The following is a 57,671-nucleotide window of genomic DNA, read 5'->3' as shown; positions in this document are numbered from 1 at the left end:
GTTTTTGAAGCAGTATCGTCTAATGTTGAAAACACACCAGCCGTTGTACTGTCTTTTTCATCAACATTTACGTTTTCAGCTGAATCATCAACTGCTCTTTCTTTTGGTGCTTTATATCCTCTTTTACTGTAAGTAGCCATTTCAATTTAATTTAGTGAACCGCAAAAATAAAATTTTTATTCAAACCGACGCAAAAAAATTAAGATTTTATAGATAAATATAAAAAAAACATATTACAACTAGCCTTCCTTGCTCATTAACGGAGAAAGTTTGCGATAGAACAGCTTCAAAAGCTCATTATATCGATAATTTTCAATAATTTGCACCCACTTTCAATAAGCCAGTTAAAAACAACAATCTCCTCTATACCAGCAAGCCCTAAAAATGTATTTAAAAAAGATTTCACTATTCAATTACAAGAATTTTTCCGAAGCAAATTTTGAATTCGAAGGTAAAATAATTTGTTTCGTAGGTAAAAATGGTATCGGAAAAACTAATGTTCTTGATGCCATCTACCATTTATCCTACGGCAAGAGCTATTTCAACCCTTTAGCCGTCCATAACATAAAACACGGCGAAGAATTTTTCGTAATAGATGCCGAGTTCATAAAAAACGATAGAAACGAACAAGTAGTTTGTAGTTTAAAAAGAGGCCAGAAAAAAGTATTGAAACGCAACGGTAAAGCCTACGATAAATTTTCGGATCATATTGGCTTCATTCCGCTGGTTATCATTTCACCCGCAGATCGAGATTTGATTGTAGAAGGTAGCGAAACTCGAAGAAAATTCATGGATAGTGTCATATCTCAATTAGACCCCCATTATTTAAAACAGCTTATTCAGTACCACAAAATAATGAGCCAACGCAATGCTTTGTTGAAATATTTTGCATTAAATCGCGTTTTTGAAAAAGACACACTCTCAGTTTACAATGAGCAACTTAACGGTTTTGCAAAGTATATTTTTGAAAAAAGAAAAGAATTTATCGAACAATTTTTGCCCATTTTCAATGCGCATCATCATTCCATAACGGGTTCTGAAGAAGCCGTTCAACTAGTATATGAGAGTCATTTATTTGAAAAAGATCTACTGCAACTTTTACAAGACAACATAAATAAGGATCGCACATTACAATACACCAGTGTTGGGACTCATAAAGATGACCTCTCTTTTGAAATCGATGGGCATCCCATCAAGAAATTTGGTTCTCAGGGGCAACAAAAATCTTTTTTGATTGCTTTAAAACTAGCACAATTTGAATTCCTGAAAAAGCAAAGTGGCGTAAAACCTATTTTATTATTTGACGACATATTTGATAAATTAGATGAGAGCCGCGTTGGGAAAATAATTGAGATGGTCAACAGCGATACTTTCGGGCAACTATTTATCTCAGATACGCATCCGGAACGAACTGAAGCCATTGTTAAATCGACACATCAATCTTATAAAATTTTTAACCTGTAAATAGCACATTAAATAATTCAAGTACTTAAAAAAATACTTAATTTAGCTTGTTCAATTTTTAAAACAAATACAAATGAAATTTCACTCTATATTTTTTTTAATAGCATCCTTCGTCATTATATCCTGCAACGGACAAACACAAAAAAGTATAAAAACTATTGAACCTAAAGCTTTTGCAGAAAAAATAAAGACAACCGAAAATCCACAAATTCTTGATGTTCGTACACCCGAAGAATTCAACGTGGGTCATATAGAAAATGCCGAAAATATAAACTGGCTTGGTGATAGCTTTGTTCAAGATTCCGAAAAGTACAATAAAACAAAACCCGTTTTTGTTTATTGTAGAAGCGGAGCCAGAAGTAAAAAAGCAACTGAAAAATTAAAAGAACTGGGGTTCAAGAATATTTATGAGATGGAAGGCGGTTTTCTGAAATGGGATGCGAAAGGTCTTTCTCAAAAGTAAAATAAAGCCGCAGCGATAAGTTAGAAACACTTTAATAAGAGCCAAACAATGCTTTCAAAAGACAGCCTACAATTTATAGAAGATTTAAAAAACAATAACAACAGGGATTGGTTTTTAGACAATAAAAAAAAATATGACGTTTTCAAAAAAGACTACCATCAATTAGTTGCTGATTTTCTTGATGCCATGAAACCTTTGGACCCGTCACTAGAAATGCTAGAGGTAAAAAACTGCACTTTCAGAATAAATCGCGACATTCGGTTTTCAAAAGACAAATCCCCTTATAAGTCGCACTTGGGCGTTTGGCTCTCATCGGGTACAAAAGGTCAAAATCGCGCAGGCTATTACGTTCATATAGAAAAAGGGGCTAGTTTCATTGCAGGTGGTTTTTATGCTCCTGAAGCGGAAGACTTAAAAAAAATACGCAAGGAAATTGCTTATTTTTATGAGGATTTAGAAGAAATTCTAAATGAAAAGAACTTCAAAAAAGAGTTTGGAGATTTTGATCGAAACGAAAAAAGTATTCTTAAAAACGGTCCGAAAGGTTATGAAAAAGACCATCCCGCGATTGAAACGTTAAAACTAAAAAGTTTTGAGACTTCTCAACCTTTCGATATTTCTGAAGTTGCCAAAAAAGACTTTGTGTCTAAAATGAGCAAAAAGTTAATTCTTTTAAAACCTTTGAATGAATTCATCAATAGGGCGCTAACTGCTGAAGAATTTTAATTTAGGCCAATGAAAAAAAGAAAGATACTTTTTCTTGGAGAGTCCGATAGAGCCGATGCCATTACCTGGATGAATGGACTCAAGGAATTTGGTGATTTTGAAATCATTAGTTGGGAATTAAAAACCCCAAACAATACCATCTTCAATAGGTTAGCACGGATTTTAGAATTCAAATTTGCCCTTTTTAAGATAAAAAAAATAATAAAACTGCACCAACCTGATATGGTTATTGCTGAAAGAACTACCAGTTATGGTTTCTTAGCTGCCTTATCCGGAGTTAAGCCCGTCGCAATAGCGCAGCAGGGAAGAACTGATTTGTGGCCCGAGAACTCCCCTCTTTTACCATTCAAAAAACTATTACAAAATTATGCTTTCAAAAAAGCGACACTAATACATGCTTGGGGCCCGGTCATGTCCATTTCCATGGCAAAAGCCAATGTTGATATGGATAAAGTCCTAGTATTACCAAAAGGAATTGACTTGGTAAAATTCGAAAACAGGAACTCAACTAATCCAACCCAAATTTCCGCCATTGTGACCCGCTCATTGATGCCTGAATACCGTCATGATATCATTCTAAAAGCTTTTGCCATTTTAAACAACAAAGGGATAGAATTTACCCTTACGATAGTTGGAGAAGGAACACAGCGAGCTGTTTTAATGGATTTAGCCAAAAAATTAAATATAGAGAATAAAGTCCTTTTTACCGGACGTATACCGAATACAGAATTACCAAAATTGTTACAAGCATCAAACTTCTACATAAGTATGCCTATAACCGAAGGAGTCTCAGCATCGCTGTTTGAAGCTATGGCATCGAATTGTTACCCAATAGTAACGGATATTCCAGGAAATCAAAGTTGGATACGACATCGTGAAAACGGCCAACTTATTGCTTTGGATGACGCCAAGATGCTCGCCGAGGAACTATTATGGTCGTTTAAAAACAAAGCGCAACGGGAACAGGCCCTTCTAATTAATCGAAAATTTATTGAAAATAACGCAGATTATAAAATCAATATGAAAATCATAGCGAATAAATACCACGAGTTAATCAACACAAATACCATCACTTAATTATGTGCGGAATTAACGGCTTTTTTTTAACAAACTCATCAAGAGTTTACAAAAAGGAGACACCAGAATGATTCCTTACATAATGCCATTATTTATGATGCATATCTGGATGAAAAATTATACGAATAAATTTTAATCCTTACTTTTGGATCTCGAATTCATCAATAAAAAAGAACTTTCTTTTATGAAACAGGAAATACAAAATAATTTCTCTTTAAAAAATTACAATACATTTGGCATTGAAGCCAAAGCAAAACAATTTGTTGCAGTTCAGTCTGTCGATGAATTGAAAACCATATTGGAACAAAATAAATTAGAGCAAAAATTTATCCTTGGTGGCGGAAGTAACATGCTTCTGACGAAAGACATAGAAGCTTTGGTTATTCATATCGATTTAAAAGGAAAAAAAATCATTTCTGAGAATGAAGATTTCGTCTGGGTAGAGTGTAAAGCTGGCGAGAATTGGCATGAATTTGTGCTTTGGACCATTGACCAGGACTTTGGCGGCCTAGAGAACATGTCTCTTATACCCGGAAATGTAGGTACTACTCCAGTTCAAAATATCGGTGCCTATGGCACAGAGATTAAAGACACATTTGTTTCTTGCGAAGCACTTTCTTTAGAAGAGCAAGAAACAAAAACATTTACAAAAGAAGAATGCCATTTTGGCTACCGAGAGAGCATTTTTAAAAACGAGGCAAAAGACCGCTATATTATTACATCTGTTGTTTTCATATTGACCAAACGCAATCACAAAATCAACACTTCATATGGTGACATTACAAACGAGTTGGCAAAAAACAACATTAGCACTCCTAGCTTAAAAGAGGTGAGTAATGCTGTAATTGCGATTCGGAAAAGCAAATTACCGGATCCAAAAGAACTAGGTAATAGTGGCAGTTTCTTTAAAAACCCCATTCTGCTGAAGTCAGATTTTGCAAAAATCCACCAGCAGTTCCCTGAAATGAAATATTATGACATTTCTGAAACCGAAGTAAAAGTGCCCGCTGGCTGGTTAATTGAACAAGCTGGATTTAAAGGAAAACGTTTTGGCAACGCCGGAGTCCATGAAAACCAAGCTCTTGTTATAGTGAATTATGGTAATGCCACAGGACAAGAAGTTTTAGATGTTTCAAAGAATATCCAAGAAACTATTTTAAATAAATTTGGTATCCAAATTGAGGCTGAAGTCAATATTATCTAATTTTAGATTTAAAATCTTTAACAACTAAGATATGTTCATTCCTGATATTTACAAAAACGAAAATCAAGAAGAAATCAGAGCTTTTCTGGTCAAGTATAGTTTTGGTATTCTAGTCAATCAAACTAATGGAAAATTATGTGCGACCCACATTCCGCTTGAATTAGACACAAATAAAGAGGGCAAAGAAATTTTGTTGGGCCATATTTCAAAAGAAAACCCACAATGGAAAGGATTCGCTGACAATGACCAAGTTTTAGCAATTTTTTCTGGACCCAATTCCTACATTTCCTCGTCCTGGTACAATCACGAAAATGTGCCCACCTGGAATTACATTGCGGTCCATGTATACGGAAAGATTAAAATCATTGAAGGAGAAGCAGTAATTGATTCTCTAAAAAAACTCATAGACAAATACGAACAAAATTCTGACAACCCTATTCGAATAGCCAATTTATCGGAACAAACTATGATACAAACCCGCGGAATTGTGGCGTTTGAAATAGAAATTCAGGAAATACAAGCCACAAAAAAAATGTCTCAAAATCGAGACGACACCGACCATTCAAATATAATTTTGGAGTTAGAAAAAACAAAAAGTGCGCAGTCGATTGCTGTCGCGAAAGAAATGATAAAATGCCGAAAGTAATTGAAATTTACCTATTGATAATTGATAATTGCGAATTACCTTTGCGCTCGATTTCATAATATATAAAACTCAGATGCTTATACTAATTCTTTACTTTTTTATTCTTATTGTCGCCATTCAACTCGCTTTTTATCTAGGCATTTTCGGCAAATTTGCTTTTGCGAAAGCGCAAAAAACAACGCCCAAAAAAATCTCAATATCGGTTATTGTTTGTGCTAAAAACGAAGAAGAAAATGTAGCCAACTTTATCTCACTGCTAGCTGAACAAGACTATCCCGATTTTGAAATCATATTGATTGACGACGCTTCGAGTGACAATACCTTAGAAGTTTTTGAAGATTTTGAAAAACAATACTCTAATATACGTTTAGTAAAAGTCCAAAATAACGAGGCTTTCTGGGGAAACAAAAAATACGCACTGACTCTAGGAATAAAAGCGGCAAAAAAAGAGTATCTATTATTTACAGATGCCGATTGCTACCCTACTTCCAAAGAATGGATTACCGCTATGAGTTCCCAGTTTACTATGCAGAAAACTATTGTATTGGGATTTGGCGGTTATGAAAAAATAGCAAATTCTTTTCTTAATAAATTAATTCGCTTCGAAACTTTACTTACCGCAATTCAATATTTTTCATGGGCAAAAGTAGGACGCCCTTATATGGGTGTGGGAAGAAATTTAGCTTATAAAAAAGAGGAGTTTTTTAACGTAAATGGGTTTATAAGCCACATTCAAGTACGATCTGGGGATGATGATTTATTCATCAACGAGGCCGCTTTCGGAAAAAACACAACGATTAGCTATGCTCCAGAAAGCTTTACGTATTCTAAACCCAAGACAACATTTAAGGACTGGATTACACAAAAAAGACGACACGTCGCGACGGCAAAACATTACAAAAAGTTTGACAAACTGCAACTGGGGACTTTCTATTGCTCCCAATTGTTATTTATTTCGCTTCCTGTAGTATTATTATCCTTTCAATTTCAATCGATATTAGTATTGGGCTTAATAGCAATCCGATATTTAAGCGCTTGGATTGTCGTTGGTTTTTCAGCAGGCAAACTAAAGGAGAATGATTTAAAATATTGGTTCCCTATTATAGAGTTAGTGCTTATATTTACACAAATTAATATCTTTATCAAAAATATCTTCTCAAAACCAGTACATTGGAAATAAATATACAACTAGAAAAAGCAAAAAAGGGGGACCAAGCCGCCTTTACCTTTCTCTTGAATTATTATTGGAACGAAGTATATGGCTTCATGTTAAAACGCGTAGAGAACGAGACTACTGCTGAGGATATTACTATTGAAACTTTCTCGAAAGCATTTGATAAAATAGCGACTTACAATCCTGAATTTCAGTTCAACACCTGGCTAATCAGTATTGCTAAAAACGTCCATATTGATTTACTTCGTAAAAAAAAGTCAAGCCTTTTTGTGGAAACTACTGATAAGGAAGACCAAAAGGCATACAATATAGCAGACACCACTCCGTCTAAAGAAGACGAGCTAATCACAGAACAAAACCTGTCGCAGTTACTGCGCTACATCAAGGAATTGAAACCCCATTATCAAGAGGTGATTCAGTTGCGTTATTTCCAAGAAATGACTTATCAGGAAATTGCCAATTCAATTGACGAGCCACTGAGTAACGTAAAAGTGAAGTTACTTCGTGCCAAAAAGTTGTTGGCAGAGATTATTAGAGATAGAAGGTAATTGACCTTTTCTTATTTTAAAAATTCATTTGATTATAAATTCTTTAAATCTATTCCCCCCTGCATTATTTTGAAGAGAAGCCATACGCGTTTTGAAATCTTTGAAAACCAAATGGACTCCGGGAATGATTGGTGCAAAACCAATGCGAACATCCTATAATTTGCCTGTAACGGTTCAGATGAACTAATTTCAAACACCTATACCAAAAGCAGAATCGGGAGGTTCTGCTTTTATATGTTTATTTAAAACTGGAAAAGTATATCATAAATACTACCATAGCCCAGATTGCAGAGGATATCCTTGTGTTTAAAAATCGATTTTTTCTTGACAAAAAGCAGCGACTGAAAGAAGCTGCTTTTTGTCTTAGAAAAAACCATTTTTAAATGCAAAATGGAAACGCAAAGCTGGAAAGAGCTACTAAAATTTAGACTTGTTATTTTGTACCAAATCAATACTAAAGCTTGGGGCCTAAACCCCTTGTTTTAAATCCCCTTTGCTTATCTTTGTACTTTGAAAAAAATAAATATGGAAACAGTTTTAGAAAAAACTTTACCAACGACAAAGCCAAAATGGTTGAAGGTAAAGCTACCAATAGGAAAAAAATATACTGAGCTTCGAAGCTTAGTCGACAAATATAGCTTGAATACGATTTGTGCCGCGGGAAGTTGCCCAAATATGGGCGAATGCTGGGGTGAAGGCACGGCAACTTTTATGATTCTGGGAAACACCTGTACCCGTTCTTGCGGTTTTTGTGGTGTTAAGACCGGTAGACCCGAAACAGTAGACTGGGATGAACCCGAAAAAGTGGCGCGTTCGATTAAAATCATGAATATCAAGCATGCTGTAATTACTAGTGTAGACAGAGATGATTTAAAAGATGGTGGTTCAATCATTTGGATCGAAACCGTAAAAGCAATTCGTAGAATGAACCCTATGATTACTATAGAAACTTTGGTTCCTGATTTTCAAGGTATCGAAAGGAATATAGATCGGATTGTAGAAGCTAATCCTGAAGTCGTTTCGCATAATGTAGAAACAGTACGTAGACTGACTCGCGAAGTGCGCATTCAAGCAAAATACGACCGTAGCTTAGAAGTGTTGAGATACCTAAAAGAAAAAGGAATCAACAGAACTAAGTCAGGAATAATGTTGGGTCTTGGCGAACAAGAAGAAGAAGTTTTTCAAACCATGAGAGACTTACGTGCCGTAAATGTAGATATCGTAACAATAGGACAGTACTTACAACCTAGTAAAAAACACTTACCAGTTAAAGAGTTTATCACACCCGAGCAATTTGCGGTTTATGAAAAATTTGGACTGGAGTTAGGTTTTCGTCATGTAGAAAGCGGCCCTTTAGTTCGTTCTTCTTATAAAGCACAAAAACACCTTCTATAAAAAATGTTTTAAGTTTCAGGTTTAAAGTTTGCTGCGCTTATTCGCCTGCCCTTAGGTCAAGTTGAGCTACTTTAAACCTGAAATATGAGATTTTAAATAAAAAATATTGAAAACAAGAGTTGCCATAAATGGCTTTGGAAGAATTGGTCGAAATCTATTTCGTTTACTTTTAAACCATCCGACTATTGAAGTTGTAGCCATAAATGATATTGCCGACACAAAAACCATGGCACACTTGGTAAAATACGACAGTATTCACGGAGTTTTGCCATACAAAGTCAGTGCGGATGAAAAGGGAATACTAGTCGACTCCAACCATTTTTTGTTTTTTCATGAAAAATGCATTTCAAACTTAGATTGGGAAAGCATAAATATAGACTACGTAATCGAATCTACAGGAAAACACAAGACTTACGAAGAACTTAATGCACATATTGTTGCTGGTGCCAAAAAAGTCATTCTCTCAGCTCCTTCTGAGGTAGATAGCATAAAAACAGTAGTCCTAGGAGTAAATGAGTCTATTCTCGACGGAACTGAAACCATTATATCGAATGCAAGTTGCACGACGAATAATGCCGCGCCCATGATGAAAGTGATAGACGAGCTTTGTGGCATCGAACAAGCTTATATCACAACAATTCATTCTTATACAACAGACCAAAGCTTGCACGACCAACCACACAAAGATTTACGCAGAGCACGTGGGGCTAGTCAGTCTATTGTACCTACAACAACTGGTGCAGCCAAGGCACTATCAAAAATTTTTCCTGACTTAGAAGGAAAAATAGGAGGCTGCGGTATTCGCGTCCCGGTCCCTGATGGTTCATTGACCGATATTACCTTTAACGTAAAACGGAATGTTACGATAGCTGAAATAAATGCAGCCTTCAAAACTGCAGCGGAAGGTAGTCTAAAAAGAATACTGGATTACACTGAAGACCCTATTGTATCAGTGGATATAATAGGCAACACAAACTCTTGCGTATTTGACGCACAATTGACTTCTGTAATCGATAAAATGGTAAAAGTAGTGGGCTGGTATGACAATGAAATAGGGTACTCTTCTCGAATAATTGACTTAATACTTCTAACAAAAAAGTAAAATACCTAATACTGTAAAATTAACTCTTTAATTAATGTCCTTACTTTGGGCTCCGCTTTTTGGGCGGCTTCCAGCACTTCGTCGTGAGAAATAGTTCCAATGCTGTCTTCATCTCCCATATCTGTGATTACAGAAACACCAAAAGTTTCCACATCCATATGACGCGCCACAATAACCTCTGGGACGGTAGACATTCCCACACAGTCGGCACCAAGAATCTTAACCATCTTATACTCTGCCAAGGTTTCGAAAGTAGGACCTTGCAATCCTAGGTAAACCCCATCTTTTACTTCAATGTTTAGATTGCCTGCCAGCTCTTTAGCTTTCGCAATCATTTTTCTGGAATACGGCTCACTCATATTTACAAATCGAGGCCCAAAACGCTCATCATTTATTCCACGTAAAGGATGTTCCGGAGCAAAATTGATATGATCTTTTATGATCACTATATCCCCAACTTTATACCCTGGATTTACACCACCAGAAGCATTAGACACAATCAATTTATTTATTCCTAAATACTTCATGACCCGAACCGGGAAAGTCACTTCCTTCATGGAATATCCTTCATAGAAATGAAAACGTCCTTGCATGGCAACTACCTTCTTAGCTCCGATTGTTCCAAAAACCAAAGCACCTTTGTGCCCCTGAACCGTAGATACCGGAAAATTTGGAATTTCATTATATGGTAAAGTAAACTCAACGTTCATTTCATCAGTAAAGCTCCCTAAACCTGACCCCAAAATTACGCCGTATTCAGGAGTGAAATCAATTTCTCCCTTTATGTAACTAACCGTTTGTTGTACTTTATCCCACATAATTTAGTATTGTTTTATTAAAGGTATCGCTTTGTCCGAGAAACTGACTTTTTATTGGCAAGTAAAACAGTTGTTCACTTGGAACACTTCCTTTTAATCGCACATAATCTTTCTCCGTCGTCACAATAATTTTATTTATCGATCTGTTTTTAATATTTAATATGTCTTTTTCACTAAAATGATGATGATCGGCAAAAGTCAAACATACGTCATTTTTATCTTTCAAAAAGTTGAAAAATGGATCTGGCTTCGCAATTCCAGCCACTATTAATTTATCTCTTTTTAATATTTCACTTACTTTTAAGGTTTCATTCTCTGAATAAATACAATCATCATAGACGATTGTAGTAAAGTACAATTCTTGATTGTCATCTATTTTCAAGCTGTCTTTAATTTGGTTTTGTTCTTCAACTGAAAGCGAAGCAGGGCATTTTGTAACAATAATTACATTAGCTCTTTTGACTCCGCTTTTGCATTCCCTTAAATTTCCTGTTGGCAACATAAAATCATCAGAATACAAATCACCAAAAGAAGTCAGCATAATATAAAATCCTGCCTTTACTTTTCGATGTTGGAAGGCATCATCCAATAAAATGACTTCCGGCTTTGGCTCTTGCGAAAGCAGTTGTTCAATTCCGTTTTTACGATCAACGTCAACCGCAACTTGAATATTATCAAATTTTTGATAGAACTGAAACGGTTCATCACCTAAACTCTCAGCATTTGAGCTTGCATCAGCCAATATAAAACCTTTAGACTTTCTCTTGTAACCCCTGCTCAAAGTCGCTACTTTATAGCTGTCAGAAAGTAAACCAATTAAATACTCAATTTGTGGTGTTTTCCCAGTACCGCCAACACTTAAATTACCGACAGCGATAATTGGCAAATCGAAGGCATATGATTTCAAAACGCCTCTATCAAAAAGAAAATTCCGAATATTAGTAATCAAACCATATAAAATGGCGAAAGGGAAAAGTATTTTTCGCAGTAAAGTCATAATACGAAAGTATAAATAAATTATCTTTGAAATAAGTATTTTGTACCTTTTGTTTAAAGTTTACAATTACTCATCAATCAAACTTTAACCCTGATACTTTAAACTAAAAATCATGAAAATAAAAGAAATCCTTTCCGTACTTGAAGAAATGGCTCCCATCGCGTATGCTGAAGATTTTGACAACGTAGGTCTTTTAGTCGGGAACTCTGAAACAGAAGCTACTGGAGTCTTGGTTTGCCATGATGCGCTCGAAAGTGTACTAGAGGAAGCTATTTCCAAAAAATGCAATTTGGTAGTCTGCTTTCACCCCATTTTATTTTCAGGCATAAAAAAAATAACGGGCAAAAATTACGTGGAGCGTTCGATAATAAAAGCGATTAAAAATGACATTGCAATTTATGCAGTCCACACCGCTTTAGACAACCACCAAGAGGGCGTTAATAAAATATTTTGCAACGCGCTTGGCTTAAAAAACACTAAAATTTTAATCCCAAAAGAAAATTTCATTCGAAAACTGGTCACCTATACCATCGCTGAAAATGCAGAAAAACTACGGAATGCTTTATTTGATGCCGGCGCAGGCAATATAGGTAACTATGAAGACTGTAGCTTTAGTTCAAAGGGAAGCGGAACCTATATGGGTAATGAAAACAGTAACCCGCAACTAGGAGAACGTTTTGAATTTGTGCAAGGCGATGAAATAAAAATTGAAGTTACGTTTGAAAAGCACTTGGAAAGCAATATTCTAAAAGCACTTTTCAGTAATCATGTGTACGAGGAAGTAGCTTATGAAGTTTATGAACTTCAAAACAAACATCAAAATATAGGCTTGGGAATGGTAGGTGAATTTGAAACTCCCATGGATGAGAAGGATTTTTTGTTATTTGTCAAAGAAAAAATGACATCGGAAGGCATCCGCCATTCGTCTTTTTTAGGAAAACCAATAAAAAAGGTAGCCGTTTTGGGCGGGTCTGGAAGTTACGCTATAAAAAAGGCGATTTCGTCTGGAGCAGATGCTTTTTTGACCGCCGATTTGAAGTACCATCAATTTTATGAAGCAGAAAACCGACTCCTTTTAGCAGATATTGGACATTTTGAAAGCGAACGCTATACAAAAAATTATATTGTTGACTATCTTCGGAAAAAAATCCTTAATTTTGCAATCATTTTATCTGAAGAAAATACAAATCCAGTTAAGTACTTATAGAATATGGCGAATACGAAAGAATTAAGTGTTGAGGACAAGTTAAGAGCAATTTACGACTTACAACTTATTGACTCTAGAATTGACGAAATCAGAAACGTAAGAGGAGAACTTCCTCTTGAAGTAGAAGATTTGGAAGATGAAGTTGCGGGTTTAAGCACACGTTCTGAAAAATTGAAAAGTGAACTTGAAGTTATCGAGGACCTTATCAAAACAAAAAAGAATGGAATTGATGAGCACAAAGAAGCCATCAAAAAATACACAAAACAACAGGAAACTGTTCGTAACAATAGAGAATTCAACTCTTTAACAAAAGAGGTTGAGTTTCAAGAGCTTGAAATTCAATTAGCTGAAAAGCAAATGAAAGAAATGAAGGCTTCTATTGAACACAAGAAAGACACAATCACCCAATCAAAAGAAAGATTAGAAACTAAATCTAATCATTTGAAGCATAAAAAGTTAGAATTGGACGCTATCATGTCTGAAACAGCTAAGGAAGAAGAGTTTTTAACAGAAAAATCTGCTGAATACCAAAACTTAATTGAAGAAAGATTGTTAGCTGCTTACACTAGAATCAGAACAAGCGTTCGTAATGGTTTAGCAGTTGTTTCTATCGAAAGAGGTGCTTCTGCAGGTTCATTCTTTACAATTCCACCACAAACGCAAGTAGAAATTGCCTCCAGAAAGAAAATCATTATCGATGAGCATTCAGGAAGAATACTAGTTGACAGCGTGCTGGCTGAAGAAGAAAAAGAAAAAATGGAAAAGTTATTTTCTAAATTTTAATTATATTTAAGTCCCGATAAACATCGGGACTTTTTTTTATGAAAAAAATAATATATTTATTTTACGCCAAATCTATCGGTGTATATATTAACTTTTTGAGTTTTGTGTTTCCAGAAAAAGCTACGCAAATTGCCTATAATCTTTTTAGCGAGCCCAGAAAAGGGCGATTAATCAAAACTAGTCTTCCCACAGTACTTCAAAATTCCGACAACGAGACTTTTCAGCATAATGGTCATCATTTTCAATCCTACACCTGGAAGGGAAATAACACTGTTATTCTTTTAGTTCATGGTTGGGAGAGTAATGCTTCCCGCTGGGAAAAAATACTACCCTATTTACAAGAATCAGGAAGCACAATTATTGCTATAGACGCTCCCGCTCACGGTTTATCAAGTGGAAAGGAATTTAACATTCCACAATATGCAGAATTCATCCATGTCCTTTTCCAAAAATTTCAGCCTACACATCTTATAGGTCACTCTTTAGGTGCAAAAACCTGTTTGTATTACCAATCGGTATATCAAAATAGTGATCTCCAAAAAATAGTTGTACTAGGCTCTCCCAGCGATTTTAATATAATCCTAAATAATTATATCGCGTTACTAAGTTTAAACTCTATTGTATCAAAAGGTCTTTCAGACCATTATTTAAAAAGTTTCGACCTTAAATTAGAACATTTTTCAGGAAAACTCTTTGTATCTAAAATAAAGACGAAAGGTTTTATCGCTCATGACACCGATGACACTGTTGTATTATTTGCAGAAGCAAAGAAGATAGCTAGCACCTGGAAAAACTCCATTTTAATTGAAACAAACGGATTAGGCCATAGTTTGCACGATGATGATCTTTACAAAAAAATCGCCTGTTTCTTATTTGAAACTGAATAAACTAATTTATTCTACAGCTAATTCAGCCTCTTTCTTGCCTCTTACAGAAATAAACAAAGTAGCCTACAAACGATTAAACAATTTAGTCTTACTTTTGCGGTATGGAAGAAAACCTGAAACGTCTTAACAAATTCATAGGAGAAACTGGATATTGCTCTCGCCGAGAAGCCGACAAGATCATTGAGCAAGGTCGCGTGACTATCAATGGCATCGTTCCGGAGTTGGGCACAAAGGTTTCCCCCAGCGACGAAGTGCGTATCGATGGAAAACTAATCCGTGAAAAAAGAGAAAAATCAGTTTATTTAGCTTTCTATAAGCCCGTCGGAATAGAATGCACTACAAATTTAGAGGTTCGCAACAACATTGTTGATTACATCAATTATCCTAAACGCATTTTCCCAATCGGTAGACTGGACAAAGCCAGTGAAGGATTAATTTTCATGACCAATGACGGCGATATTGTCAATAAAATACTTCGCGCCAGAAATAATCACGAGAAAGAATATACCGTAACAGTCAACAAACCCATCACGGATCGCTTCATAGAAAGAATGGGGAATGGAATTCCTATTTTAGATACTGTAACCAGAAAATGTAAAGTAGAACAAATCAGTAAATGCATTTTCAAAATCATTTTAACTCAAGGCTTAAACCGCCAAATTCGTAGAATGACTGAGTATTTAGGTTATGAAGTAACGGCGCTTAAACGGATCCGTATCATTAATATTTCGCTTGATATTCCTATGGGGAGGTACCGCGATTTGACTGATGCCGAAATAAAAGAATTAAATGCACTAATTGAACCTTCTAGCAAAACGGAAGAAGCGAGTTTTCAAAAAGAGGAAGCGCCAAAAAGAAGAACTGAATTCATCAAAAGGGATGATCCGAGATTTAAAGGAAGAGGAGATTATTAATTATTGTATTTTCCGTCTTCTTGCTTTAACAATTTTTTCATCTATCAAAATAGCCTCCTGAATTTTTTCCTTTAATAACGCGACATCAACTTCGTCAACTGAATTGAAAGTGAATTTTGTGTTTTCAAAAGTTTCATCTAAAAAGGAATCTCCCTTACAAAAACCAATACCAACAGATTTAGACATTTTCTCCCAAGGAATTGTGGCTGGCCATATATAACAAATTCTAGAATGACGGTAGTAGAAAGGAACATTGTAGGTTAATTTCTCTTTACAGTCTTGCATGCATTCGAAAATAATTTTGCGCAAGAAAAGGACTATTTCTAGTTCGCTTTGGGGTAGATAACCTAGAAATTCATCTACTGTCTTACATTGTATCTCTTGTCCGTTTTCCATAATAATAAAAGCCCATTCTCTCGAATAGGCTAGTGTATTTCTAGTTGTTTTTGGCAATTCTCATTTTCCTTGCCAAAAGTGTGTTTTTTAATAACATCGCAATAGTCATTGGTCCTACTCCTCCTGGCACTGGAGTGATAAAAGAGGATTTTTTACTGACATTTTCAAAATCAACATCCCCAGTGATCACATAGCCCTTAGGATTTGAATCATCAGGAACTCGGGTAATTCCAACATCAATAATCACTACTCCATCCTTCACCATATCAGCTTTAAGATAATTGGGCACTCCCAAAGCGGTGATAATAATATCAGCGTTTTTAGTAAACTCCTCAATATTTTTAGTTCTACTGTGCGTAAGAGTCACTGTTGAATCACCAGGATAGCCTTTGCGACTCATTAAAATACTCATCGGGCGACCTACTATATGGCTGCGTCCAATAACTACAGTGTTCTTACCTGAGGTTTCCACTTTGTAACGTTCTAATAATTGCATAATTCCGAAAGGAGTTGCTGGTAAAAACGTTTCCATTTCTAAAGCCATTTTTCCAAAATTAGCAGGATGGAATCCATCTACATCTTTATCAGGATCAATAGCCATCAATATCTTTTGCTCATCGATATGTTTGGGTAAAGGCAACTGAACGATATATCCATCTAACTCGTCATCTGAATTCAACTCCTTTATCTTTTCTAACAGTTCTGCCTCAGTAGTCGTTTCTGGCAAACTTACTAAAGTAGAGTCAAATCCTATTTGTTTGCAAGAACGAACTTTACTGCCAACATAAGTTAAACTAGCGCCATCGTTACCAACAAGTACTGCCGCTAGATGTGGTACTTTGCCTCCCTTATCCTTAATTATTTGCACTTCGGTAGCGATTTCGCTCTTAATATCTTCCGCTGTTTTTTTTCCGTCTAGTAGTTGCATTTTTTAAAAGTTATTTAAAGTACAATTTTCTGATTTTTTAAAAATTGAGCCTTTAGTGGTTATTTATTTTATAAAAAATATGGCTTAAAGTATCCTTTCATATGATACTTTAAACCTTAAATAAATTATCCTTGCATTCCGCCAGGCATTCCTTTCATTCCGCCCATCGTTTTCATGAGGTTTTTGCCCCCCGGCCCTTGCATCATCTTCATCATCTTACTCATTTGCTCAAACTGTTTCATCAGTTGATTGACTTGCTCGATTTTTGTTCCTGAACCTTTTGCAATTCTGGCTTTTCTTTTTACATCTATTACTGACGGCTTGGTTCTTTCGATTGGAGTCATTGAATGGATAATTGCCTCGATATGTTTGAAAGCATCATCTTCAATCTCTACATCTTTCATCGCCTTTGAAGCACCTGGTATCATTCCGACCAAGTCTTTCATGTTACCCATTTTCTTCACTTGCTGAATTTGAGACAAGAAATCATCAAAACCAAACTCATTTTTAGCAATTTTTCTCTGAATTTTTCTAGCTTCATCTTCATCAAACTGCTCTTGAGCTCGTTCTACCAAAGACACAACATCTCCCATTCCAAGGATACGTTCTGCCATACGCACAGGATAGAAGACATCAATAGCATCCATTTTCTCACCTGTACCAACAAACTTAATTGGCTTATTAACGACTGTTTTAATGGATAAGGCGGCTCCTCCACGAGTATCACCATCTAATTTAGTAAGGATTACCCCGTCAAAATTCAATATATCATTAAACGCTTTCGCTGTATTCACTGCATCTTGACCTGTCATAGCGTCCACAACAAACAACGTTTCTTGAGGTTTAATTGCTTTATGAACACGAGCAATCTCGTCCATCATCTCCTTATCAACAGCTAAACGACCTGCTGTATCCACAATCACAACATTAAACCCATTCGCTTTGGCATGTTTAATTGCATTCTGCGCAATTTCAACAGGATTTTTATTTTCTGGCTCTGAATATACCTCAACGCCTATCGAGTCCCCGACAACATATAATTGTTGTATTGCCGCTGGACGATAGATATCACAAGCTACTAATAAAGGCTTCTTATTCTTTTTTGTTAGCAGATAATTAGCTAGTTTTCCTGAAAAAGTTGTTTTCCCAGAACCTTGTAAACCTGACATCAAAATAACTGAAGGTGTATCTGAAAGATTGATTCCAGCTACATCGCCACCCATTAACTCTGTAAGCTCATCCTTTACCAACTTTACCAATAATTGTCCAGGTTGCAGTGTGGTTAAAACGTTCTGTCCAAGCGCTTTCTCTTTTACTCTATTGGTAAAATCCTTAGCAATTTTGAAATTAACATCGGCGTCAAGTAAAGCGCGGCGAACTTCTTTTAAAGTTTCAGCTACGTTTACCTCAGTTATTTTCCCGTGCCCTTTAAGTATATGAAAGGCTTTGTCTAGTTTATCGCTTAAATTATCGAACATGATTTTTTATTTATGAACTGCAAATTTAAGCATTTGATTTTGAAGTTTAAATACTATTCTAAACAAAAAAAGAGCATCTTTTTAAGACACTCTCTTTTTTATAAATTTTAGATCCTATTTTGATTAATCCTTGTCGTCTAAATGCGTTTCCTGTTCCAATAAATCTCTTATTGACTCCCCAATTTCGTGATGCCCGTCGTCATTAGCTGTACTGACTTCGATTAGGCCGTCACCATCTGTATCTGCCAATAAATTTTGGCTGGCTAAAGAGACAAATTTCGCCACAAGAGCATCTAATTGTATTTTGATATTAAGCGTCAGATCATTATTATCAACAGTGAAATCCTTGGATGGATCCCTAAAATCTATTTCTAATTCAACGTCTTTATCACTCCAATAAACAAATTCCTTACCATCAATAGTTCCTTTTATTAAAATACTTTTACCAAACATTTCACCAACCTCAGTACTTGTTTCAAACTTAAATTTTATTTCTTCATATTTAGCATTGGGAATGTCTAACGAAGCAATTGTTTCAATTAGTGTTTTGTTTGCGTCCAATAAATCTAATAAAAAGGGCCCCATCAATTTAACATCCTCATGACTAGACTCCTTCTTATAATTGTCATCATCTTCATCTGTTTCAAATTTAATATTACCGATATTAATCTTAAAATCGGTAATAACTGCCGTTGCTGCCGTTCGTGAAGTAAAAGCTGAAGTAGACACAGCAGATGCTTTTAAAGTAACATTACCATTTTTACCTGTGGCTGAATTATCCGTGCAAGAACTTATCATAATGACAAGTAAAGCTAAAACTAAAATATTTTTCATGATGCCAATATTTATTTGTTCGCACTATTATACAACGAAAAAAACGCCCTTATATTGCAGCCTTTGCAAATATTTATTAAAAAAACTTAACGAATTCTATGGACAATCAGACGATTAATTCTGTATCGAAAGTTTCATAGAGAAGCTTTCGTACAGAACGCCTAGAGCATATATCGTGAAACGCATTCTAATTACAGATTAAATAGTCGCTTAACAGGAGCTTAATGAAGGTAATTTTGCAAGTAATGCTTTAGCTTTGTACAAAACGAAACCATTTTATAAAAGTTACTAAATCAATTTATACCATTATGAACTATAACGACATTATTGGTGCGATAGGTGTTGGCATTATTTTAATCGCTTATTTTTTAAATATATTTTCGCTTATCCCAAAAGAAGGCTTGCTGTATTTCACTTTAAATATAATCGGGGCCTGTATCGCTTGCTATGCTTCGATATTAATAAACTACATTCCATTTATCATTCTTGAGGGTACTTGGGCCGCAGTAAGCCTATTGGCATTAATCCAAACTAGTAAAAAAATTAATTGTTCACAGTAAAAATAGTGAGAGCGACACATTCCCTTTTACTTCGACTTTAATAAATAAAAAAAACGACCCCAAATCGAGGTCGTTTTTTTGATATAATTTTTATTATTTACATTCTTTCCGGGACATTAATACCTAAAAGTTGAAAAGAAGAAGCAATAGTGTCAGCTACTTTTTTTGACAATTGAACTCTGAATACTTTTTCAATTTCCACTTCTGAACCTAATATAGGAACCGTTTGATAGAAAGAATTATACTCACGCACCAAATCATAAGTGAAATTTGCCAATAGTGCAGGACTATGGTTCTGAGCCGCGTTCTGTATCACCTCTGGAAACAATTCCAACTGTTTCAATAATTCTTTCTCTTTTTCATGTAGCGCAAGCATTCCAGATTCACTTGAAAAATCAAAATTAGCTTTACGAATTATCGATTGAATTCTAGCGTAAGTGTATTGTATGAAAGGCCCTGTATTTCCAGCAAAATCTACTGACTCTTCAGGATTGAAAAGGATTCGTTTTTTAGGATCTACTTTCAAAATATAATATTTTAAAGCTCCCAGACCTATCGTATTGTATAATTCTGCTTTTTCTTCGGGAGAGTATGTATCTAATTTCCCTAAGTCTTCAGCGATTTTCTGTGCTGTCTCCGTCATTTCCTGCATTAAATCATCTGCATCTACAACTGTTCCTTCACGGCTTTTCATTTTACCAGAAGGCAAATCTACCATTCCATATGATAAATGAAATAGATTTTGAGACCAATCAAATCCCAATTTTTTCAGAATTAGAAACAACACTTTAAAGTGATAGTCTTGTTCATTACCTACTGTATAAACCATTCCACCCACATCCGAATAATCTTTTACACGCTGAATGGCGGTACCTATGTCTTGGGTCATATAAACCGCAGTTCCATCAGAGCGCAATACTATTTTACGATCTAATCCTTCGTCAGTCAAATCAATCCAAACAGAGCCATCAGGGTCTTTTTCGAAAATACCCTTTTCAAGTCCAATTTGAACCACATTTTTCCCTAACAAATAGGTATTACTTTCATAGTAGTAACAATCAAAATCAACTCCTAAATTTTTATAAGAGATGGCAAAACCATCATAAACCCATTGGTTCATCTTTTTCCAAAGCGAAATCACCTCTTCATCACCCGCTTCCCATTTTAAAAGCATCTCTTGTGCTTCCAGAATAATTGGAGCTTGCTTTTTAGCTTCTTCCTCTGTTTTTCCTTTGCTCATCAATTGAGCTATCTCTACTTTATAGGCTTTATCAAAGGCCACATAGTAATTACCTACTAATTTATCTCCCTTTAAACCTGACGATTCGGGAGTTTCTCCGTTTCCAAATTTCTGCCAAGCCAGCATTGATTTACAAATATGAATTCCTCTATCGTTTATTATTTGAGTTTTATATACTTTTTTACCTGAAGCTTTGATAATCTCTGCAACAGAATAACCCAATAAATTATTACGGACGTGACCTAAATGCAGTGGCTTATTTGTATTTGGTGAGGAATATTCTACCATCACAGCCTTATCATCAGGATTTGGTATAACAAAACCAAATTTCAGATCATCTCTAATTTCATTAAAGAAATTCAAATAGTACTCATCTGAAATCACAATATTCAAGAAGCCCGAAACTACATTGAATCTGGCAACTTCCGCTACATTTTCAACTAGGTAGTTTCCTATTTTATTACCCAACTCTACTGGGTTGCTTTTTACAACTTTTAATAAAGGAAAAATAACCATCGTAATATCCCCCTCAAATTCCTTCCGAGTGGACTGAAATTCAACTTTGTCAATAGCAATGTCAAACAAAGCTTGAATGGCTTTTTCGATTGATGGCGTAAGAATTTGGGATAATGTCATTTTATGTATTTAATTTAAGCTTGCAAATATAGCTATAATGCAGCAATTTGTAAATTGGAAAACAAGATAATTTCTTACTCAAAATAAGGGTTTTTACTCTTTGACTACCACAATACACTAATTTTTTAAATTAAAGTGTAACATTTTTTCTTTTAGCGAGTCTATTAAGTACACTTTAATAGCTGTTTTTAAATACAAGCGAGAATTTTTGTTAAATCATTCCTACTTTCTATTCCAGAACTGTTTCTAGAAAAGCCGTAGGCAAAAAAAACAAAGCCATCCAAAGAAAACAAACAGGCAAAAATGAAACCCGAGGCAGCGGTGGAGTTTTATAAGATTTAGTTTAGATAATTTGTTACCCAAAAAACCCCGGAGTATGCCAACTCCGGGGTTTTTTATATAAAAGAAAACAGTCTTTTTATTGAACTAAAAAACATATGGTTTTACCATTTTATGATGGCACTTCCCCAGGTGAATCCGCTACCAAAAGCAGCCAAAACAACTGTATCTCCTGTTTTTATCTTACCCAACTCCCATGCCTCAGTTAAGGCTATCGGAATCGACGCCGCAGTTGTGTTACCATATTTCTGAATATTATTGTAGACCTGATCGTCATTCAAACCAAATTTCTTTTGAATAAATTGAGAAATTCTTAAATTGGCTTGATGCGGAATCAACATGTCAATATCCGATACTTGCAAATCATTTGATTCTAATCCTTCATTTATCACTTCGGCAAAACGAACAACTGCATTTTTAAACACAAATTGACCGTTCATATAAGGAAAATAACTTTCATCGTCAGGATCATTATCGGCGAGGATGTCAGTTACCCAACGCCCCCCCATTCCTGGGGCCTTTACGATTAATTCTTCGGCATGTTGCCCTTCTGAGTGTAAATGAGTAGAAAGAATTCCTTTGGTCAAATCCTCTTCTCTACTTAAAATAGCCGCTCCCGCTCCATCTCCAAAAATGACAGAAACTCCACGTCCGCGAGAAGTCATGTCCAAACCTGCTGAATGTACTTCAGAACCTATAACTAAAACATTTTTATACATGCCCGTTTTAATATATTGGTCAGCAACCGACAATGCATATATAAAACCTGAACATTGATTCCTTACATCTAATGCACCTACCGTTCTTAAGCCCAAATCACGTTGTACTAAAACTCCAGGGCCTGGAAAATAGTAATCGGGACTTAATGTGGCAAAAACCACAAAATCGATATCTTCTTTGGCAACACCGGAACGTTTAATAGCGATTTCAGCCGCTTTTACCCCCATTGAAGTAGTTGTGTCTTCTCCAGGTATAATATGTCTTCTTTCCTGAATCCCAGTTCTTTCCTGAATCCACTCGTCACTAGTATCAATAGTTTTAGATAAATCGTCATTAGTGACAACATTTGATGGGACATAATACCCTAAGCCCGATATTTTTGAATGGTACATATTATAGTTTTATTAAAATAAGATGCTAAAGTTAAGCATACTTTAAATTCTGGATGGAAAATTACTCTTTTTTTAGCAATGTACAACTTATATCTTTTGTGCGCTACTTCCTGCTATTAGCAATATCTTCATATTCTTGTGTAACAAATCACATTTATTACTAAAACTAGGACTATCATTTATTTAAAAAACACATTATTAGATAAGGTTTTTAGGGGTTTTGTCTATTACGCTATCATCAGCGTTACCGTTTGATTTACTTCTAATTCAGAATCGTTCTCGAAGAAAATTGCTTTCCGGTCAAAAACCGCTTTAATCAAATAATGACTTCCTTTAAAGTACGATTGTTTGACAATCACCTCCATTAAGCCATTATCAACCACTTTAAGTTGGTGAGGATACAACAAAATTATTTCATCATCGCCTTCTTCTACGACGACTAAATGAGATAATTTTAACTCATTAACTTCTCCAAAAAGCGAGGCTACATATTTATTAATTGGATTACTGTACAAACTTTGCGAACCTGCCTTATCAATAATTTTTCCGTCTTGTAAAACAATGGTTTCGTCAGCAAAAGAAAGAGCATCTGTACTATCATGGGTAGCAACAATAACGGTTACTCCCTTTGATTTTAGGTAGGCAAACAAATTGCGGCGAAGTGCATTTTTCCTGAAATTATCAATATGACTGAACGGTTCGTCCAGCAAAAGTATTTCTGGTTCCAAAGCCAAGACTCGCGCAAGAGCCACTCTTTGCTGCTGACCGCCACTCAAATACTTAGTTTTAACATCTGCATATTCAGTCATTTCAACAATTTCCAAGAGCTCTTGGACTCGTTCTTTTTTCTTCTCAGGAAAAACATTAGAAAGAAATTTACCTACATTTTCTGCAACAGTTGTGTAAGGCATCAGATCAAAATCCTGAGATAAATATTTGACAAACGACATGCCCGGAACTAAGTTATACTTTGGACCCAACACTTCCGTTTCATTCCAAATTATATTCCCTTCGTCTAAATCATACAAGCCGTAAATTAATTTTAAAAGCGTACTTTTCCCGCAACCGCTTTCGCCAATCACGGCAATATTCTGCCCTCTTTCGATTGTAAAATTTATATTATGGATCACGCGGCTTTCGGCATAACCAAATGAGATGTTTTGAACTTGAAGCATTTTTATTGTGATGATGTTTTGAGACTGCAAAGATAGTTTTCTTCAACAAGAATCCTTTGTTGAAACAATAATTTAACTGAAAAAGAAAGCCATTTCGTTCTGATAACGAAATGGCTTTATTACTGCTAAAACAAACTAAGTTTTAATTCCCTGCTTCCATTTTGGCATCTTCCTTCATTTTATCATTTGCGGTAATAGCAAACTCTACACGGCGATTTTGGCTTCTTCCGTCTGCAGTATCATTTGTCGCAATTGGATCGGCAATACCTAAACCAGTTACGTTAAACCTACTTGAAGCTAATCCTTTACTAACCAAGTAATCTCTAACAGAAGCTGCTCTTTCTGCCGAAAGTTTCAGATTATAATCCGCAGGACCCGTAATATCTGTATACCCAAATATAGTGATATCAGTGTCAGGATATTCCAGAAAAACAGGAACTAGCTTGTTCAAATTAACTTTGGCTTCAGTCGTTAAACTAGATTTGTTCGTGTCAAAACGTACCGAATTTTCATTTAGAACTAGTTGAATCCCCTCACCTACTCGTTTTACCTCTGCTCCCGGTAGCACTTCGTCAATTTGTCTGGCTTGCTTGTCCATTTTGTTACCAATAACTCCGCCGGCAACACCACCTACAACGCCACCAATTACTGCTCCCATGGCTCCTTTACCGCCTTTACCTACATTATTGCCTAGTATAGCTCCGATTACTGCTCCACTGGCTGCTCCGATTCCGGCACCTCTTTGCGTATTATTTGTGTTCTTTAACGATTCACAACTTGTAAAAAGCGTTCCAATTGACATGGTTAATGCGATCGCTAGTATAGAAAATTTTTTCATAATTGTCTTTTTTAAATGTTTCTTATTAATTAGATTTTTGAAATTGGTAAACTACGTCAATGCTTTTACCGGCAACATTAATTCCTTTGTCAACCAATTGGAAAGAATTCTCAGATTGATTTGCAACCTGCAATACATAACCTGCCCTTACTCTTTTTGCTTTTTCGTCTACATCTAAAACTTTCAAAATAAATTCACCGTCTTTATTAATAAACCAAATTATAGGAGAGCTAAAAACAGGGCAATCAAACTTTGTCAATGCCATATCTCCTTTGTTATTATTTGAAATAAATTTCCATGTACTTCCTTCAAAACATTTTGAATCGGCAATGTCAAAAGAGTTTACCTTAATGTATTCTGAGCCTGGATAAGTCACCGATGTTAAAATCCAGTTTCCCTTTATTGCTACTTGAGTACTTCTATCCAACTTATTAGTTGTTACTGAAGTGGTCTTACATGAAAACAGCGTTAATGCTAAAGCTGTTAAAAGAAATATTTTTTTCATTGTTCTATTATTTTGTATTAAACTAACATAAAGGTACAAAGGGAATTAATAATTATGGTTTCAAAATTCAATAATTTTGTTTCAAAATTAACAGTTACGACAATTTGTCACTTGACTAGGTATTGGTACTCTATTTGAAAGAATTGGCTGAGATTGTAAAACCCTTAAAATTTTAAATATGACAACTGGAAAAATAAATGTTTCGGTGGAAAATATCTTCCCTTTAATAAAGAAGTTCCTCTATAGTGACCACGAGATTTTCTTGCGTGAATTAATTTCAAATGGAACAGATGCGACACTAAAATTAAAGCATCTGACAAATATTGGTGAAACCAACGTAGAATATGGTAATCCAATTATTGAAGTAAAAATTGACAAAGAGGCTAAGAAAATCCATATTACTGACCAAGGTTTAGGAATGACCTCCGAGGAAGTAGAGAAATACATCAATCAACTGGCTTTTTCAGGAGCTGAAGAGTTTCTTGAAAAATACAAAGATTCGACTAAAGATTCTGGCATTATTGGTCATTTTGGTCTTGGTTTCTACTCCGCATTTATGGTTGCTGCAAAAGTGGAAATCATTACTAAATCATATAAAGACGAACCAGCGGCACACTGGACCTGTGACGGAAGTCCAGAGTTCACTTTAGAGCCTGCTGATAAAACTACACGCGGAACTGAAATAATTTTACACCTTGCTGAGGATTCATTAGAATTCCTAGAAGAGTCTAAAATTAAAGGCCTGCTGAACAAGTACAATAAATTCATGCCTGTACCAATTAAATTTGGAACTAGAACTGAAAAAATAGAACAAAAAAAGGGAGAATCTGTTGAAGCGGAAGACAAGGACGAAGTCTTTAAAACCGTTGAAGTAGATAACATCATAAATAACCCAAATCCAGCCTGGACAAAACAACCAACTGAATTGACAGATGAAGATTATAAGTCTTTCTATCATGAGGTGTATCCGGCGCAATTTGAAGAGCCATTATTCCACATTCATTTGAATGTTGATTATCCTTTTAACCTAACTGGTATTTTGTATTTCCCAAAATTGGGTTCTGACTTACAAATTCAGAAGGATAAAATCCAATTGTACCAAAATCAGGTTTACGTAACTGATAATGTAGAAGGAATTGTTCCTGAATTCTTAACGATGCTTAAAGGGGTTATAGATTCACCAGACATTCCATTGAACGTATCTCGTTCAGGTTTACAAGCAGATGCAGCAGTTAAGAAAATATCCAACTATATCACTCGTAAAGTTGCCGATAAATTGAAATCGTTATTCACTGAAAACCGTGAAGATTTTGAGAAAAAATGGAACGATATCAAAATCGTTTTAGAATACGGAATGCTTTCTGAAGATAAATTCTACGAAAAAGCAGCCGCTTTCTTTTTATACCCAACAGTTGAAGACAAGTACTATACACTTGAGGAGTTAAAAGAAAACTTAAAAGACAATCAAACGGACAAGGACGGCAAACTGGTTGTTTTATACGCAGGAAATAAAGATGCACAGCATTCTTACATCGAAATTGCCCAAGAGAAAGGATATCAAGTGCTATTATTAGATTCTCCAATAATTTCACATTTAATCCAAAAACTGGAAGCAGACAATAAGGATGTAACCTTCGTTCGTGTCGATTCAGATCATATCGATAATTTAATCAAGAAAGAGGAAACTACTATTTCTAAATTATCAGAGGAAGAACAAACAAGCTTAAAAACAGTTTTGGAAACAATAGTGCCAAAAGAAACTTATAGCGTACAACTGGAAGCCATGGACAGTCAATCGGCACCGTTTATCATCACGCAACCTGAATTTATGCGTAGAATGAAAGAAATGAGTCAATCTGGCGGTGGTGGCGGAATGTTTGGGATGGGCAATATGCCGGAAATGTATAACTTAGTTGTTAATACAAACTCTCCATTAGCAACAACCATTTTGAATGCAGAAGACAAATCAAATCAAGAACACTTGGTAAAACAAGCTCTTGACTTGGCCAAATTATCACAAAACCTATTGAAAGGGGAAGCTTTGACTACTTTTGTGAAAAGAAGTTTTGAGATGATCAAATAAGTAAACAAGCCATTTTATGAAGAAAAATGCTTTGAATCGCTTATTCCGAAGTTGTTTCGGAAACTATTGAAAATAAAAAATGGACCTGCAAGTAAAAACTTGTGGGTCTTTTTTGTTTGGGAGCAGAACGATTGCTTTTTATAACAACGCCTCGTCCTGCTGTTCATTACAATCCGCGCCAAAAAAAGGCACGGGATTTTCATTTCCATCAGGGCTAATATGGACGTTTTGATTTTCAAGTCAATAAAAAAACCATCTTATAGGTATGTAAAACATCTTTAAAACTTATACTTACTATTATTTTTTGTGCTAAAAATATTATTTATATATTTGACAACAATCAGTCATTCAATAGCAACAACCTACCATTTTAGGCTTGCAGTCGCTATTTTATAACGACTACATAATAGTTGCGCGGCAGCCGTCCGAAGCACACATAGCAAGAACTATCTCATGTTTTTACCAAAATCTATCAAACACCAAAACGTTTTTAAAAACTTATGAAAACACTTCAAACGATATTTTCCGTTCTTTTTTTATTCTCTATCAACCTGTGCTACGGTCAAAACTATAAGTTTGATAAAATAGTAAAAGATAATCTTTACAATCAATATTTTCCCAATAAGGAAGATACTAAACTCTTCAATTCTGAAGATGACTCATATCATATGAACCTATATTACCGTAACGATTCTCTTGTATCTTTTATAATTGATAGAAAAAAAAATCAAATGCATTATTTTTATATTGATAAATCAGATTCCTTAAAGTTCTATTTTATAAAAACAAGAAAATTCAAAGAAAGTGTCAATGAAAATAAACTTGAATTCTCTGAGATAAAAGAAGAAAAAGAAAATAAAGAGATTACTTTAAAAATTCTCAATGAAAGAGAGAAAAAAATTGCGGAATACCAGTTTATTATAAAAGAAACAGACAAAAATTATTTCTCATTAATTAAATCCTCTTTTCTTGAGACAGAAGGAAACAATAAAACAAAACCTCCTTTTAATTTCATAATTTTAGAAGCGAAAGGAAAGAATGAAAGTGGCCGATATATAAAATACAAATTAAAATCTATCAAGGATATTGACTTGAGAGTTACAATACCACATTAAAAACCATTATAAGACCATATATAATTAACCCAATCCTCAAAGCCTTCCTTAAAAGCTTAAATCTCATTAAAAATCGGCATTGCTCTGCGAAGTCTCCCGACTTCGTACCCATTCCAATTAGCAACTATTTCTAATGCAGTTTTTTATAGTTAAACATCATTATATTTGAATAAAAAAAGTAAACAAGACAGATACAAAATCCGCTGTATTAATAGAACTTTTACAAAACTGAAAAAAAAAACATAAAAATATCTTTAGTGAAAAAAATATCTAATACTACAAAAATAACGGGATTAATTTCTATCGGTTTATGGATAATAGCGAGTATTTTATTATTCCCTGAGAAAAATGGGAAAGCTATTATTGTGAGTACTGCTGTGATTATAATAGCTGGATTGTCCTCTCAAATAATTAAAGACAGAAATGTAAATTCGGAACAGTAAGACTAATACTACCTTAGTAAGTACGATGAATAAGTCTAAAAAGGTCTCTAAAAAAAATATTGATAATAAAAACCTTAACCACAATAACTCAATATAAAAACATGAAAAAACTTAATAAAGCACAGATTATCGGAATTGGATTATTTGTTTTAGCTGTTTCAGCTTCCTTTTTAACTGAAAACAACTTTATTGGACCTATATTAGGGATTTTATCTGCTTGTGGAATCGGACTTGTTTTTAAATGGATTCCTTTCAGAAAAAGGAATTTAACGGAATGATTAGACCCCGGCTCCCCGAAGTCTTCCTTAAAACCCTAAATCTCATTAAAAATCAGCATTGCTATGCGAAGTCTCCCGACTTCGTACCCATTCCAATTAGCAACTATTTCTAATGCAGTTTTTTATAGTTAAACATCATTATATTTGAATAGAAAAAGTATACAAGACAGATACAAAATCCGCTGTATTAATAGAACTTTTACAAACTTGAAAAAAAAAACATGAAAATATAAACAGTGAAAAAAATATCTAATACTACAAAAATAACGGGATTAATTTCTATCGGTTTATGGATAATAGCGAGTATTTTATTATTCCCTGAGAAAAATGGGAAAGCTATTATTGTGAGTACTGCTGTGATTATAATAGCTGGATTGTCCTCTCAAATAATTAAAAACAGAAAAGTAAATTCGGAACAGTAAGACTAATATTACCTTAGTGAGTACGATGAATAAGTCTAAAAAGGTCTCTAAAAAAAATATTGATAATACAAATCTTAACCACAATAACTTAATATAAAAACGTTGCTGTGCGAAGTCTCCCGACTTCGTACCCATTCCAATTGACAACTATTTGTAATGCGGTTTTTTATACTGGCTCCTCAAAGCTTTCCTTAAAACCCTAAATCTCATTAAAAATCAGCATTGCTTTGCGAAGTCTCCTGACTTCGTAACTACTCCCCAAAGCCTCCCTTAAAAGCATAATATTTTATTAAAAAGCGGTATTGCTGTACGAAGTCTCATGACTTCGTAACTACTCCTCAAAGCTTTCCTTAAAACCCTAAATCTCATTAAAAATCAGCATTGCTGTGCCAAGTCTCCCGACTTCGTACCCATTCCAATTGGCAACTATTTATAATGCAGTTTTTTACACCTAAACATCATTATCTTTGAATAAAAAAGGCATGCAAGACGGCTACAAAATTAGAGACCAAACCCTACCTCATTTTATAACAGCGACGGTTGTGGATTGGGTTGATGTTTTTACCCGAAAAACTTATAGAGATACGATTATTGAATGTTTGGATTATTGTATTGCAAATAAAGCAATGCATCTATATGGTTATGTCATTATGAGCAATCACACTCATATTATTGTTCAGTCTGGTGACGGACAGTTATCCGATTTATTACGTGATTTTAAAAAATTTACTGCTACAAAAATTATTGAAAAAATAAAAACAGAACCTGAGAGCAGAAGGGAATGGATCTTGGAACGGTTTAAAGTTGCAACGGAAAGTCATATCAGAAACAAAAACCATCAATTTTGGAAATATGGCAATCATCCAGAAGAAATTTATACCAATAAATTTATGTGGTCAAAGCTGGACTATATTCATCTTAATCCTGTCCGTGCCGGTATAGTCGAAAAAGCATCTCAATATATTTATTCTAGTGCTAGTAATTATGTTTTGGATACCGGCTTGTTGAAAATTCAAAAAGCTGATGTTCCTATTGTTGACACACAAAATCCAAATAATTTTACTAGATATAATAAATATTAAGTTTAAAATATGTATTAACAAATAGCAATGGGTACGAAGTCGGGAGACTTCGCACAGCCTCGATAATTGATTAAACCACCTTATAAACAAAGGATAACTATAACCTGAAAAATTAGCGATGGTGAAATTTCGAAGGCAACTACAACCACCGAAAATACTTTTTATAAAAATACACAAGGAGTGATAGGTTTCGAACAAAAAAACGCGACGGTAATTATTTTTTCTTTTAAAAGATAGTTGACACATTTCCCTTTTCTTCAATTTTTGCCCACGACAAGAAATCCAATTGGCGAATTATTAGCAAGATAAATCAACAAAATTTCTATTTGACACGAGATCTGATAAACACAAATTGTGAAAAGGCATTAGGAGAAAAATCGTTTGCTAACAATGAAGATAAAAATGAAGTACTAAGTGATTAAACCATAAAATTAGTGAGTGAAAACGCACTTTATTTTGCAGAAAAAAAGGATGTAATAAATATAGAATCACGAACTTTGTCGCCTAATTTTTAGAAACTAATAATGACCTTAAACATAGAAACTCCGGCCTTACTATTCTCAGCCACCTCGTTAATCCTTCTGGCATACACCAATCGTTTTTTGACCATTGCGTCAATTATTCGTGGTTTAAAAAAGATATATGATGAAAAAGAAAACAAAACCATCTTACTGGAAATTAAAAATCTAAATCTGCGTTTAACCTTAATTCGTTATATGCAACTTTTCGGAGTATGCTGTTTATTCCTCTCTGTTTTCGCCATGTTACTGCTGTTTCTCGATTATCAATTAATCAGCATCTATCTTTTTGGTTTGAGCTTACTGAGCTTACTCATCTCTTTGGGGTTGTCTTTTTGGGAAATCAGTATTTCCGTAAATGCGCTACGCTTGCATTTGAGTGACTTAATGGATTTTGAAAAAAAATAAACAAAAAACCATTCCTGCTTAATGAGTTTTCTAATTTTCATTCTCTCTGAATTGATGTTTCAAAACTAAAAAGTGGCCAAAAGCAATGTCTTCCTAGATAAAAAAGTATCTTCGCAAGCTTTAAATTAAAAAATAATGATTGAAAACAGGGTCTTAAAAGGAGTTTTTTTAGTGGCATTTGGAGCAACCAGTTATGGCATGCTAGCTACTTTTGTGAAAATGGCTTATAACGAAGGATACACCACTGCCGAGATTACCTCGTCTCAGTTTATACTGGGGATTTTAGGAATCTTAGTTATCAATTTGTTTCAAAAAACAAGAACTAAAAACAAAAACAAGACGCAAAAGGCATCGAAGAAAAACATATTCTATTTAATGCTGGCAGGAACTTCTTTAGGAATGACTAGTGTCTTTTATTATTTAGCGGTAAAATACATTCCGGTCTCTATTGGTATTGTTTTATTAATGCAAACCGTCTGGATGGGAGTTTTACTCGAAATGATTTTAGAAAAAAAAACCCCTTCTACCCAGAAAATTATTTCGGTCGTTATCGTATTGATAGGAACCGTTTTGGCTACCAACTTAATCAAAAATGAAATTCCTCTAGATTGGCACGGTATTATGTGGGGAGTTTTGGCAGCAGCCTCATTTACCACGACAATGTTTACCGCCAATCGGGTGGCAACAGAAATTTCTTCAGCTCAGCGTAGTTTATATATGTTGCTTGGTGGAGCAGTAATAGTATTTTCATTTTCGATAGCAACGCAAACTGCCCCATATAACTTTGATATATTTCTTAAATGGGGAATCGTATTGGCCCTTTTTGGGACCATAATTCCTCCTATGCTGATGAATGCCGGCTTTCCCCTTACTGGAATCGGACTAGGAAGTATTGTTTCGGCATTAGAACTTCCTGTTTCGGTAACGATGGCTTATTTCCTTTTGAAAGAAGAAGTAAATAGGACGCAATGGCTCGGCATTATTTTAATAATTTTGGCTATCGTGATAATGAACGTAAATTTTAAAAAGCGAAATAAACAGCGGTCTTTTTAATCCGTAAAACTATTAATTTAATATACCTACATTCGCAACCACAACAAACCCAATTCGCTTCATTATGATTTTACCTTGGCATCTTTACTTAATGGCTTTGATGTATGTAATTGCAGGGCTCAATCATTTTAGAAGCCCTAAACTTTATGAAAAAATAATCCCTCCGTATTTTCCTAAACCAAAATTGCTAAATTTGATAAGTGGTTTTGCTGAAGTACTATTAGGAATAGCGCTATTGATCCCAATGTTATCAAGCTATGCCGCCTGGGGAACTATAGCTTTGCTAATTGCAATTTTCCCTACTCATATCTATATGTACCAAAATGATAAAGCAGGAATGAGATTACCAAAATTCGTTTTACTTTTGCGTATGCCATTGCAATTAGGTTTGATTTATTGGGCCTATATGTATACTTAAAGGAGTAAAACTAGCGCTCTGTTTCCACACTTATTAGCATTTTTTTTATTTGAATCCTCCCTAGTAGAATTAAAGTATATCAGAGAATTGCAATTTATTGATTCCTTTTTTAAGAAAAAAAGTACCCACAAAAAAGTATTATACAATTTCTTGACGCCTTACAATACTAAACAGCCGAGATCAAAATAAAATCATAAATTTCACGTTGTCAAATGAATAGTTAAACTAAAAAAGTATTATTTTTGAAACAAAGAATAGTATCATGAACGAAATTGCCGCCTATTTTTCAACGATTCCATCATCTCATAGAAGTTTAATTCTTGTAAGCGGTATCGCTGTTTTTTGGCTTATTGAGAATGCTTTCCCTCTTTTTAATCTGAAATACAAAAAATGGCAGCACGCCAGCATCAATATTTTCCTGACGTTAACAACAATCGTAGTCAATTTTGCATTAGCTTTTATATTATTACAATCGGCTGACTGGGCTTTTGATAATCAATTTGGAATTTTGCAATGGCTGCCGCAAATGTCATTATGGTTATATGCTTTAGTCGGACTACTGTTATTGGATTTAATAGGAGCCTACCTCGTTCATCTAGTGGAACACAAAATCAAATTATTGTGGCGCTTTCATTTAATCCACCATACCGATGTATGGGTGGATACCACATCTGCCAACAGGCATCATCCAGGAGAAAGTCTCATCCGATTTGCTTTCACCACATTGGGAGTATTAATCGTGGGAAGCCCCATGTGGCTCGTTTTTCTATATCAAACCTTGTCTGTAATCGCGACGCAATTCAATCATGCTAATATTGATTTGCCTAAAAAATGGGATACCGTTTTAAGTTACTTCATAGTATCTCCTAACATGCATAAAGTCCATCATCATTACAAATTGCCTTATACGGACAGTAATTATGGTAATATTTTTTCGATCTGGGACCGGATGTTTGGCACCTTTAAAACACTTCCAAAAGAAGACATCATCTACGGCGTTGACACTCACATGAAGCTCGAAGAACACAATCAGTTACAGAATTTATTAAAAATACCGTTTCAAAAACATCGCTCACCAGAAAACTTGTAAATACTCTAAAAAAAAATGATATTTTGAACATAAGTAAATATATTTTTATTAATATTGGTATCTGATTTAGAATCAATTATATTAATCATTAAAAACACATTGAATTAATTTTCACCTGATGAAAAAGAGTAACCGTAAAGAATTGAACTGGGAACAAACAGAAAAACTTGTTACAATGGCCTTAGAGGAGAAGAATCCTTTTGAAATTATCAAAAAAGAATTCGGTCTGTCCGAAAAAGAGATTCTGGAAATAATGAAAAAGAAGATGCCCGCAGAAAAATTTGAAATGTGGAAAAAGAAAGCTACAGCAAACAAACCAAAACCAAAACCAATAAAAATCGATCATTTTGATGAAGATTTGGACGGTAAGTACTATATAAAAAATAAATTAGATTAACCGATTAAAAAAACACTCTTAAACAAGAGTGTTTTTTTATATAAAAATCTAAAGCTGAATAGTTCGACACCTCCTGTAACAATTATATGTTTTGAAAGTCTAACAAGAAAATTAAACCAACGAAAAATGAAGAAAATAATTTATGCATTTGCAATAACAGCGGTTCTATGGAGCTGTAAAACTGCCAATTCAATAACAACAGCTACTTCAGCTAAAGAACCAATCCAGGTTGCAATAAATCTAACTGACATCAAAGAGGATAAAGTAATGGTGATGGTAAAAGCCCCGTCAATTAAAACCGACGAAATCACTTATCATATCCCAAAAACAGTTCCGGGCACATATTCAGAAGACAATTATGGGAGATTTATAGATGATTTAAAAGCATATGACGCAAAAGGAAATTTATTGCAAGTAAATAAAACGGACACTAATTCATGGTCTATATCGAAAGCGAAAACCTTAGATAAAATCACTTATTTGGTCAACGACAGCTTTGACGTTGAAAAAGGTACCGGTTTTGGCCAAGACGATGTTTTTTCGCCGGCAGGCTCGAACATAAACGCTGGTAAAAATGTGATGCTTAACACTCATTGTTTCGTAGGCTACTTCACTAATTTTATGTCCGCTCCATACCAAGTGGCTATTTCCCATCCAATGGAAATGTGGGGAGCAACTTCAATGACTGATATAGACTCTAGTGACACAAACGATGTCTTTGTAACCTCCAGATATGCAGAGCTAGTTGAAAACCCTATCATGTACTCCAAGCCAGACCATACTTCATTTACAGTTGACGGAATGGAAATTAACATCAGCGTTTATTCTCCGACTGGAAAAATTACGGCCGAGAGCATAACGCCAGAAATGAAAACAATGATGACTGCACAAAAGAATTTTTTGGGAAAAATAAATTCGACCAAAAAATACAGCGTACTATTGTATCTATCTACAATGGCTGATGGCGATGCCAAAGGCTTTGGTGCTCTAGAACACCCAACCGCCACTACTGTTGTCTTGCCTGAAGTGATGCCAAAAGAAGAATTAGTCAAATCGATGAAAGATGTTGTTTCACATGAATTTTTTCATATTGTAACCCCATTGAGTATTCACTCGAAAGAAATTCAATACTTTGATTACAATATGCCAAAAATGTCGAAACATTTATGGATGTACGAAGGAGTTACGGAGTATTTTGCTAATTTATTCCAAATCAACCAAGGACTAATTACTGAGGACGAATTCTATACCCGAATTTCAGAAAAAGTTGAAAGAGCAGAAACAATGAACGACAGCATGTCTTTCACTACCATGAGTGCCAATGTATTGACACAACCATACAAAGACCAATATGTCAATGTATACCAAAAGGGATCGTTGATAGGAATGTGTTTAGATATCATCATAAGAGAAAAAAGCAATGGGGAAAGAGGAGTTCTTGATTTGATGCAAAAACTCTCCGATGAATATGGAGTTTCAAAACCGTTCAACGACGATGAGCTGTTCGCCAAAATAATCGCTTTAACTTATCCAGAAGTGGGAACCTTTTTAACTAACTATGTTTCAGGCACAACACCAATTCCCTACGAAAATTATTTTGCAAAAGTAGGACTCTCGGTATCTACGATAAAATCACCCTCCAATGTTTTCCTAAAAGGGCAAAAACCCTATATCACGGTGAATCCGCAAACTAAAGAAATTGTTGTTATACCAAATATTGAGTTAAATGACTTTTACACCTCTTTAGGTCTAGAAGGCAACGATGTAATAGTGGCCATCAATGACAAAGGATATAACCTGGACAACATTTATGAGATGATAGGCGCAAGTCAGAACTGGAAAGAAAACGATGCTATAGTTGTAAAAATAAAACGGAACGATACACTACAAACTATTAAAGGAACAGTCAAACTTCCTTATGAAGACAAGCAAACCCTTAAAGCAACCAACGATTCAAAAACACAACTAAAAGAAGCCTGGTTGAAAAGCTAATTTCAAATTCTAGTTTAAAAATCCCAATATAGAGATATATTGGGATTTTTTATAAAATTTCGATAAGTTAGTCTCTTATCTTTCCAACTATTTTCTTTATTTTGCAGCAAAATATATAACCAATGAAAAAAATCATTCTTGCATTTGTTTCTCTCGTGCTTTTAGCATCTTGCAACAAAGATGAATCAAAAACAAACTTGCATATTACAGGGAATATCAAGGGTCTGAAAAAAGGCACTTTATATATCCAAAGAATTGTTGACACTGCCCTTGTGGCCATAGACACAATTACAATTGATGGTAGCTCTGTATTTGAAAGCGACATCGATTTAAAATCTCCTGAGATGTTATACTTATTTCTCGACAGAGGTACAAGTAACTCGTTAGACAATAACATACTGTTTTTTGCTGAGCCCGGAAATATAACCATAGACACCAAATTGGAGTCTTATATTGCGGATGCTAAAATTACAGGTTCAAAAAATCAAGAATTATTTGAAGAATACAAAAAAATTAATTCTCGTTTTACAGACGAAAAACTAACTTTAATTGAACAAAAGTTCAATGCAATTAAAAACAAGAATAGTAAAGCCATTGACAGCTTAACCGCAAAACAAGAATCCAACATAAAGCGGAAATATTTGTATGCCACTAATTTCGCGATAAACAATAAAGATCATGAGATAGCTCCTTACATTGCCTTATCCGAGATTTACGACATCAATATTAAATACTTGGATACTATCCAAAAATCAATGAGTCCAAAAGTGGCACAATCACTTTACGGAAAGCAATTAACTGAATATATAGTATCTATCAAAAACCAAAAATAAAGCGATTAGCAACTCTATTTCGATTATTTGTAAAAACAAAAAAACGTCTCGTGAAAATCGAGACGTTTTTTTTTGGCCTATGAAATAAATAAATAATTTGTGGACTAATATAAAATAAAAAACCACCTAACAAAAGTTAGGTGGTTTAGCCGATGAGCCGGCGGAGGGACTCGAACCCACGACCTGCTGATTACAAATCAGCTGCTCTAGCCAACTGAGCTACGCTGGCGTCTCATTGAGGGTGCAAATATAAGTCTGAATTTTAAATTTCCAAAATAAATTCGCACTTTTTTATCGTTTTTTTTGACTACAATTCGTTGATTTTAGCAATCAATTGATTTGCAGTTTGTTCCAATTCAACGTTAATTTGTTTGAAGTGTGCTTTTTTGTTTTCAACTTTCTTAGCGTTCACTTTAGTGATCAAGTCGTCAAATGCAGCAATAGCTTCATCAATTAAATTGTTAGTTTCAGTTGTTGGTTTTCCTGTTGTTGAAATTTCAAACAAGTAAACTGCTTCAATAATATCTCCTAAAACGTAGTTGATGTCTTTTTTTAAATTCTTAATATTTGCCATTTTATTTTTAATTTTAATTTGCGTCTGCAAAAGTACATATAATCTTTCTATTACTCGCTATGAAATGTAAATTTCTAAAATAGAAGCTTTCCCATTAAGCCCGAAAACAGTCATCGCTGCAGGAATCAATACGGTGTCGCCTTTTTTATATTTAAAAATGACATCCTTATATTCCAACTCAAATTTTCCATCAACACACATATAGACAGTAAAACTATCCCCTAACTTTGTAACCTCTTCTGCTCCGTCTAATGGAATAAAGTTGGTAGTAAAATAAGGACAATCTACAATCGTATTTGAGTGATTGATTTTCTTATCGTAGCCCCGATACGTATTTACCTTATTGTAATTGATAGCTTCAAGAGCCAAATCTACATGTAATTCCCTAGTATTGCCCTGAGCGTCGACTCTGTCAAAATCATATAAGCGATAAGTAATGTCGGAAGTTTGCTGAATTTCGGCCACAACTAATCCCGCTCCAATAGCATGAACAGTACCCGTTTCTAGAAAAAAGACATCACCTTCTTTTACCTTAACATCATCCAGAATAGAAAGCAAGGTTTTATTCTTGAGGTTTTCTAAATATTCAGTTGAATTTGACTTTTCCTTAAAACCAACAATGATTCTAGCATCCTCATCTGCCTGCATGATATACCACATTTCTGTTTTTCCAAAAGAATTGTGGCGTTTTTTAGCCAATTCATCATTGGGATGTACCTGAATAGATAAATCTTCGCGGGCATCTAAGTATTTAAAAAGTAGTGGAAACTGCTTCCCGAATCTCTTATGAACAGCTGTACCTAATACCTCATCTGCTGACTCGTCAATGATTTCCATCAATGACTTTCCTTTCAATTCTCCATTTGCAACAATACTAATATCACCCTCGACAGTCGACAGCTCCCAGCTTTCGCCAGTTATATTAGATACGATTGGTTTATCAAGAATTGTTTTTAACTTTTCGCCTCCCCAGATTCTTTCTTTTAGTATCGGTTCAAACTGTAAGGGATATATTTTTGTGGTCATTTATATTTATTTAATAGAAACATACTTTACTGTTTCAACAATTATAGCGTATGCTATTTATTTATCAGCTAAATCCTTAATAGCTTGCAACGCTTTAGTAATATGTTTCGTGGCCATCATACTACTGTCAAATATCATTTTTATCTCTCCATTTTTATCCGCCACATAAGTCACCCTACCTGGCAACATGCCAAACATGCTTGATGAAACTCCAAATAATTTTCTGATCTTCTTATAATTGTCAGACAAGAGTATAAAAGGTAATTTATACTGTTTGGCAAATTTTTTATGTGAATCAACACTATCGCCGCTTATACCAATAACTTCGGCACCCAAATCTTTAAAGTCTTCGTATTGGTCACGAAAACTGCATGCTTGTGCCGTACATCCAGGTGAACTGTCTTTAGGATAAAAATAGATAACTAGAGGTTTCTTTCCCAACAGCTCTTTGATGTCAAAATCATTCCCTTCAGTGTCTTTTGCAACGAAATTTGGGATTTTGTCCCCTACTTTCAACTCCATTACTCTCCTTTATATGTTACAAAGTTTCTAGCGGTTTCGTAAAGAACAACTTCCAAATCAAATTCAGTTGAAATTCTGCTTCTTATTTTGTTCCAAATCACCACGGCTATATTTTCAGCTGTGGGATTAAGTTCTTTAAATTCAGGAACATCTAAATTTAGGTTTTTGTGATCAAACTGATTTTCCACTTCTTCTTTGATAATGTCTGCCAAAATTTTTACGTCCATGACAAATCCAGTTTCTTGATCTATTTCGCCAGTAACACTAACAATCAGGTCATAATTATGACCATGAAAATTGGGGTTATTGCATTTGCCAAAAACTGTATCGTTTTTTTCTGACGTCCAATCCTTGCGATACAATCGATGGGCCGAATTAAAATGTGCTTTTCTACTTATGCATACTCTCATGGTTCTGTCTTTTTTTTAAAGATTTCCTAAATCTTAGATTTATATTTTTATAATTTATGGTCTTCCAAAAAGTGATAGAACTCGTCAAATATGATTTTAAACCATACCGTATAGCTTTCTGGATGTAATCGCATGTCGCTTTTTACCTCTTCAATATTCATCCATTTCCAATCCTCTGCTTCTTCTGGGTTAATCTGTGGATTTTTGTCATAATAACCAATCATTACGTGATCGAGTTCATGCTCTGTCAAACCGTTATCAAAAGGAGCTTTATATATAAAATGAAAAAGCTCTTTGAGATCAGTTTTAAAACCCATCTCTTCAAACAACCTCCGAGTTCCGGCCTGAATATTAGTTTCGCCTTCCCGCTGATGACTGCAACAAGTGTTAGTCCAAAGTAAAGGAGAATGGTATTTATGCTGCGCCCGCTGCTGCAACATGATTTCGTTTTTACTGTTTAAAACAAAAACCGAAAAAGCACGATGCAATACTGCTTTTTCATGCGCCTCTAGTTTAGGCATTAGTCCAATTTGTTGGTCCTCTTTATTAACTAATATTACGTTTTCTTCTATCATACCAATTTTTTGCGTCACAAAAATACAAAAAAGATAAACAAAAGAAACGTCTTTAACGTTCTGTTTCTATTTGTTTAAGACCAAAAACCTCACAAAAATTCAATTTGAATTGCGTCAACCCATTCCACTATTCTTTTGTACTTTTGATAATCTAAACCATCGCTTACAATGACCCCGCTAAAAATACGAAAAGCCATCTTAGACGATCTAAATACACTCCTCGAATTCGAGCAAGGGATTATCGCAGCAGAACGTCCATACGACCCGACTTTAAAAGAAGGCACAATTAGTTATTACAATATTGAAAAAATGATTTTAGCCACTGATGTTGAAGTCCTGGTTGCTGAAATTGACGAGCTTATCGTAGGTTCCGGCTATGCAAGGATAGCAACTGCAAAACCTTATTTAAACCATGAAAACTATGCTTATTTGGGTTTTATGTTTACACATTCGGAATATCGAGGACAAGGGATAAATTCAAAAATTATCGAAGAACTAAAGAACTGGTGTAACTCCCTAGATATATACGAATTGCGTTTAGACGTTTACAGCGACAATCCTTCTGCAATAAAAGCCTATGAAAAAGTAGGATTCAAAAAGCACCTCATCAATATGAGAGCGGGTTTATAAACTCCGGCGAAGAAATAAAAAAATAGAACAACTACAAAAAAATGTCAATTATGGAAAATAAAATTAATAAACCCGAAAATCCACATTACTCAAATACCGACACAACAAAGCTGCAAATATCTGATGCCGAATGGAAAAAAGTATTGCCTGAAGAAGTCTTTCTAGTTACAAGACAGGCTGATACCGAAAGACCTTTTACCGGAAAATACTGGGATACCGATGAAAAAGGAACCTATTATTGTGCCGCTTGTGGCAACAAATTATTTCGTTCTGGCGGGAAGTTTTCCAGCAGCTGCGGATGGCCCAGTTTTTTTGAACAAGACAATAAAAACAGCGTAATTTATAAAAAAGACAACTCTTTTGGGATGCAGCGAATAGAAGCGCTTTGCGGAAGATGCGATGGTCACCTTGGTCATCTTTTTGACGATGGCCCTGCACCAACCGGTAAAAGATACTGCATGAATTCTATAGCACTTGACTTTATTCCTGACGAAAAATAGCCTCGGGCATTGGACAAGCTTGGCCTTGAACTGAGCTAAGTGTGTTTGTCCAAAATAGCATCCTCACGAACAAACCTAATGCAGAAATCATCATCTTGGTCGGCAGGAGGAAACTGAAGTACTATTTAAAACCAACGTTGAAAAATAAAAAACAATAGCTGATGAAACCGAAAAGTAATTTTCGGTTTTTTTAATTTAGTAAACTAAAGAACAGTGAAGTCAATAATAAAGTTTTTTCTTATATTTGATGGAATAAAGTCCAATTCATCAAAGGATAAGATTTTTCAAATAAAATGACCCGCGAATAACCTTAGTTTAAACATAACCTTAAGTTTCATGAAAAAACCATTTCTTTACCTTGTCTTTTTGTCCTTTTCTTCAATTATCTCAGCTCAAACCCCAAGTTTAAAAACTAAAATTAATCAAAAGGCAGAATCTATTGAGTCTAAAGTTATTGCTTTAAGAAGAGACTTTCATCAAAATCCTGAATTAGGAAATAGAGAATTCAAAACGGCAGAAAAAATAGCCTCCTACCTTCGTTCTTTAGGTATAGAAGTTCAAACTGGAGTAGCAAAAACTGGAGTAGTTGGTATTTTAAAAGGAGGCAAACCCGGAGCTGTTGTAGCTCTTAGAGCAGATATGGATGCACTACCTGTTACTGAAAGGGTAGACATCCCATTTGCATCGAAAGTCATTGGGGAATATAATGGCCAATCTGTAGGAGTAATGCATGCTTGCGGACATGATTCCCATATGGCCATTTTGCTAGGCACTGCTGAAGTTTTAGCTTCTATGAAAAACGAACTACAAGGAACCGTGAAATTTATATTTCAACCAGCAGAAGAAGGAGCTCCCGAAGGAGAAGAAGGAGGAGCAGCATTAATGGTAAAGGAAGGCGTCCTTGAAAATCCTAAAGTTGATGTGATTTTTGGCTTACACATCAGTGCTCAAGCTGAAGTTGGTAAAATTAATTATCGTCCTAAAGGAGCAATGGCTGCCTCAGACTGGTTTAAAATAAAAATAAAAGGCAAGCAAGCACATGGAGCTAGTCCTTGGCAGGGGGTTGACCCAATTGTTACCGCATCCCAAATTGTTTTAGGACTACAAACAATTGTTAGCCGAAATGTAGACCTCACAGCATCTGCTGCGGTAGTCAGTGTTGGAAAAATAACTGCTGGAGTAAGAAGCAATATTATACCGGAAGAACTCGAAATGAATGGTACCATTCGCACACTAGACAGCAAAGTTCAAGAAATGATTCATGCTAAAGTAAATCAAATAGTCACCAACATTGCAGAAAGCGCTGGAGCTACGGCAGAAGTAAGCATCACGAAACAAACCCTAATAACATATAACGATCCTGAATTAACCGAATTAATGCTCCCTTCATTACGGGCAACAGCCGGAGAAACTAACGTGATATTAGCGCCAGCAAGAACTGGAGCAGAAGACTTTTCTTTCTATCAAGCAAAAGTTCCTGGACTTTTTATTTTTTTAGGAGGCATGCCTATAGGAAAAGAGGTGTCCGAAACAGCCTCACACCATACACCAGATTTTTACATAGATGAAAGCAGTTTTGTTTTAGGAGTTAAGGCGATGTCAAATTTGACAGTAGATTATATGAATTTAAATGCTGCCAAAATAGGAGCTGAATAATACTAGCGCGAGCTTTTATATCTCTAGATTAAATCAAAAATAAACTAGTAGACTAAAGACTATGTTGTTATCTGCTTTTATTTTGCTTTTATTTGTTAAATAAAGAACAATTACGGGCTGTATTAAGTTCCGACTAGAAATTAATTAAATGATGATTTTTGCAGAAGCAGTCGTAAAATAGACCACCTAAAAACGAAACAATGAAGTCTGAAACCGAAAAGTGATTTTTGATTCAGACTTCATTGTTTTTTTATCTAGGAACCACAGAGCGGCTGCCCTGTCCTGTTAGTATCTAAAAATAACTTAACTCTACTGTCTTTCCTACAATAGCAGAGCGAAGCGTATTCAATTTCACAATTCCAGAAAATATAAACATTCACTACTATTTTATTTTTATGAAAACAAAGCTAAATAGTATTTGTTAGCTGAGGATGATGAAGCTACTAATCTTATTAACCGAAGAATTATTGAGAAGGCTAGAATTACAGATCATATTGAAGTGCCTTATAATGGTACAAAAGCTTTAGACTATCTTTCTTGTAGAGGAAAATACTAAAAAAAGGAACACAATTTCCAAAACCAAAGTTGATCTCAATGAATATCAATATACTTGTTATGGCTGGCTGGGAATTTGTGCTTCTTATGCTTAGCTAGATAACAATAAAAAAAAAGCGAAAACATTAGTAATGCTCAGAACCTCCTCCAAACCGTATGACAAAATAAGAGCAAAGAATATTTTAGAAATTTCCGGGTTTCAAAGCAAATCTTTGGATTTATCAAAAATAAGCCGCATCACCAATACCGACTTTAGGGATTCTGATTAATCTTTACAATTCGCAGACAAACAATTAACAATCCACATCAATAGCCAAGGAACTAAGGCTTCTATTTATTTTTAAATAATTGTCTTTTATTTAAACTTTCCCCGATCATTAAGGCACATTTTTCACCGTCAATAGCGGCAGATATAATACCCCCAGCATACCCGGCTCCCTCTCCGCAAGGGTACAATCCCTTTATTTGCAAATGCTCATATGTTATAGGATCTCTTGGAACACGAACAGCTGAAGAGGTTCTGGATTCTGGAGCATGCAATATCGCTTCATTAGTCAAGTAGCCTTTCATAGACTTTCCAAATTCAGAAAAACCTTCACGCAATATTTGAGTCAGGAAACCAGGAAAAACCTGTCCCATTTCTACCGAAGTGGTCCCAGGAACATATGATGTTTTCGGAATTTCAGAAGAAACTCTACTTTGTGTGAAATCAATCATTCGTTGAGCAGGAACTCTTTGAGTTTCCCCAGCTAAATGCCATGCTTTTTGTTCGATACTTTTTTGGAATTCCATCCCAGCCAAAGCTCCATATTTGGCAAACGGCTTAAAATCTTCTAGTTTCAGTTCAACAACAATCCCCGAGTTGGCCGTAGCCTGATCCCGTTTTGATGGAGACCAGCCATTTGTAACTACTTCTCCTGGACTAGTTGCGCAAGGGGCAATTACACCTCCCGGACACATACAGAAAGAGTACATTCCCCTTCCTCCCACTTGCTTTACTATACTATAGGGAGCAGGCGGCAAAAGCGCTCCCCGATAATCACAACTGTATTGAATACTATCAATTAATGATTGCGGATGTTCAGCCCTAACTCCTAAGGCAAAAGCTTTAGCCTCGATAAATATTTTTTTGCGATCCAGCAGCTCAAAAACATCCCGCGCAGAATGTCCCGTAGCCAAAATTAACTTATTCGCTAGAATAGTAGTTCCCTTTTGGGTAACAATTCCTTCCACTTCATTGTTTTTGACTAAGATATCAGTGACCCTAGTCTCAAACAGAACCTCCCCCCCACATTCAATAATTTTTTCACGAATGTCTTGAATAATTTGAGGTAATTTATTAGTTCCAATATGCGGATGTGCCTCCACTAAAATATCCGGTGTCGCACCGTAAGCAACCAACAGCTCCAGAATTCGGTTTACATCCCCTCTTTTTTTGGAACGGGTATATAGTTTTCCATCAGAGTAAGTTCCTGCCCCACCTTCACCAAAACAATAGTTAGAATCTTCATTTACAATATGGTCTACATTGATGGCCTTCAAATCACGACGACGACCACGTACATCTTTGCCCCGTTCGATCACTATTGGCTTTAAGCCCAATTCAATTAATTGCAGAGCGGCAAAAAGTCCTGCAGGGCCAGCCCCGACAACAATAACTTCTTGTGCACTGCCAACATGGGGATAGTCTGGAATTTGTATCTTACTCTCCTGAAAAGCTTCCCCTTTCAAGTAAACGGCTACTTTTAAATTAAGCTTTATTGTTTTCTGACGGGCATCAATGGAGCGCTTTAATATCGATACTTGCTGAATTTCTTGTGGAGAAATTTTTAGTAATTTTCCAAGATAATCTTTTAGCAGCAAGTCGTTTGCGGCTATTTCTGGAGATACTTGTAATAGGTGTTCTTGAGGCATTTGCGAAATTGTTATTCTATGACATGCTTAATCGGTCATCCGAGAACAGTATCACAGTGCAAAAATAGTATTTTGAAGTGGATTTGATAGTTTGTTTATTCGCTTTTAAACCCACAAACATTGTAACTTTGCTCTTTTAAATCAAAACACGCAAAAATGTCTAGAAAAATAAAGTTAATATGGGATTTTCGTGGGCCTGCTTCCGCAAAAACAGCCGAACATCACGAAATTCATTTGAAAGAGTATATTGCTATTGAAAAATTACCATTGAACATTACGGGCTTTGAGATCCAAAGTGAAATGATGTCTATCGCGTTTATGGTAGTCACAGACGAGCATATGGTTCAGGTACGTGATGCCCTGAAACCACATCGCGGGGAGCTGTTTGAGTGATCAGTTTTCAGTAGTCAAATTTGCAATAGAAACACTGAACACTACCAACTGATTACTGAACACTTATTTTTAATTAGCCACTTCGCTAATAAATTTAATTCGCATTAAACGAAGTTCTTCCGTATCGTACTCACCCTCAAACTCTTTTAGTGCAGCTTCGATTTGGTCGGTAGCTGATTCCATAAAGTAGTCATAAATCTCCGCTTGTTGATCATCATCCAACATCTCGTCGATCCAATACTTAATATTTAGCTTGGTCCCAGAATAAACTATTTGTTCCATTTCTTTCATCAAAAGATCCATAGAGAATCCTTTAGCTTTAGCTATATCATCAAGAGGCAACTTGCGGTCAACGTTTTGAATGATATATAACTTATTAGCCGATTTGATTCCAGTTGACTTTACGATTAAATCTTCAGGACGAAGGATCTCATTATCTTCAACATAATGACTTATTAATTCAACAAATTCTTTTCCGTATTTCTTCGCTTTCCCTTCCCCAACTCCATGAATATGGATTAGTTCCTCTGGGGAGATCGGATATTTTAAAGCCATGTCTTCAAGTGAAGGGTCTTGAAAAACCACAAAAGGAGGAACTCCAATTTTCTTGGCCACCTTTTTACGTAAATCTCGCAACATTGCCATTAAGGTTTCGTCGATAACGCCCGATGATTTTGAAGCACTTACAATCGCTTCATCACCCTTTTCATTGTACTCATGATCCTCTGACATCATAAAAGAACTTGGGTTCTTTATAAAGTCTAATCCCTTATCCGTAATTTTTACGATACCATAAGTCTCAATATCCTTAGCCAAATAACCCGCCACAAGAACTTGCCTTAATAACGCCATCCAGTATTTCTCATCAAAGGCAGCTCCTGATCCAAAAAAAGGCTGAACATCAGTTCTATGTGCCTTTATCACCGCATTGACCCTACCGGTTAAAGTAAAAACAACCTCCTTGGATTTATATAAATGCCTAGTATCTCTTACCACTTCTAGCAATTTCACGACCTGATTTTGGGCTTCGATTTTTACTTTTGGATTTCTGACATTGTCATCCATGTCAGCACCATCGCCCGTTTCACTATCGAACTCTTCACCAAAATAATGCAACAAAAATTTTCTTCTAGACATAGAGGTTTCGGCATAAGCCACCACTTCCTGTAATAAGGCAAAACCAATTTCTTGCTCTGCAACGGGTTTCCCCGACATGAATTTTTCTAGTTTCTCGACATCTTTGTATGAATAATAAGCTAAACAATGTCCTTCGCCGCCATCCCGACCGGCACGACCTGTCTCTTGATAATAGCTTTCTAAAGATTTTGGAATGTCATGATGAATCACAAAACGAACATCTGGCTTATCAATTCCCATACCAAAAGCAATGGTCGCCACAACAACATCTACATCCTCCATAAGAAACATGTCTTGATGTCTAGCTCGAGTTTTCGCGTCTAATCCGGCATGATACGGTACCGCACTGATTCCGTTTACTTGTAACACTTGAGCGACTGCCTCAACTTTTTTGCGGCTCAAGCAATAAATGATTCCTGACTTTCCTTTATGTTGTTTTATAAAACGGATGATGTCTGATTCTACATTTTCTGTTTTTGTGCGCACCTCATAATACAAATTAGGCCTGTTGAACGATGCCTTAAAAGTAGTAGCATCAGACATATCCAAGTTTTTCAGAATGTCTTCCTGTACTTTTGGTGTTGCCGTAGCAGTAAGACCTATGACGGGTAGGTCACCTAATTGTTTTATAATATGTCTCAAATTTCTGTATTCTGGTCTGAAGTCATGCCCCCATTCAGAGATACAATGTGCTTCATCAATAGCAAAAAATGAAATCTTTACCGTTTTAAGAAAATTAACATTTTCCTCCTTAGTCAAAGATTCTGGCGCGACATACAGCAGTTTTGTCAGTCCGGACGTAATGTCTTTCTTGACTTGTGTAATCTCAGTTTTAGTTAGTGAAGAGTTTAAAACATGGGCGATACCATTCTCTGAGGACAAGCTTCGGATTGCATCTACCTGGTTTTTCATCAAGGCAATTAAAGGAGAAACAACAATAGCCGTACCCTCTTGTATTAAAGCTGGGAGCTGATAACAGAGTGATTTACCACCTCCTGTTGGCATAATGACAAATGTATTTTGCTTATTTAGCAAACTTTTAATCACTTGCTCCTGCAGGCCCTTAAATTGGCCAAAGCCAAAATATTTCTTTAATTCTTTATGGATGTCAATTTCGTTTGAATTCATTCTTTATTATATGGTATTATGTGGTATTTTGTATAAATTTGCGGTAGATAAAGATACAACTTTCTTTAACACATACAAATTTTAAACATTCTGTTTTGATATCTAAAGAAAATATATTGGCTATCGCCAAAAAAACCATCTTATCTGAGAGCCAATCGATTACAAAACTAACTGATCTGCTGGATGATAATTTTACAGATGCAACTTTAGCAATCTATAATTCAAAAGGGCGATTGATCGTCACCGGCATCGGAAAAAGCGCTATCATAGCACAAAAAATGGTAGCCACCTTCAACTCTACAGGAACCCCGTCTATATTTCTTCATGCTTCCGAAGCGATTCACGGAGATTTAGGTATGGTACAAAATGACGATGTGATTATATGCATTTCTAAAAGCGGAAATAGTCCAGAAATAAAAGTTTTAGTTCCTCTTCTTAAGCGTTTTGGCAATACATTAATTGGAGTTACAGGAAATATAAGCTCATTTCTGGCCAAAGGCTCGGATTTTGTTTTAAACACTACGGTAGAAACCGAAGCTTGTCCTATGAACTTAGCGCCAACAAACAGCACCACTGCCCAACTGGTTATGGGTGATGCCTTAGCAGTCTGCTTGATGGAAATCCGTGGTTTCACGGCAGATGATTTTGCAAAATACCATCCTGGAGGTGCCTTAGGAAAAAAATTGTTGCTTAGGGTCCAAGACATGTTGGAACATACCCTAAAACCAATAGTTTCTCCAGACACTTCGATAAAAAAGGTGATTTTTGAAATTTCGGAAAAACGACTGGGCGTAACTGCAGTGGTGGATCGAGAAAAAGTCATCGGTATTATTACTGACGGTGATATACGAAGAATGCTGAATGAAAGAGAGTCTTTTGCAGATTTAACCGCAAAAGACATCATGACTAGAAACCCCAAATTGATCCAGTCAACAGATATGGTCGTAGACGCTCTAAACATTCTCGAAGATTTCTCAATTACCCAACTGGTAGTTGTAGAGAACGAGAAGTACAAAGGCATTTTACATTTACATGATATTTTAAAAGAAGGAATACTATAATGGCAAAGAAAAACATGAACGAGATGTCGTTTTTAGATCATCTTGAAGATTTAAGATGGTTATTGGTGAGAAGTACAATAGCAATAATAATTATGGCTTTTGTCACGTATTTTTTTAGTGATTACTTGTTTGACACTATCATATTTGGTCCGGTACGGCCAACATTTACTACCTATCAATTTTTTTGTGACCTATCTCAATACTTCGGATTAACGGATAGTTTCTGTATTACTGAATTTCCCTTTATCATCCAGAATACCTCCATGGAGGGGCAGGTGAATGTGTTTATTTGGGTCTGTCTTCTTGCCGGATTTATTTTAAGTTTTCCTTATATTTTATTGGAAATATGGAAATTTATAAGTCCTGCACTTTACAAGAATGAAAAGAAAAATGCCAAGGCATTCATATTTTTTTCTTCGCTACTCTTCTTTATTGGAGTGCTATTTGGCTATTATATCGTAATCCCCATGTCAGTTAACTTTGTGGCCACCTTTAAAGTCAGTGATTTAGTCCTCAATCAGTTTACATTAGACTCCTATATTGGTTTGGTAAAAACCTCCGTTCTGGCAAGTGGATTGTTTTTTGAATTACCAATTATTATCTATTTCTTGACAAAACTGGGATTAGTGACTCCTGCATTTTTAAGAACCTATCGCAAATACGCTATTGTACTTGTACTAATTGTAGCGGCAATAGTTACCCCACCAGATGTGGTGAGTCAAACTATCGTTGCAATACCAATGTTATTAATATATGAGGCAAGTATCTTTATTTCAGTATTTGTAACTAAAAATAAAAAAGAATAATTATGAGTGCTATTATCGAAGAATTCAATGACTACCGTTCTAAAATGAACGAAAAACTACTAGCTGACAACAACAAAATAGTGAAGCGTATTTTCAACCTCGACACCAATGCTTATGCAGCCGGTGCCCTTGACGTAAAAACAAAAGAACTTCTAGGTTTAGTCGCCTCTGCAGTCTTACGCTGTGATGACTGTGTAAAATACCACTTGGAAACTAGCCATAAAGAAGGCGTTACCAAAGAAGAAATGATGGAAGCAATGGGAATTGCTACATTAGTTGGCGGAACTATCGTTGTACCGCATTTACGTAGAGCATATGAATTCTGGGAGGCCTTAGAAGAAGAGGCCGCAAAATAATACATCATACCAAATATAAAACGTCTCATCATTTTGAGACCTCAATTACATTTAGAAAGAGACTAGATTATTGTTAACAGCTTGATTTACTGATTTGTTTATTCGTTTATTTGTAACGGTTAAGCACTACTATGATTAAACAATTACACGAAACAAAATGATTTTAAGAGCAGAAAACTTAGTAAAAAAATACAAAGGCCGGAGTGTAGTTAAAGGCATTTCGGTTGAAGTAAACCAAGGGGAAATCGTTGGACTTTTGGGACCAAATGGTGCTGGAAAAACAACTTCCTTTTATATGATTGTGGGCTTGGTAAAACCAAATTCAGGAAACATCTACCTTGATGACATGAACATTACTGACTACCCCATGTACAAAAGGGCTCAGCACGGGATTGGTTATTTGGCGCAAGAAGCTTCCGTTTTTAGAAAACTAAGTATCGAAGACAACATATTGAGCGTTTTACAGCTAACTAATCTTTCAAAAGAAGAACAAGAGGCTAAAATGGAAAGCTTGATTGATGAATTTGGCTTACAACACATTCGGACAAACCGAGGCGATTTACTTTCGGGTGGTGAGCGACGTCGTACTGAAATAGCGCGCTGTTTAGCTACAGACCCCAAATTCATTTTGCTAGATGAACCCTTCGCCGGAGTTGACCCGGTAGCCGTTGAGGACATACAACGAATTGTAGCCCAACTAAAAAACAAAAACATCGGTATTCTGATAACAGACCACAACGTTCAGGAAACACTTGCTATAACTGACAAAACCTATTTGATGTTTGAAGGAGGTATTTTGAAAGCTGGAATTCCCGAAGAATTGGTAGAAGATGAAATGGTACGTAGGGTATATTTAGGACAGAATTTTGAACTGAGAAAGAAGAAATTAGAGTTTTAAAAGAGTGGTCAGTGGTCAGTGATCAGTGTAAAAGAGTAATCAGTTCTAAGAGAGTGGTCAGTTTAAAAAAAAGTAGCCAGTGATCATCTTAAAATTAAGTGTACAGTGGTCAGTTCTAAGAGAGTGATAAGTTTTCAGAGAGTGGTCAGTGATCAGTGCAAAAGAGTAATCAGTTTAAAAAAAGCGTAATTAGTTATAGAAAAAGAACTTTATTTTGTTACTAAATTAAAGAATATCAAATCCACGACTTAAGCGAATTTACTTTATGAGCCAAAACAAAAACCAAGTAAAGATACCCTAGAAAAATGGCACAAAGATCCTAGTAATTGGTTTTTTGGAATTTTCTATTACAACAAGGCAGATAAACGAATATTCCCCCCAAAAAGAATGGCTTGGGCTGGATGGACAGTTAACTTTGCTAATTCTATTTCCGTTGCCGTTTTTTTGATTGTTATTATTGGAATAATTGGAATAAGCTTGTTTCTACCAAAATAATGGATGATTCTAAATACTGCCCACTGAATATTGATTACAGAATACTGAACACTGATCACTAAATACTGACAACTGATCACTGAACACTGACCACTACTCACTAAATACTGACCACTGTTCACTAAATACTACTCACTGCTCACTAAATACTGCTCACTAAATACTACTCACTACTCACTGAATACTAAATACTAAATACTGCTCACTGAATACTGATAACTGACCACTGAATACTGACCACTGCAAACTGATCACTACTCACTAAAAAATGATCACTAAATACTGCCCACTGAACACTGAACACTACTCACTAAAAACTGAATACTTACCACTGCTCACCGCAAACTGCTCACTAAACACTCACACCAAATTTTTGTGGATTTAAAATCATATAATTAATTAGTTTCCCGACTTCATTGCTTTCATTTATCAATTCATTGTAAACACTTTCATTGATATAGTTGCATTTAAACGAAAACTCTAGCCAAACCTGAGTTTCTGAATTTTCGGCATCTGAATCGGTTAATTTGCTATGAAAATTCTTGGGATAGACCCTTTTTCTATAGGATTCAGAGATATTCGCCGGCACACTTCTTGAAGAACGCCGAATTTGATCCGTCAAAGAATACATTTCTTCTTTCGGAAATAATTTTGTTATTTCAAAAACTTTCATCGCCAGTGAAAATGATTTCTTATACGCCAGTAAATCTTGAAATTTCATCATTTATATAAATTTTTAAGGCCACTTAGTTTCCACTGACCATTGAATACTGAATACTCCAAACTGAACACTGCTCACTGAATACTGACCACTGACCACTGCAACCTGAACACTAAAAACTGAATACTGAACACCGATTACCGATCACCGATCACCGATCACTGCAACCTGAACACTACTAACTGCAACCTGATCACTGACCACTGATCACTGATCACTGAATACCGACGACTGCTCACTACTCACTAAATACTGCTCACTACTCACTGACTACTGCTCACTGCTCACCGCAAACTGAACACTGATAACTACTCACTACTAACTAAAAACTGATCACTGCAAACTAACAGCTACTCCACCGTAATAAACTGCAATTGCTGTAAATCTCCGTTGTAAATATTAACATCGACATTGCCTTTAATGCCATTGACGGATGCTTTTTCTGTAAATTGCCAGAACAACCACTCCTCATCAATTTCCTCACGGTAAAAATTATAATTGGCAATCCAAAAAAGGTAATCACTGAATTCTTCTTTCAAAAAATCGTCGTAATAGCTCTCCCCTGTATAAATAATAGGCTTCACTTGATAATGCTCTTCCACCTTCTGCAACCATCTTCTCAGTCCAACTTTTAGTCGTTCTACAGATTGATTTTTAGGCAATTTTTCAATGTCCAAAACAGGAGGTAAGTCTCCCTTACTTAAAGAAACAGTTTTAATAAAAAACTCCGCCTGATCTAGCGAATTTTCATTGGGACGGTAATAGTGATAGGCTCCCCTTCGGAGTTTATTTTTTTTGGCGCCAAGCCAGTTGTTGTTAAACTGCCTGTCAAGTCTGTCTTCACCAACTGTTGCGCGGATAAAAACGAAGTCAATAGGGTATTTGCCTTCTAGAGTATCTACTTCCATCCAACTAATTTTCCCCTGGTATTCAGACACATCTATACCAATTGATTTTCCTTCGTGTTTGTCTAAAACCTGGTGATTTCGCACATCAGAAATACGTTTGTCTTCCAACTCCTTTTGTGCAGTGCGATTTGATTTAAAACTAAAATAATAGCCTAGACCGTTGCGATAGTGGTAGCCTAGCCCAAAAACAAGAAGAACAAAAAAAATAAGTACCATAAATTGCAGTACTTTGCCAGAAAAAAAAGACCCTTTCTTTTTAGTCCTTCTCCTTACAATAGTTTTTTTATTAACGCTTTTTCTTCTCATCCAATAAAAATTTATTGCTCACTATTGACAGCAACACATAACAAATGATGATCAAAGGAATACCTGCGTATTGGAAAAAAAACAACAACAAAAAGCACAGAAATAAAAAGCCAATCTGAAGTGCATTATGCCTAAAGCTAAACTTTTTAACCTTTAAAGAAAATAAGGGAATCTCCGCATTCAAAATATAAGCGCTAAAGAGCGTTATGATCAACAAAACCCATTGGCTTGTGAAGATTTCGAGGGTAATTAAAGAATCGGAATATTTTAGTACCAGAGGTAAACTCAAAATAAACAAAGCATTAGCTGGTGTGGGCAAACCGATGAAAGAATTGGTTTGACGCGTATCAATATTAAATACGGCTAAACGATAACAAGATCCCAGAGTGATAATAAACCCAAGGTAGGGCAACAGGGGACTAGCAGAAATCTCATGCTGGCTATTTGAAAGCATATAAAACATAACATATCCCGGAACGACTCCACTAGTTACCATATCAGCCAAAGAGTCCAACTGCAAACCTAGCGGTCCAGATACTTTCAACAGTCGCGCAAAAAAACCATCAAAAAAATCCAAAAATATTCCAAGACAGACAAAATAAAAAGCCATTTCGAAATCCGAATTAGTCACGAAGACCAGAGCAATGCAACCGCATAGCAGATTAAGTAGCGTAATTGAATTGGGGATGTGTTTTTTAATGTTCATTACAATTTGAAATTTAAAGTCTTAGCTTACAAATTTAAGATAATAAGTGAATCCATCCCCCGTTTTGTATAGAGATTATCAACAGCGCATTTCCCACTGAGATTTATTTATCACAAGAGCAAAAGAAGCTCAGTAAAAAATTATATTTTTGATAAAAATTAAACGGCTGCCCCGCTTGTAAAAACAATCCGATTGAAAAAATTTCAATTCTTTATATTGCTTTTGATTTGCTCCTTAAGTTATGGGCAAACCCTTAGAAAATATTCCAATGAATTTATGAATATTGGCGTTGATGCGGCTGCCTTGGGCATGGCTAATGCGGTTGTGGCCTCGACAAACGATGTTAATTCAGCTTATTGGAATCCGGCGGGCCTGAGCAATCTAGAAGACCATCAAATTTCTCTGATGCACGCGAATTACTTTGCTAATATTGCTCAATACGATTATATCGCTTATGCCAGTCCCATTGATGACCGCAGTGCCTGGGGAATTTCCTTAATCCGTTTTGGAGTTGACGATATCCTGAACACAACTGAATTGATTGACAGCCAAGGAAATATTGACTACAATAGAATCAGTCTTTTTTCTACCGCTGATTACGGCTTTACTTTTTCCTATGCACGCAAATTAGCCGTTCCAGGATTTCAATATGGCGTCAACACAAAACTTATAAGAAGGCTGATTGGTAAATTTGCTAGCTCTTGGGGATTTGGTTTTGACGTTGGACTGCAATTTGAAAGAAACGACTGGCAATTTGGGTTGATGGTTCGCGACATCACCACCACTTATAATGTGTGGAATATTGATGAGAAGGAGTACCAAAAAATTGCCGACGCAGTACCAGGCCAAAACCAAGAACTACCAGAAAGCACCGAGATTACTGCTCCCAAAGTGCAGCTGGGACTTTCTAAAAAGTTTATCATTCGTTATGACTACAGTCTTTTGGCTGCAGCCAATATTAACATGCGATTTGCCAAAACCAACGATTTGATTTCAACTGATTTTGTCAGCGTCGATCCTGCCTTAGGTTTTGAATTTGGCTATACTGATTTGGTTTTTGTTCGCGCTGGCGTGGGTAACTTTCAAAACATACAGCAATTAGACAGCACCAAAAAAGTGGGGTTCCAACCCAATATGGGTTTGGGCTTTAAATACAAAGGCATCCAAGTGGATTATGCTTTAACCGATTTAGGCAATCAGAGCGCAGCTGTATATTCTAATATTTTTTCGGTAAAAGTAGACTTATCCCTATTTAGAAACTGATTACACTCTTTAACATAACAAAAATGAAGGTTTCCGTTTTAAAAAAAATAGTCTTTTTCGCCCTTTTCCTTGGCAGTGCAACTAGCAGCTTTGGCCAAAATAAAATCTTGTCAGAAAACGCTAAAGTTAGCGTATTGACTTGTGGAACTGGCAATGAATCCTATTCGCTGTTTGGACATACCGCAATCCGAATCACAGATACAGGACATTTTATAGATCTAGTATATAATTATGGTGCTTTTGATTTCAATACACCCAATTTTGTCGCTAAATTCACAAAGGGAGATCTCCAATATTTTGCAGTAGCCCATCCCTTTTCAGACTTCATGAATGAATACAGCTATGAAAGAAGGTCGGTTTACGAGCAGGAACTTAATATTCCGTACGCTCTTAAACAAAAACTATTCGATAACTTGAATACCTCCCTGGCATCGGGAGAAAGCCATTATACCTATAAATTCATCGATAAAAACTGTACGTCCATGGTCGTCGATATCATCAATAAAACCCTGGACACTGTCGCGATAGTCAAAAACACCGACACTGACGTTACGTATAGAACTATCTTGTATCCTTATTTTGACGGTCACTTTTACGAACAACTGGGCACCAGCATTATTTTCGGGAAAAAAGTGGACCAACTGGGAACAAAGATCTTTTTGCCCTTCGAATTGCTAAAAAGCTTGAAAAAAGTGCAATACAACAAGCAGCTACTCGCGCAAGAAACCAAGACCCTACTCGAATTCAAAGAAACCCCTCCGCGTTCTTGGTGGAACAATTGCTATTCCTACCTTCTTTTCCTGATAGTGATAGTTATTGTGAACAGACAGTTCACAAATCAGTTGTATCTTTTTACGATGGGAGTGCTGGGATTGTTCTTTCTGGCTGTGGGATTCTATTCCAGCCATCTCGAGTTGGCTTACAATTATAATATCCTCTTATTCAATCCGGCCGCACTGGCGCTTCTTTATTTCTGTCACAGGAAGAATAAAAAATGGATTTATGAACTGTCTTTACTTAACCTAGGGGCACTGGTCGTTTACTTATTTATTCTAGTCAACAAAGCCCATCTTTTGATTGTGCTGCCCTTGATTTTAAGCAGTGGTATTATGTTAGTGAGATTGATAATCGCAAACAAACGAACTTCGATTGTCGTTCATCGTTAACCGATTTTCGCTAATCGAAAAACGAACAACGGTAAACGAACAACGATGAAAAGGGAACAAAGAGGAAAGAATAAAGAATAAAGAACAGAGAACAGAGAACATAGAGAAAAGAGCAACGAAATCTATACGGCTGCTCTTTTGATTTGCAGGCTTGAAATCGAAGATTGCTTCGACTGTTCGCTATTGATCGGCGCATGAATACTAAAAAAAAATATTAATTCATGAATATCTTTTGTTTCTTTCGTATCAAGACAAATCGAAGATTCAGCGAACACCACTTAAAATAAAAGATAAGTGAGCTAAAAGAAAAGAACACCACTTACAATAAAAGATTAGTGAGCTAAACGAAAAAGACTCCTTTCAAAAAAAAATTTACTTCTCAAAACT

At 35.5% G+C, this 57,671-nt stretch carries 61 protein-coding genes and 1 tRNA gene (1 of these 62 running past the window's edge); 39 read left to right on the top strand and 23 right to left on the bottom strand.

What is annotated here, in order from left to right:
- A protein-coding gene (locus ACEN2H_RS07215; protein ID WP_441731647.1) for a tetratricopeptide repeat protein crosses the window boundary here: on the bottom strand, positions 1-140 show its 5' portion. Its footprint begins 634 nt before the window's first position; the window shows 140 of its 774 coding nt (coding positions 1-140); its start codon is at positions 138-140; its stop codon lies beyond the left edge, outside the window.
- A 244-nt stretch (positions 141-384) separates the two neighbouring features.
- Between ACEN2H_RS07215 and recF the strand changes: the two genes are divergently transcribed.
- The 10 genes from recF (at position 385) to gap (ending at position 9,799) form a co-directional block, all read left to right on the top strand.
- Complete coding sequence (gene recF / locus ACEN2H_RS07210) at positions 385-1,464, top strand: DNA replication/repair protein RecF (RefSeq protein WP_441731646.1); 1,080 nt, start codon at positions 385-387, stop codon at positions 1,462-1,464.
- A gap of 73 nt (positions 1,465-1,537) precedes the next feature.
- Complete coding sequence (locus ACEN2H_RS07205; protein WP_441731645.1) at positions 1,538-1,927, top strand: rhodanese-like domain-containing protein; 390 nt, start codon at positions 1,538-1,540, stop codon at positions 1,925-1,927.
- Between the two features lie 48 nt (positions 1,928-1,975).
- The gene (locus ACEN2H_RS07200) at positions 1,976-2,653 is read left to right on the top strand and encodes a DUF2461 domain-containing protein (RefSeq protein WP_441731644.1); all 678 of its coding nucleotides are present in this window, start codon (positions 1,976-1,978) and stop codon (positions 2,651-2,653) included.
- Between the two features lie 9 nt (positions 2,654-2,662).
- Entirely contained in the window at positions 2,663-3,730 is a 1,068-nt protein-coding gene (locus tag ACEN2H_RS07195) for a glycosyltransferase (protein WP_441731643.1), read from the top strand.
- A 184-nt stretch (positions 3,731-3,914) separates the two neighbouring features.
- Positions 3,915-4,934, top strand: coding sequence for a UDP-N-acetylmuramate dehydrogenase (murB, locus tag ACEN2H_RS07190; RefSeq protein WP_441731642.1), 1,020 nt, complete (start codon positions 3,915-3,917; stop codon positions 4,932-4,934).
- A 31-nt stretch (positions 4,935-4,965) separates the two neighbouring features.
- Positions 4,966-5,580, top strand: coding sequence for an FMN-binding negative transcriptional regulator (locus tag ACEN2H_RS07185; protein WP_441731641.1), 615 nt, complete (start codon positions 4,966-4,968; stop codon positions 5,578-5,580).
- A gap of 73 nt (positions 5,581-5,653) precedes the next feature.
- Positions 5,654-6,760, top strand: a complete 1,107-nt coding sequence (locus ACEN2H_RS07180; RefSeq protein ID WP_441731640.1) for a glycosyltransferase — start codon at positions 5,654-5,656, stop codon at positions 6,758-6,760.
- Positions 6,751-7,302, top strand: a complete 552-nt coding sequence (locus ACEN2H_RS07175) for an RNA polymerase sigma factor (protein WP_441731639.1) — start codon at positions 6,751-6,753, stop codon at positions 7,300-7,302. The genes ACEN2H_RS07180 and ACEN2H_RS07175 overlap by 10 nt, the downstream gene beginning before the upstream one ends.
- 525 nt (positions 7,303-7,827) lie before the next feature.
- On the top strand, positions 7,828-8,697 hold the full coding sequence (gene lipA, locus ACEN2H_RS07170) for a lipoyl synthase (RefSeq protein ID WP_441731638.1): 870 nt from the start codon (positions 7,828-7,830) through the stop codon (positions 8,695-8,697).
- Positions 8,698-8,803: 106 nt separating this feature from the next.
- Entirely contained in the window at positions 8,804-9,799 is a 996-nt protein-coding gene (gene gap, locus ACEN2H_RS07165; protein ID WP_441731637.1) for a type I glyceraldehyde-3-phosphate dehydrogenase, read from the top strand.
- A gap of 5 nt (positions 9,800-9,804) precedes the next feature.
- Here gap and ACEN2H_RS07160 read toward each other — a convergent pair whose 3' ends face one another.
- Positions 9,805-10,617, bottom strand: a complete 813-nt coding sequence (locus tag ACEN2H_RS07160; RefSeq protein ID WP_441731636.1) for a purine-nucleoside phosphorylase — start codon at positions 10,615-10,617, stop codon at positions 9,805-9,807.
- On the bottom strand, positions 10,607-11,614 hold the full coding sequence (lpxK, locus tag ACEN2H_RS07155; RefSeq protein ID WP_441731635.1) for a tetraacyldisaccharide 4'-kinase: 1,008 nt from the start codon (positions 11,612-11,614) through the stop codon (positions 10,607-10,609). Before lpxK ends, ACEN2H_RS07160 begins: the two co-directional genes overlap by 11 nt.
- A gap of 112 nt (positions 11,615-11,726) precedes the next feature.
- On the opposite strand from lpxK, the gene ACEN2H_RS07150 reads away from it, so the two are divergent.
- The 4 genes from ACEN2H_RS07150 (at position 11,727) to rluF (ending at position 15,405) form a co-directional block, all read left to right on the top strand.
- Positions 11,727-12,821, top strand: coding sequence for a Nif3-like dinuclear metal center hexameric protein (locus tag ACEN2H_RS07150; protein WP_441731634.1), 1,095 nt, complete (start codon positions 11,727-11,729; stop codon positions 12,819-12,821).
- 3 nt (positions 12,822-12,824) lie between these two features.
- Positions 12,825-13,604 (top strand): zinc ribbon domain-containing protein, encoded by a 780-nt coding sequence (locus ACEN2H_RS07145; RefSeq protein WP_441731633.1) that lies wholly within the window; start codon positions 12,825-12,827, stop codon positions 13,602-13,604.
- Positions 13,605-13,642: 38 nt separating this feature from the next.
- Entirely contained in the window at positions 13,643-14,491 is an 849-nt protein-coding gene (locus ACEN2H_RS07140) for an alpha/beta fold hydrolase (protein WP_441731632.1), read from the top strand.
- Between the two features lie 101 nt (positions 14,492-14,592).
- Entirely contained in the window at positions 14,593-15,405 is an 813-nt protein-coding gene (rluF, locus tag ACEN2H_RS07135; RefSeq protein WP_441731631.1) for a 23S rRNA pseudouridine(2604) synthase RluF, read from the top strand.
- On the opposite strand, the gene ACEN2H_RS07130 is transcribed toward rluF, so the two are convergent.
- The 4 genes from ACEN2H_RS07130 to ACEN2H_RS07115 form a co-directional block, all read right to left on the bottom strand.
- Complete coding sequence (locus ACEN2H_RS07130) at positions 15,406-15,858, bottom strand: DUF1801 domain-containing protein (RefSeq protein WP_441731630.1); 453 nt, start codon at positions 15,856-15,858, stop codon at positions 15,406-15,408. It lies immediately after the preceding gene.
- Positions 15,842-16,729, bottom strand: coding sequence for a bifunctional 5,10-methylenetetrahydrofolate dehydrogenase/5,10-methenyltetrahydrofolate cyclohydrolase (locus ACEN2H_RS07125; protein WP_441731629.1), 888 nt, complete (start codon positions 16,727-16,729; stop codon positions 15,842-15,844). Before ACEN2H_RS07125 ends, ACEN2H_RS07130 begins: the two co-directional genes overlap by 17 nt.
- Positions 16,730-16,854: 125 nt before the next feature.
- A complete protein-coding gene (gene ffh / locus ACEN2H_RS07120; RefSeq protein WP_441731628.1) occupies positions 16,855-18,207 on the bottom strand; it encodes a signal recognition particle protein in 1,353 nt (450 codons plus the stop codon).
- 123 nt (positions 18,208-18,330) lie between these two features.
- Positions 18,331-19,041, bottom strand: coding sequence for a hypothetical protein (locus tag ACEN2H_RS07115; protein ID WP_441731627.1), 711 nt, complete (start codon positions 19,039-19,041; stop codon positions 18,331-18,333).
- Between the two features lie 308 nt (positions 19,042-19,349).
- Here ACEN2H_RS07115 and ACEN2H_RS07110 point away from each other — a divergent pair, with 308 nt between their 5' ends.
- On the top strand, positions 19,350-19,601 hold the full coding sequence (locus ACEN2H_RS07110) for a CBU_0592 family membrane protein (RefSeq protein ID WP_441731626.1): 252 nt from the start codon (positions 19,350-19,352) through the stop codon (positions 19,599-19,601).
- A gap of 97 nt (positions 19,602-19,698) precedes the next feature.
- On the opposite strand, the gene argS is transcribed toward ACEN2H_RS07110, so the two are convergent.
- The 5 genes from argS to ACEN2H_RS07085 all read right to left on the bottom strand — a co-directional run bounded on the left by argS (position 19,699) and on the right by ACEN2H_RS07085 (position 25,446).
- Positions 19,699-21,477, bottom strand: coding sequence for an arginine--tRNA ligase (argS, locus tag ACEN2H_RS07105; protein WP_441731625.1), 1,779 nt, complete (start codon positions 21,475-21,477; stop codon positions 19,699-19,701).
- A 443-nt stretch (positions 21,478-21,920) separates the two neighbouring features.
- Positions 21,921-22,928 (bottom strand): 3-oxoacyl-ACP synthase III family protein, encoded by a 1,008-nt coding sequence (locus ACEN2H_RS07100; RefSeq protein ID WP_441731624.1) that lies wholly within the window; start codon positions 22,926-22,928, stop codon positions 21,921-21,923.
- Between the two features lie 227 nt (positions 22,929-23,155).
- Positions 23,156-24,103 carry an ABC transporter ATP-binding protein gene (locus tag ACEN2H_RS07095; protein WP_441731623.1) on the bottom strand — a complete coding sequence of 316 codons (948 nt, stop codon included), beginning with the start codon at positions 24,101-24,103 and terminating at the stop codon, positions 23,156-23,158.
- Between the two features lie 142 nt (positions 24,104-24,245).
- On the bottom strand, positions 24,246-24,941 hold the full coding sequence (locus ACEN2H_RS07090) for an OmpA family protein (protein ID WP_441731622.1): 696 nt from the start codon (positions 24,939-24,941) through the stop codon (positions 24,246-24,248).
- 25 nt (positions 24,942-24,966) lie between these two features.
- Entirely contained in the window at positions 24,967-25,446 is a 480-nt protein-coding gene (locus ACEN2H_RS07085; protein ID WP_441731621.1) for a hypothetical protein, read from the bottom strand.
- 178 nt (positions 25,447-25,624) lie between these two features.
- On the opposite strand from ACEN2H_RS07085, the gene htpG reads away from it, so the two are divergent.
- The 13 genes from htpG to ACEN2H_RS07020 all read left to right on the top strand — a co-directional run bounded on the left by htpG (position 25,625) and on the right by ACEN2H_RS07020 (position 37,578).
- Positions 25,625-27,529, top strand: a complete 1,905-nt coding sequence (htpG, locus tag ACEN2H_RS07080) for a molecular chaperone HtpG (RefSeq protein ID WP_441731620.1) — start codon at positions 25,625-25,627, stop codon at positions 27,527-27,529.
- Positions 27,530-28,029: 500 nt separating this feature from the next.
- Positions 28,030-28,644 carry a hypothetical protein gene (locus ACEN2H_RS07075; RefSeq protein ID WP_441731619.1) on the top strand — a complete coding sequence of 205 codons (615 nt, stop codon included), beginning with the start codon at positions 28,030-28,032 and terminating at the stop codon, positions 28,642-28,644.
- 257 nt (positions 28,645-28,901) lie between these two features.
- Complete coding sequence (locus tag ACEN2H_RS07070; protein WP_441731618.1) at positions 28,902-29,087, top strand: hypothetical protein; 186 nt, start codon at positions 28,902-28,904, stop codon at positions 29,085-29,087.
- Between the two features lie 101 nt (positions 29,088-29,188).
- Positions 29,189-29,365 (top strand): hypothetical protein, encoded by a 177-nt coding sequence (locus ACEN2H_RS07065; protein WP_441731617.1) that lies wholly within the window; start codon positions 29,189-29,191, stop codon positions 29,363-29,365.
- 236 nt (positions 29,366-29,601) lie between these two features.
- Positions 29,602-29,787, top strand: coding sequence for a hypothetical protein (locus ACEN2H_RS07060; RefSeq protein WP_441731616.1), 186 nt, complete (start codon positions 29,602-29,604; stop codon positions 29,785-29,787).
- A 482-nt stretch (positions 29,788-30,269) separates the two neighbouring features.
- The gene (locus tag ACEN2H_RS07055; protein WP_441731698.1) at positions 30,270-30,869 is read left to right on the top strand and encodes an REP-associated tyrosine transposase; all 600 of its coding nucleotides are present in this window, start codon (positions 30,270-30,272) and stop codon (positions 30,867-30,869) included.
- A gap of 524 nt (positions 30,870-31,393) precedes the next feature.
- Entirely contained in the window at positions 31,394-31,795 is a 402-nt protein-coding gene (locus ACEN2H_RS07050; RefSeq protein WP_441731615.1) for a DUF2721 domain-containing protein, read from the top strand.
- Positions 31,796-31,930: 135 nt separating this feature from the next.
- Positions 31,931-32,848, top strand: a complete 918-nt coding sequence (locus ACEN2H_RS07045) for an EamA family transporter (protein WP_441731614.1) — start codon at positions 31,931-31,933, stop codon at positions 32,846-32,848.
- Between the two features lie 64 nt (positions 32,849-32,912).
- The gene (locus ACEN2H_RS07040; RefSeq protein ID WP_441731613.1) at positions 32,913-33,266 is read left to right on the top strand and encodes a DoxX family protein; all 354 of its coding nucleotides are present in this window, start codon (positions 32,913-32,915) and stop codon (positions 33,264-33,266) included.
- Between the two features lie 262 nt (positions 33,267-33,528).
- Entirely contained in the window at positions 33,529-34,356 is an 828-nt protein-coding gene (locus tag ACEN2H_RS07035; protein ID WP_441731612.1) for a sterol desaturase family protein, read from the top strand.
- A 118-nt stretch (positions 34,357-34,474) separates the two neighbouring features.
- Positions 34,475-34,753: a DUF2805 domain-containing protein gene (locus ACEN2H_RS07030; protein WP_441731611.1), complete on the top strand. Its 279-nt coding sequence runs from the start codon at positions 34,475-34,477 to the stop codon at positions 34,751-34,753.
- 126 nt (positions 34,754-34,879) lie between these two features.
- Positions 34,880-36,745, top strand: a complete 1,866-nt coding sequence (locus ACEN2H_RS07025; protein ID WP_441731610.1) for a M61 family metallopeptidase — start codon at positions 34,880-34,882, stop codon at positions 36,743-36,745.
- A gap of 122 nt (positions 36,746-36,867) precedes the next feature.
- Positions 36,868-37,578 carry a DUF4369 domain-containing protein gene (locus tag ACEN2H_RS07020; RefSeq protein WP_441731609.1) on the top strand — a complete coding sequence of 237 codons (711 nt, stop codon included), beginning with the start codon at positions 36,868-36,870 and terminating at the stop codon, positions 37,576-37,578.
- Between the two features lie 155 nt (positions 37,579-37,733).
- On the opposite strand, the gene ACEN2H_RS07015 is transcribed toward ACEN2H_RS07020, so the two are convergent.
- The 6 genes from ACEN2H_RS07015 to idi form a co-directional block, all read right to left on the bottom strand.
- Positions 37,734-37,807 (bottom strand) — tRNA-Thr (locus ACEN2H_RS07015).
- Between the two features lie 78 nt (positions 37,808-37,885).
- Positions 37,886-38,152, bottom strand: a complete 267-nt coding sequence (locus ACEN2H_RS07010) for a hypothetical protein (RefSeq protein ID WP_441731608.1) — start codon at positions 38,150-38,152, stop codon at positions 37,886-37,888.
- A gap of 57 nt (positions 38,153-38,209) precedes the next feature.
- Positions 38,210-39,178: a type I phosphomannose isomerase catalytic subunit gene (locus ACEN2H_RS07005; RefSeq protein WP_441731607.1), complete on the bottom strand. Its 969-nt coding sequence runs from the start codon at positions 39,176-39,178 to the stop codon at positions 38,210-38,212.
- A gap of 57 nt (positions 39,179-39,235) precedes the next feature.
- Positions 39,236-39,700 (bottom strand): peroxiredoxin, encoded by a 465-nt coding sequence (locus ACEN2H_RS07000; RefSeq protein ID WP_441731606.1) that lies wholly within the window; start codon positions 39,698-39,700, stop codon positions 39,236-39,238.
- Entirely contained in the window at positions 39,700-40,110 is a 411-nt protein-coding gene (locus ACEN2H_RS06995; protein ID WP_441731605.1) for a 6-pyruvoyl trahydropterin synthase family protein, read from the bottom strand. The genes ACEN2H_RS07000 and ACEN2H_RS06995 overlap by 1 nt, the downstream gene beginning before the upstream one ends.
- A 47-nt stretch (positions 40,111-40,157) precedes the next feature.
- Positions 40,158-40,685, bottom strand: a complete 528-nt coding sequence (gene idi, locus ACEN2H_RS06990) for an isopentenyl-diphosphate Delta-isomerase (protein ID WP_441731604.1) — start codon at positions 40,683-40,685, stop codon at positions 40,158-40,160.
- Between the two features lie 168 nt (positions 40,686-40,853).
- Between idi and ACEN2H_RS06985 the strand changes: the two genes are divergently transcribed.
- The 3 genes from ACEN2H_RS06985 to ACEN2H_RS06975 all read left to right on the top strand — a co-directional run bounded on the left by ACEN2H_RS06985 (position 40,854) and on the right by ACEN2H_RS06975 (position 43,471).
- Complete coding sequence (locus ACEN2H_RS06985; protein ID WP_441731603.1) at positions 40,854-41,315, top strand: GNAT family N-acetyltransferase; 462 nt, start codon at positions 40,854-40,856, stop codon at positions 41,313-41,315.
- Between the two features lie 41 nt (positions 41,316-41,356).
- Positions 41,357-41,815: a peptide-methionine (R)-S-oxide reductase MsrB gene (gene msrB, locus ACEN2H_RS06980; protein WP_441731602.1), complete on the top strand. Its 459-nt coding sequence runs from the start codon at positions 41,357-41,359 to the stop codon at positions 41,813-41,815.
- Between the two features lie 336 nt (positions 41,816-42,151).
- On the top strand, positions 42,152-43,471 hold the full coding sequence (locus ACEN2H_RS06975) for an amidohydrolase (protein ID WP_441731601.1): 1,320 nt from the start codon (positions 42,152-42,154) through the stop codon (positions 43,469-43,471).
- A gap of 885 nt (positions 43,472-44,356) precedes the next feature.
- On the opposite strand, the gene ACEN2H_RS06970 is transcribed toward ACEN2H_RS06975, so the two are convergent.
- Positions 44,357-45,940 (bottom strand): NAD(P)/FAD-dependent oxidoreductase, encoded by a 1,584-nt coding sequence (locus ACEN2H_RS06970; protein ID WP_441731600.1) that lies wholly within the window; start codon positions 45,938-45,940, stop codon positions 44,357-44,359.
- Positions 45,941-46,096: 156 nt separating this feature from the next.
- On the opposite strand from ACEN2H_RS06970, the gene ACEN2H_RS06965 reads away from it, so the two are divergent.
- Entirely contained in the window at positions 46,097-46,333 is a 237-nt protein-coding gene (locus ACEN2H_RS06965) for a hypothetical protein (protein ID WP_441731599.1), read from the top strand.
- 69 nt (positions 46,334-46,402) lie between these two features.
- Here the strand turns inward: ACEN2H_RS06965 and ACEN2H_RS06960 are convergent, their stop codons facing one another.
- Entirely contained in the window at positions 46,403-48,598 is a 2,196-nt protein-coding gene (locus tag ACEN2H_RS06960; RefSeq protein ID WP_441731598.1) for a RecQ family ATP-dependent DNA helicase, read from the bottom strand.
- Between the two features lie 95 nt (positions 48,599-48,693).
- Between ACEN2H_RS06960 and ACEN2H_RS06955 the strand changes: the two genes are divergently transcribed.
- The 5 genes from ACEN2H_RS06955 to ACEN2H_RS06935 all read left to right on the top strand — a co-directional run bounded on the left by ACEN2H_RS06955 (position 48,694) and on the right by ACEN2H_RS06935 (position 52,214).
- On the top strand, positions 48,694-49,659 hold the full coding sequence (locus ACEN2H_RS06955; protein WP_441731597.1) for a KpsF/GutQ family sugar-phosphate isomerase: 966 nt from the start codon (positions 48,694-48,696) through the stop codon (positions 49,657-49,659).
- Positions 49,659-50,465, top strand: a complete 807-nt coding sequence (gene tatC, locus ACEN2H_RS06950; protein ID WP_441731596.1) for a twin-arginine translocase subunit TatC — start codon at positions 49,659-49,661, stop codon at positions 50,463-50,465. Before ACEN2H_RS06955 ends, tatC begins: the two co-directional genes overlap by 1 nt.
- A 2-nt stretch (positions 50,466-50,467) precedes the next feature.
- Complete coding sequence (locus tag ACEN2H_RS06945) at positions 50,468-50,821, top strand: carboxymuconolactone decarboxylase family protein (protein WP_441731595.1); 354 nt, start codon at positions 50,468-50,470, stop codon at positions 50,819-50,821.
- Between the two features lie 157 nt (positions 50,822-50,978).
- The gene (lptB, locus tag ACEN2H_RS06940) at positions 50,979-51,719 is read left to right on the top strand and encodes an LPS export ABC transporter ATP-binding protein (protein ID WP_441731594.1); all 741 of its coding nucleotides are present in this window, start codon (positions 50,979-50,981) and stop codon (positions 51,717-51,719) included.
- 339 nt (positions 51,720-52,058) lie between these two features.
- On the top strand, positions 52,059-52,214 hold the full coding sequence (locus ACEN2H_RS06935) for a DUF5808 domain-containing protein (protein WP_441731697.1): 156 nt from the start codon (positions 52,059-52,061) through the stop codon (positions 52,212-52,214).
- Positions 52,215-52,566: 352 nt separating this feature from the next.
- On the opposite strand, the gene ACEN2H_RS06930 is transcribed toward ACEN2H_RS06935, so the two are convergent.
- From ACEN2H_RS06930 to ACEN2H_RS06920, 3 genes are all read right to left on the bottom strand, one after another.
- On the bottom strand, positions 52,567-52,935 hold the full coding sequence (locus tag ACEN2H_RS06930) for a four helix bundle protein (protein WP_441731696.1): 369 nt from the start codon (positions 52,933-52,935) through the stop codon (positions 52,567-52,569).
- A gap of 350 nt (positions 52,936-53,285) precedes the next feature.
- The gene (locus ACEN2H_RS06925) at positions 53,286-54,149 is read right to left on the bottom strand and encodes a glycoside hydrolase family 25 protein (RefSeq protein ID WP_441731593.1); all 864 of its coding nucleotides are present in this window, start codon (positions 54,147-54,149) and stop codon (positions 53,286-53,288) included.
- A complete protein-coding gene (locus tag ACEN2H_RS06920; RefSeq protein WP_441731592.1) occupies positions 54,130-54,855 on the bottom strand; it encodes a CDP-alcohol phosphatidyltransferase family protein in 726 nt (241 codons plus the stop codon). Before ACEN2H_RS06920 ends, ACEN2H_RS06925 begins: the two co-directional genes overlap by 20 nt.
- 276 nt (positions 54,856-55,131) lie before the next feature.
- Here ACEN2H_RS06920 and ACEN2H_RS06915 point away from each other — a divergent pair, with 276 nt between their 5' ends.
- Complete coding sequence (locus ACEN2H_RS06915; RefSeq protein ID WP_441731695.1) at positions 55,132-56,118, top strand: PorV/PorQ family protein; 987 nt, start codon at positions 55,132-55,134, stop codon at positions 56,116-56,118.
- Positions 56,119-56,141: 23 nt separating this feature from the next.
- The gene (locus tag ACEN2H_RS06910) at positions 56,142-57,284 is read left to right on the top strand and encodes a lipoprotein N-acyltransferase Lnb domain-containing protein (protein ID WP_441731591.1); all 1,143 of its coding nucleotides are present in this window, start codon (positions 56,142-56,144) and stop codon (positions 57,282-57,284) included.
- Positions 57,285-57,671: the final 387 nt, after the last annotated feature.

It is taken from the genome of Flavobacterium sp. W22_SRS_FP1 (genome assembly GCF_052113685.1).
Taxonomy (GTDB): Bacteria; Bacteroidota; Bacteroidia; order Flavobacteriales; family Flavobacteriaceae; genus Flavobacterium.
Note: the sequence above shows the minus strand (reverse complement) of the source record. Positions and strands in the feature narration are given on the sequence as shown.

What these genes read in the sequence shown, in the direction of transcription:
- ACEN2H_RS07140 (WP_441731632.1), top strand. Translation starts at nt 13,643, where the DNA reads ATGAAAAAAATAATATATTTATTTTACGCCAAATCTATCGGTGTATAT.
- ACEN2H_RS07115 (WP_441731627.1), bottom strand. Translation starts at nt 19,041, where the DNA reads ATGAAAAATATTTTAGTTTTAGCTTTACTTGTCATTATGATAAGTTCT.
- ACEN2H_RS07090 (WP_441731622.1), bottom strand. Translation starts at nt 24,941, where the DNA reads ATGAAAAAATTTTCTATACTAGCGATCGCATTAACCATGTCAATTGGA.
- ACEN2H_RS07145 (WP_441731633.1), top strand. Translation starts at nt 12,825, where the DNA reads ATGGCGAATACGAAAGAATTAAGTGTTGAGGACAAGTTAAGAGCAATT.
- ACEN2H_RS07040 (WP_441731613.1), top strand. Translation starts at nt 32,913, where the DNA reads ATGATTTTACCTTGGCATCTTTACTTAATGGCTTTGATGTATGTAATT.
- ACEN2H_RS06965 (WP_441731599.1), top strand. Translation starts at nt 46,097, where the DNA reads ATGTCTAGAAAAATAAAGTTAATATGGGATTTTCGTGGGCCTGCTTCC.
- ACEN2H_RS07020 (WP_441731609.1), top strand. Translation starts at nt 36,868, where the DNA reads ATGAAAAAAATCATTCTTGCATTTGTTTCTCTCGTGCTTTTAGCATCT.
- ACEN2H_RS06970 (WP_441731600.1), bottom strand. Translation starts at nt 45,940, where the DNA reads ATGCCTCAAGAACACCTATTACAAGTATCTCCAGAAATAGCCGCAAAC.
- tatC (WP_441731596.1), top strand. Translation starts at nt 49,659, where the DNA reads ATGGCAAAGAAAAACATGAACGAGATGTCGTTTTTAGATCATCTTGAA.
- ACEN2H_RS07065 (WP_441731617.1), top strand. Translation starts at nt 29,189, where the DNA reads ATGAAAAAACTTAATAAAGCACAGATTATCGGAATTGGATTATTTGTT.
- ACEN2H_RS06960 (WP_441731598.1), bottom strand. Translation starts at nt 48,598, where the DNA reads ATGAATTCAAACGAAATTGACATCCATAAAGAATTAAAGAAATATTTT.
- ACEN2H_RS06985 (WP_441731603.1), top strand. Translation starts at nt 40,854, where the DNA reads ATGACCCCGCTAAAAATACGAAAAGCCATCTTAGACGATCTAAATACA.
- ACEN2H_RS07050 (WP_441731615.1), top strand. Translation starts at nt 31,394, where the DNA reads ATGACCTTAAACATAGAAACTCCGGCCTTACTATTCTCAGCCACCTCG.
- ACEN2H_RS07200 (WP_441731644.1), top strand. Translation starts at nt 1,976, where the DNA reads ATGCTTTCAAAAGACAGCCTACAATTTATAGAAGATTTAAAAAACAAT.
- ACEN2H_RS07160 (WP_441731636.1), bottom strand. Translation starts at nt 10,617, where the DNA reads ATGTGGGATAAAGTACAACAAACGGTTAGTTACATAAAGGGAGAAATT.
- rluF (WP_441731631.1), top strand. Translation starts at nt 14,593, where the DNA reads ATGGAAGAAAACCTGAAACGTCTTAACAAATTCATAGGAGAAACTGGA.
- ACEN2H_RS07005 (WP_441731607.1), bottom strand. Translation starts at nt 39,178, where the DNA reads ATGACCACAAAAATATATCCCTTACAGTTTGAACCGATACTAAAAGAA.
- ACEN2H_RS06920 (WP_441731592.1), bottom strand. Translation starts at nt 54,855, where the DNA reads ATGAACATTAAAAAACACATCCCCAATTCAATTACGCTACTTAATCTG.
- ACEN2H_RS06915 (WP_441731695.1), top strand. Translation starts at nt 55,132, where the DNA reads ATGAATATTGGCGTTGATGCGGCTGCCTTGGGCATGGCTAATGCGGTT.
- ACEN2H_RS07100 (WP_441731624.1), bottom strand. Translation starts at nt 22,928, where the DNA reads ATGTACCATTCAAAAATATCGGGCTTAGGGTATTATGTCCCATCAAAT.
- murB (WP_441731642.1), top strand. Translation starts at nt 3,915, where the DNA reads ATGAAACAGGAAATACAAAATAATTTCTCTTTAAAAAATTACAATACA.
- ACEN2H_RS07000 (WP_441731606.1), bottom strand. Translation starts at nt 39,700, where the DNA reads ATGGAGTTGAAAGTAGGGGACAAAATCCCAAATTTCGTTGCAAAAGAC.
- ACEN2H_RS06910 (WP_441731591.1), top strand. Translation starts at nt 56,142, where the DNA reads ATGAAGGTTTCCGTTTTAAAAAAAATAGTCTTTTTCGCCCTTTTCCTT.
- ACEN2H_RS06975 (WP_441731601.1), top strand. Translation starts at nt 42,152, where the DNA reads ATGAAAAAACCATTTCTTTACCTTGTCTTTTTGTCCTTTTCTTCAATT.
- ACEN2H_RS07195 (WP_441731643.1), top strand. Translation starts at nt 2,663, where the DNA reads ATGAAAAAAAGAAAGATACTTTTTCTTGGAGAGTCCGATAGAGCCGAT.
- ACEN2H_RS06995 (WP_441731605.1), bottom strand. Translation starts at nt 40,110, where the DNA reads ATGAGAGTATGCATAAGTAGAAAAGCACATTTTAATTCGGCCCATCGA.
- ffh (WP_441731628.1), bottom strand. Translation starts at nt 18,207, where the DNA reads ATGTTCGATAATTTAAGCGATAAACTAGACAAAGCCTTTCATATACTT.
- ACEN2H_RS07075 (WP_441731619.1), top strand. Translation starts at nt 28,030, where the DNA reads ATGAAAACACTTCAAACGATATTTTCCGTTCTTTTTTTATTCTCTATC.
- lpxK (WP_441731635.1), bottom strand. Translation starts at nt 11,614, where the DNA reads ATGACTTTACTGCGAAAAATACTTTTCCCTTTCGCCATTTTATATGGT.
- ACEN2H_RS07035 (WP_441731612.1), top strand. Translation starts at nt 33,529, where the DNA reads ATGAACGAAATTGCCGCCTATTTTTCAACGATTCCATCATCTCATAGA.
- ACEN2H_RS07055 (WP_441731698.1), top strand. Translation starts at nt 30,270, where the DNA reads ATGCAAGACGGCTACAAAATTAGAGACCAAACCCTACCTCATTTTATA.
- ACEN2H_RS07025 (WP_441731610.1), top strand. Translation starts at nt 34,880, where the DNA reads ATGAAGAAAATAATTTATGCATTTGCAATAACAGCGGTTCTATGGAGC.
- ACEN2H_RS07010 (WP_441731608.1), bottom strand. Translation starts at nt 38,152, where the DNA reads ATGGCAAATATTAAGAATTTAAAAAAAGACATCAACTACGTTTTAGGA.
- ACEN2H_RS07150 (WP_441731634.1), top strand. Translation starts at nt 11,727, where the DNA reads ATGAAAATAAAAGAAATCCTTTCCGTACTTGAAGAAATGGCTCCCATC.
- htpG (WP_441731620.1), top strand. Translation starts at nt 25,625, where the DNA reads ATGACAACTGGAAAAATAAATGTTTCGGTGGAAAATATCTTCCCTTTA.
- ACEN2H_RS07030 (WP_441731611.1), top strand. Translation starts at nt 34,475, where the DNA reads ATGAAAAAGAGTAACCGTAAAGAATTGAACTGGGAACAAACAGAAAAA.
- ACEN2H_RS07045 (WP_441731614.1), top strand. Translation starts at nt 31,931, where the DNA reads ATGATTGAAAACAGGGTCTTAAAAGGAGTTTTTTTAGTGGCATTTGGA.
- ACEN2H_RS07110 (WP_441731626.1), top strand. Translation starts at nt 19,350, where the DNA reads ATGAACTATAACGACATTATTGGTGCGATAGGTGTTGGCATTATTTTA.
- ACEN2H_RS07185 (WP_441731641.1), top strand. Translation starts at nt 4,966, where the DNA reads ATGTTCATTCCTGATATTTACAAAAACGAAAATCAAGAAGAAATCAGA.
- ACEN2H_RS07125 (WP_441731629.1), bottom strand. Translation starts at nt 16,729, where the DNA reads ATGCAACTACTAGACGGAAAAAAAACAGCGGAAGATATTAAGAGCGAA.
- ACEN2H_RS06945 (WP_441731595.1), top strand. Translation starts at nt 50,468, where the DNA reads ATGAGTGCTATTATCGAAGAATTCAATGACTACCGTTCTAAAATGAAC.
- recF (WP_441731646.1), top strand. Translation starts at nt 385, where the DNA reads ATGTATTTAAAAAAGATTTCACTATTCAATTACAAGAATTTTTCCGAA.
- msrB (WP_441731602.1), top strand. Translation starts at nt 41,357, where the DNA reads ATGTCAATTATGGAAAATAAAATTAATAAACCCGAAAATCCACATTAC.
- ACEN2H_RS06925 (WP_441731593.1), bottom strand. Translation starts at nt 54,149, where the DNA reads ATGAGAAGAAAAAGCGTTAATAAAAAAACTATTGTAAGGAGAAGGACT.
- idi (WP_441731604.1), bottom strand. Translation starts at nt 40,685, where the DNA reads ATGATAGAAGAAAACGTAATATTAGTTAATAAAGAGGACCAACAAATT.
- ACEN2H_RS07205 (WP_441731645.1), top strand. Translation starts at nt 1,538, where the DNA reads ATGAAATTTCACTCTATATTTTTTTTAATAGCATCCTTCGTCATTATA.
- lptB (WP_441731594.1), top strand. Translation starts at nt 50,979, where the DNA reads ATGATTTTAAGAGCAGAAAACTTAGTAAAAAAATACAAAGGCCGGAGT.
- lipA (WP_441731638.1), top strand. Translation starts at nt 7,828, where the DNA reads ATGGAAACAGTTTTAGAAAAAACTTTACCAACGACAAAGCCAAAATGG.
- argS (WP_441731625.1), bottom strand. Translation starts at nt 21,477, where the DNA reads ATGACATTATCCCAAATTCTTACGCCATCAATCGAAAAAGCCATTCAA.
- ACEN2H_RS07180 (WP_441731640.1), top strand. Translation starts at nt 5,654, where the DNA reads ATGCTTATACTAATTCTTTACTTTTTTATTCTTATTGTCGCCATTCAA.
- ACEN2H_RS07085 (WP_441731621.1), bottom strand. Translation starts at nt 25,446, where the DNA reads ATGAAAAAAATATTTCTTTTAACAGCTTTAGCATTAACGCTGTTTTCA.
- ACEN2H_RS07095 (WP_441731623.1), bottom strand. Translation starts at nt 24,103, where the DNA reads ATGCTTCAAGTTCAAAACATCTCATTTGGTTATGCCGAAAGCCGCGTG.
- ACEN2H_RS06930 (WP_441731696.1), bottom strand. Translation starts at nt 52,935, where the DNA reads ATGAAATTTCAAGATTTACTGGCGTATAAGAAATCATTTTCACTGGCG.